51 protein-coding genes (2 of these 51 only partly in view) are annotated in these 57,377 nt (G+C 60.3%); 32 read left to right on the forward strand and 19 right to left on the reverse strand.

From position 1 onward, the window contains the following. From KI237_RS04000 to yjiA, 3 genes are all read left to right on the forward strand, one after another. Positions 1–1,018, forward strand: partial view of a carbon starvation CstA family protein gene (locus KI237_RS04000; RefSeq protein WP_212798898.1) — the final stretch only. The gene continues 1,049 nt to the left of window position 1, outside the view; only the last 1,018 of its 2,067 coding nucleotides appear in the window; its start codon lies off the left edge, out of view; its stop codon occupies positions 1,016–1,018. Between the two features lie 16 nt (positions 1,019–1,034). Beyond that, entirely contained in the window at positions 1,035–1,232 is a 198-nt protein-coding gene (locus KI237_RS04005; RefSeq protein WP_003201656.1) for a YbdD/YjiX family protein, read from the forward strand. A 373-nt stretch (positions 1,233–1,605) separates the two neighbouring features. Then, positions 1,606–2,577: a GTPase gene (gene yjiA / locus KI237_RS04010; RefSeq protein ID WP_212798899.1), complete on the forward strand. Its 972-nt coding sequence runs from the start codon at positions 1,606–1,608 to the stop codon at positions 2,575–2,577. A gap of 63 nt (positions 2,578–2,640) precedes the next feature. Here yjiA and KI237_RS04015 read toward each other — a convergent pair whose 3' ends face one another. The 3 genes from KI237_RS04015 to KI237_RS04025 all read right to left on the reverse strand — a co-directional run bounded on the left by KI237_RS04015 (position 2,641) and on the right by KI237_RS04025 (position 8,698). Then, a complete protein-coding gene (locus tag KI237_RS04015; RefSeq protein ID WP_212798900.1) occupies positions 2,641–3,171 on the reverse strand; it encodes a hypothetical protein in 531 nt (176 codons plus the stop codon). A gap of 203 nt (positions 3,172–3,374) precedes the next feature. After that, the gene (gene glyA / locus KI237_RS04020) at positions 3,375–4,628 is read right to left on the reverse strand and encodes a serine hydroxymethyltransferase (protein ID WP_212798901.1); all 1,254 of its coding nucleotides are present in this window, start codon (positions 4,626–4,628) and stop codon (positions 3,375–3,377) included. A gap of 221 nt (positions 4,629–4,849) precedes the next feature. Further along, positions 4,850–8,698 carry a sensor domain-containing protein gene (locus KI237_RS04025; protein WP_212798902.1) on the reverse strand — a complete coding sequence of 1,283 codons (3,849 nt, stop codon included), beginning with the start codon at positions 8,696–8,698 and terminating at the stop codon, positions 4,850–4,852. 271 nt (positions 8,699–8,969) lie between these two features. Here KI237_RS04025 and ettA point away from each other — a divergent pair, with 271 nt between their 5' ends. Next, on the forward strand, positions 8,970–10,634 hold the full coding sequence (gene ettA, locus KI237_RS04030; protein ID WP_030140297.1) for an energy-dependent translational throttle protein EttA: 1,665 nt from the start codon (positions 8,970–8,972) through the stop codon (positions 10,632–10,634). Between the two features lie 169 nt (positions 10,635–10,803). Here ettA and lanM read toward each other — a convergent pair whose 3' ends face one another. The 7 genes from lanM to KI237_RS04065 all read right to left on the reverse strand — a co-directional run bounded on the left by lanM (position 10,804) and on the right by KI237_RS04065 (position 18,105). Next, the gene (gene lanM, locus KI237_RS04035) at positions 10,804–13,875 is read right to left on the reverse strand and encodes a type 2 lanthipeptide synthetase LanM (protein ID WP_212798903.1); all 3,072 of its coding nucleotides are present in this window, start codon (positions 13,873–13,875) and stop codon (positions 10,804–10,806) included. Positions 13,876–13,960: 85 nt separating this feature from the next. Then, on the reverse strand, positions 13,961–14,119 hold the full coding sequence (locus KI237_RS04040) for a hypothetical protein (protein ID WP_212798904.1): 159 nt from the start codon (positions 14,117–14,119) through the stop codon (positions 13,961–13,963). Between the two features lie 161 nt (positions 14,120–14,280). Then, positions 14,281–14,424, reverse strand: a complete 144-nt coding sequence (locus tag KI237_RS04045) for a hypothetical protein (RefSeq protein WP_212798905.1) — start codon at positions 14,422–14,424, stop codon at positions 14,281–14,283. A gap of 229 nt (positions 14,425–14,653) precedes the next feature. Continuing rightward, on the reverse strand, positions 14,654–15,145 hold the full coding sequence (locus tag KI237_RS04050) for a GreA/GreB family elongation factor (RefSeq protein ID WP_212798906.1): 492 nt from the start codon (positions 15,143–15,145) through the stop codon (positions 14,654–14,656). 70 nt (positions 15,146–15,215) lie between these two features. Next, positions 15,216–15,572, reverse strand: a complete 357-nt coding sequence (locus KI237_RS04055) for a hypothetical protein (protein ID WP_212798907.1) — start codon at positions 15,570–15,572, stop codon at positions 15,216–15,218. A 102-nt stretch (positions 15,573–15,674) separates the two neighbouring features. Beyond that, positions 15,675–17,528, reverse strand: coding sequence for an Lnb N-terminal periplasmic domain-containing protein (locus tag KI237_RS04060; protein ID WP_212798908.1), 1,854 nt, complete (start codon positions 17,526–17,528; stop codon positions 15,675–15,677). Positions 17,529–17,616: 88 nt separating this feature from the next. Continuing rightward, on the reverse strand, positions 17,617–18,105 hold the full coding sequence (locus KI237_RS04065) for a DUF3015 domain-containing protein (RefSeq protein ID WP_003185616.1): 489 nt from the start codon (positions 18,103–18,105) through the stop codon (positions 17,617–17,619). Between the two features lie 288 nt (positions 18,106–18,393). On the opposite strand from KI237_RS04065, the gene KI237_RS04070 reads away from it, so the two are divergent. From KI237_RS04070 to bamJ, 4 genes are all read left to right on the forward strand, one after another. Continuing rightward, the gene (locus KI237_RS04070; RefSeq protein ID WP_212798909.1) at positions 18,394–20,832 is read left to right on the forward strand and encodes a Lon protease family protein; all 2,439 of its coding nucleotides are present in this window, start codon (positions 18,394–18,396) and stop codon (positions 20,830–20,832) included. A 266-nt stretch (positions 20,833–21,098) separates the two neighbouring features. Beyond that, positions 21,099–21,440: a PA4575 family protein gene (locus KI237_RS04075; protein ID WP_013694243.1), complete on the forward strand. Its 342-nt coding sequence runs from the start codon at positions 21,099–21,101 to the stop codon at positions 21,438–21,440. A 132-nt stretch (positions 21,441–21,572) separates the two neighbouring features. Then, complete coding sequence (locus KI237_RS04080) at positions 21,573–22,061, forward strand: TIGR00645 family protein (RefSeq protein ID WP_014340287.1); 489 nt, start codon at positions 21,573–21,575, stop codon at positions 22,059–22,061. 204 nt (positions 22,062–22,265) lie between these two features. Then, a complete protein-coding gene (bamJ, locus tag KI237_RS04085) occupies positions 22,266–22,883 on the forward strand; it encodes a BamJ family beta-barrel-assembly machinery protein (RefSeq protein ID WP_212798910.1) in 618 nt (205 codons plus the stop codon). A 116-nt stretch (positions 22,884–22,999) separates the two neighbouring features. On the opposite strand, the gene KI237_RS04090 is transcribed toward bamJ, so the two are convergent. From KI237_RS04090 to KI237_RS04100, 3 genes are all read right to left on the reverse strand, one after another. Continuing rightward, positions 23,000–23,257 carry a PA4570 family protein gene (locus KI237_RS04090; RefSeq protein WP_003205743.1) on the reverse strand — a complete coding sequence of 86 codons (258 nt, stop codon included), beginning with the start codon at positions 23,255–23,257 and terminating at the stop codon, positions 23,000–23,002. Positions 23,258–23,463: 206 nt separating this feature from the next. Continuing rightward, positions 23,464–23,805, reverse strand: coding sequence for a zinc ribbon domain-containing protein YjdM (locus KI237_RS04095; protein ID WP_003205741.1), 342 nt, complete (start codon positions 23,803–23,805; stop codon positions 23,464–23,466). Between the two features lie 204 nt (positions 23,806–24,009). Further along, a complete protein-coding gene (locus tag KI237_RS04100; protein ID WP_212798911.1) occupies positions 24,010–24,978 on the reverse strand; it encodes a polyprenyl synthetase family protein in 969 nt (322 codons plus the stop codon). A 239-nt stretch (positions 24,979–25,217) separates the two neighbouring features. On the opposite strand from KI237_RS04100, the gene rplU reads away from it, so the two are divergent. The 6 genes from rplU (at position 25,218) to KI237_RS04130 (ending at position 31,266) form a co-directional block, all read left to right on the forward strand. Next, positions 25,218–25,532 (forward strand): 50S ribosomal protein L21, encoded by a 315-nt coding sequence (gene rplU, locus KI237_RS04105; protein WP_003176051.1) that lies wholly within the window; start codon positions 25,218–25,220, stop codon positions 25,530–25,532. A 35-nt stretch (positions 25,533–25,567) separates the two neighbouring features. Then, entirely contained in the window at positions 25,568–25,825 is a 258-nt protein-coding gene (rpmA, locus tag KI237_RS04110) for a 50S ribosomal protein L27 (protein ID WP_003176049.1), read from the forward strand. A gap of 190 nt (positions 25,826–26,015) precedes the next feature. Next, on the forward strand, positions 26,016–27,239 hold the full coding sequence (gene cgtA / locus KI237_RS04115; protein WP_039593902.1) for an Obg family GTPase CgtA: 1,224 nt from the start codon (positions 26,016–26,018) through the stop codon (positions 27,237–27,239). A gap of 325 nt (positions 27,240–27,564) precedes the next feature. Beyond that, on the forward strand, positions 27,565–28,683 hold the full coding sequence (gene proB / locus KI237_RS04120; RefSeq protein ID WP_212800552.1) for a glutamate 5-kinase: 1,119 nt from the start codon (positions 27,565–27,567) through the stop codon (positions 28,681–28,683). Between the two features lie 9 nt (positions 28,684–28,692). Next, a complete protein-coding gene (locus KI237_RS04125) occupies positions 28,693–29,148 on the forward strand; it encodes a CreA family protein (protein ID WP_003205733.1) in 456 nt (151 codons plus the stop codon). An 81-nt stretch (positions 29,149–29,229) separates the two neighbouring features. Beyond that, a complete protein-coding gene (locus KI237_RS04130) occupies positions 29,230–31,266 on the forward strand; it encodes a toxin-antitoxin system YwqK family antitoxin (RefSeq protein ID WP_212798912.1) in 2,037 nt (678 codons plus the stop codon). 220 nt (positions 31,267–31,486) lie between these two features. Here KI237_RS04130 and rpsT read toward each other — a convergent pair whose 3' ends face one another. Continuing rightward, complete coding sequence (gene rpsT, locus KI237_RS04135; RefSeq protein ID WP_003185593.1) at positions 31,487–31,765, reverse strand: 30S ribosomal protein S20; 279 nt, start codon at positions 31,763–31,765, stop codon at positions 31,487–31,489. Between the two features lie 254 nt (positions 31,766–32,019). Between rpsT and murJ the strand changes: the two genes are divergently transcribed. The 6 genes from murJ to ispH all read left to right on the forward strand — a co-directional run bounded on the left by murJ (position 32,020) and on the right by ispH (position 39,525). Next, the gene (murJ, locus tag KI237_RS04140) at positions 32,020–33,558 is read left to right on the forward strand and encodes a murein biosynthesis integral membrane protein MurJ (RefSeq protein WP_212798913.1); all 1,539 of its coding nucleotides are present in this window, start codon (positions 32,020–32,022) and stop codon (positions 33,556–33,558) included. 129 nt (positions 33,559–33,687) lie between these two features. Next, positions 33,688–34,626: a bifunctional riboflavin kinase/FAD synthetase gene (gene ribF / locus KI237_RS04145; protein ID WP_212798914.1), complete on the forward strand. Its 939-nt coding sequence runs from the start codon at positions 33,688–33,690 to the stop codon at positions 34,624–34,626. 13 nt (positions 34,627–34,639) lie between these two features. Further along, the gene (gene ileS / locus KI237_RS04150; protein WP_212798915.1) at positions 34,640–37,471 is read left to right on the forward strand and encodes an isoleucine--tRNA ligase; all 2,832 of its coding nucleotides are present in this window, start codon (positions 34,640–34,642) and stop codon (positions 37,469–37,471) included. After that, complete coding sequence (lspA, locus tag KI237_RS04155) at positions 37,464–37,976, forward strand: signal peptidase II (RefSeq protein WP_212798916.1); 513 nt, start codon at positions 37,464–37,466, stop codon at positions 37,974–37,976. The genes ileS and lspA overlap by 8 nt, the downstream gene beginning before the upstream one ends. Continuing rightward, positions 37,969–38,406 (forward strand): FKBP-type peptidyl-prolyl cis-trans isomerase, encoded by a 438-nt coding sequence (fkpB, locus tag KI237_RS04160; protein ID WP_003205723.1) that lies wholly within the window; start codon positions 37,969–37,971, stop codon positions 38,404–38,406. The genes lspA and fkpB overlap by 8 nt, the downstream gene beginning before the upstream one ends. A 171-nt stretch (positions 38,407–38,577) precedes the next feature. Beyond that, complete coding sequence (ispH, locus tag KI237_RS04165) at positions 38,578–39,525, forward strand: 4-hydroxy-3-methylbut-2-enyl diphosphate reductase (protein ID WP_212798917.1); 948 nt, start codon at positions 38,578–38,580, stop codon at positions 39,523–39,525. Here ispH and KI237_RS04170 read toward each other — a convergent pair. After that, positions 39,479–40,018 (reverse strand): GspH/FimT family pseudopilin, encoded by a 540-nt coding sequence (locus KI237_RS04170; protein ID WP_212798918.1) that lies wholly within the window; start codon positions 40,016–40,018, stop codon positions 39,479–39,481. The two genes, ispH and KI237_RS04170, sit on opposite strands and share 47 nt — an antisense overlap. Before the next feature lie 160 nt (positions 40,019–40,178). Here KI237_RS04170 and KI237_RS04175 point away from each other — a divergent pair, with 160 nt between their 5' ends. From KI237_RS04175 to KI237_RS04215, 9 genes are all read left to right on the forward strand, one after another. Further along, positions 40,179–40,652: a GspH/FimT family pseudopilin gene (locus KI237_RS04175; RefSeq protein WP_212798919.1), complete on the forward strand. Its 474-nt coding sequence runs from the start codon at positions 40,179–40,181 to the stop codon at positions 40,650–40,652. Next, a complete protein-coding gene (gene pilV / locus KI237_RS04180) occupies positions 40,649–41,110 on the forward strand; it encodes a type IV pilus modification protein PilV (protein WP_212798920.1) in 462 nt (153 codons plus the stop codon). Before KI237_RS04175 ends, pilV begins: the two co-directional genes overlap by 4 nt. Next, positions 41,107–41,823, forward strand: coding sequence for a PilW family protein (locus tag KI237_RS04185; protein WP_212798921.1), 717 nt, complete (start codon positions 41,107–41,109; stop codon positions 41,821–41,823). Before pilV ends, KI237_RS04185 begins: the two co-directional genes overlap by 4 nt. A 20-nt stretch (positions 41,824–41,843) precedes the next feature. Continuing rightward, on the forward strand, positions 41,844–42,314 hold the full coding sequence (locus KI237_RS04190; protein ID WP_502937105.1) for a pilus assembly PilX family protein: 471 nt from the start codon (positions 41,844–41,846) through the stop codon (positions 42,312–42,314). Continuing rightward, positions 42,301–45,399 (forward strand): pilus assembly protein, encoded by a 3,099-nt coding sequence (locus tag KI237_RS04195; protein WP_212798923.1) that lies wholly within the window; start codon positions 42,301–42,303, stop codon positions 45,397–45,399. Before KI237_RS04190 ends, KI237_RS04195 begins: the two co-directional genes overlap by 14 nt. A gap of 11 nt (positions 45,400–45,410) precedes the next feature. Continuing rightward, complete coding sequence (locus KI237_RS04200) at positions 45,411–45,812, forward strand: type IV pilin protein (RefSeq protein WP_212798924.1); 402 nt, start codon at positions 45,411–45,413, stop codon at positions 45,810–45,812. Between the two features lie 55 nt (positions 45,813–45,867). Continuing rightward, positions 45,868–46,968 (forward strand): glycine oxidase ThiO, encoded by a 1,101-nt coding sequence (gene thiO, locus KI237_RS04205; RefSeq protein ID WP_212798925.1) that lies wholly within the window; start codon positions 45,868–45,870, stop codon positions 46,966–46,968. Positions 46,969–47,135: 167 nt separating this feature from the next. Continuing rightward, positions 47,136–47,300, forward strand: coding sequence for a hypothetical protein (locus KI237_RS04210; protein ID WP_212800719.1), 165 nt, complete (start codon positions 47,136–47,138; stop codon positions 47,298–47,300). A gap of 662 nt (positions 47,301–47,962) precedes the next feature. Next, the gene (locus KI237_RS04215; RefSeq protein ID WP_212798926.1) at positions 47,963–48,910 is read left to right on the forward strand and encodes an IS110 family transposase; all 948 of its coding nucleotides are present in this window, start codon (positions 47,963–47,965) and stop codon (positions 48,908–48,910) included. 485 nt (positions 48,911–49,395) lie between these two features. Here KI237_RS04215 and KI237_RS04220 read toward each other — a convergent pair whose 3' ends face one another. The 4 genes from KI237_RS04220 to KI237_RS04235 form a co-directional block, all read right to left on the reverse strand. Beyond that, on the reverse strand, positions 49,396–50,742 hold the full coding sequence (locus KI237_RS04220) for a sigma-54-dependent transcriptional regulator (RefSeq protein ID WP_212798927.1): 1,347 nt from the start codon (positions 50,740–50,742) through the stop codon (positions 49,396–49,398). Further along, positions 50,739–52,328, reverse strand: a complete 1,590-nt coding sequence (locus tag KI237_RS04225; protein WP_212798928.1) for a two-component system sensor histidine kinase NtrB — start codon at positions 52,326–52,328, stop codon at positions 50,739–50,741. Before KI237_RS04225 ends, KI237_RS04220 begins: the two co-directional genes overlap by 4 nt. Further along, positions 52,318–52,551, reverse strand: a complete 234-nt coding sequence (locus KI237_RS04230; RefSeq protein WP_014340265.1) for a PP0621 family protein — start codon at positions 52,549–52,551, stop codon at positions 52,318–52,320. The genes KI237_RS04225 and KI237_RS04230 overlap by 11 nt, the downstream gene beginning before the upstream one ends. Before the next feature lie 124 nt (positions 52,552–52,675). Continuing rightward, a complete protein-coding gene (locus KI237_RS04235; protein WP_212798929.1) occupies positions 52,676–53,692 on the reverse strand; it encodes an outer membrane protein assembly factor BamD in 1,017 nt (338 codons plus the stop codon). Between the two features lie 150 nt (positions 53,693–53,842). Between KI237_RS04235 and rluD the strand changes: the two genes are divergently transcribed. From rluD to clpB, 3 genes are all read left to right on the forward strand, one after another. Beyond that, on the forward strand, positions 53,843–54,805 hold the full coding sequence (gene rluD / locus KI237_RS04240; protein ID WP_212798930.1) for a 23S rRNA pseudouridine(1911/1915/1917) synthase RluD: 963 nt from the start codon (positions 53,843–53,845) through the stop codon (positions 54,803–54,805). Further along, positions 54,802–55,527, forward strand: coding sequence for a peptidoglycan editing factor PgeF (gene pgeF / locus KI237_RS04245; protein ID WP_212798931.1), 726 nt, complete (start codon positions 54,802–54,804; stop codon positions 55,525–55,527). Before rluD ends, pgeF begins: the two co-directional genes overlap by 4 nt. A gap of 131 nt (positions 55,528–55,658) precedes the next feature. Next, a protein-coding gene (clpB, locus tag KI237_RS04250) for an ATP-dependent chaperone ClpB (RefSeq protein ID WP_212798932.1) crosses the window boundary here: on the forward strand, positions 55,659–57,377 show its 5' portion. 846 nt of this gene lie beyond the right edge of the window; 1,719 of the gene's 2,565 nt are visible here — the first part of the coding sequence; the start codon lies at positions 55,659–55,661; the stop codon falls past the right edge of the window.

A 57,377-nucleotide genomic window follows, 5' to 3' on the forward strand; every position in this document is an offset into this window, starting at 1 on the left:
GGGTACCACGCCCAAGCTGCTGGATAACGAAACCAACGCCCGCTACATCGGTTACGGCGGCATGCTGATGGAGTCCTTCGTGGCGATCATGGCGATGGTTGCCGCGTCGGTGATCGAGCCAGGCGTGTACTTCGCTATGAACAGCCCGGCGGCGATCGTCGGCGGTGACGTGGTGGCCGTGGCCCAGACCGTCAGCAGCTGGGGTTTTGCAATCACCCCCGAGGCGCTGCAAGCGGTGGCCAAGGACATCGGCGAGACCACCGTGCTGGCTCGTGCCGGCGGTGCGCCGACCCTGGCGGTCGGGATCGCGCAGATCCTGCACTCGGTGCTGCCGGGTGAAAACACCATGGCGTTCTGGTACCACTTCGCGATCCTGTTCGAAGCGCTGTTCATCCTCACCGCCGTGGACGCCGGCACCCGTGCCGGGCGGTTCATGCTGCAGGATTTGCTGGGTTCGTTCGTGCCTTCGCTCAAGCGCACTGAATCCTGGACCGCCAACCTGATCGCCACCGCCGGTTGCGTGGCACTGTGGGGCTACCTGCTGTATCAGGGCGTGATCGATCCGCTGGGTGGCATCAACACCTTGTGGCCGCTGTTCGGCATCTCCAACCAGATGCTGGCCGGCATTGCCCTGATGCTCGCCACCGTGGTGCTGATCAAGATGAAGCGCCAGCGCTACGTCTGGGTGACCATGCTGCCAGCGGCCTGGCTGCTGATCTGCACCACCACGGCGGGCCTGATCAAGCTGTTCGACGCCAACCCGGCGATCGGCTTTCTGGCCCTGGCCCGCAAATACAACGAGGCCCTGGCCGCGGGGCAAGTCCTGGCGCCGGCCAAGAACATCGACCAGATGCAGCACGTGGTGCTCAACGCCTACACCAACGCGACGCTGACGGCGCTGTTCCTGTTCGTGGTCTTAAGCATCCTGTTCTACGCGCTCAAGGTCGGCATCGCCGCCTGGGGCACAAAAGAACGCACGGATAAAGAAGCGCCATTCCAGGCCCTGCCGGACGCTTGAAGCGAGGATTGCAACGATGTTCAATGACTTGAGTCGCCTGGGTAAATACCTCGGTCAGGCCGCCCGCCTGATGGTCGGCATGCCCGACTACGACAACTACGTCGAGCACATGCAAACCAAACACCCGGACAAACCGCTGATGGACTACGAGGCGTTCTTTCGCGAACGCCAGGAGGCCCGTTACGGTGGCAAGGGTGGGCCCAAGTGCTGTTGAAGCACCGCTTGGGTTGAGGTAACCCTCTTGTGGGAGCGAGCTTGCTCGCGATAGCGGTGGGTCAGTTAGTGATGATGTTGGCTGACCCGGCGCTATCGCGAGCAAGCTCGCTCCCACAGTTGTTTTTGGGTGATCTCAGGATTTGCATACACCACAGTTGTTTTGGGGGGGCTCTCAGGATTTGCATACACCACAGTTGTTTTGGGGGCTCTCAGGATTTGCATACACCACAGATCCCCTGTGGGAGCGAGCTTGCTCGCGATAGCGGAGTGTCAGTTAGTAATGATGTTGGCTGACCCGGCGCTATCGCGAGCAAGCTCGCTCCCACAAGGAGTGTGTGGTCTTCTTTTAATTTTGAAACAGGAGAACCCTGTTGTCCTCTCCCATCCCGGTTACCATCCTCAGCGGCTTCCTCGGCGCCGGAAAGACCACGCTGTTGCGCCATCTGCTCAAGGCCGAGCACGGCCTGAAAATCGCCGTGATCGAGAACGAATTCAGCGATGCCGGCATTGACACCCAACTGCTGGGCGACGAGCCGGTGCAAGTCATGACCCTGGCCAACGGTTGCGTGTGCTGCACCATCCACACCGACCTGACCAAGGCCCTGTACCTGTTGCTCGAGCGGCTGGACAGCGGCGAGATCGCCTTCGACCGCCTGGTGATCGAATGCACCGGCCTGGCTGATCCGGCCCCGGTGGCGCAGACGTTCTTCATCGACGAGGACCTGCGCGAGCGCTACATCCTCGATGGCATTCTGACCCTGGTGGACGCCGCGCACGCCGAGACCCACCTGACCCAAGCCATCGCCCAGGCCCAGGTTGGGTTTGCCGACCGCTTGCTCCTGAGCAAGACCGATTTGGTGGAGGCCGTTCATGTCCAGGCCCTGAGCGAGCGCCTGACGCGTATCAACCGGCGGGCGCCGATCAGGGTGGTCGAGCACGGCCAGATCGACCTGGCCGAACTGCTCGACATCCGTGGTTTCAATCTCAATGCCGACCTGGGCGCTGGGTTCAGCCTGCGGCCGGTGAGCAAGGTAACCACCGCCGACCGCATCAGCAGTCTGGTCCTGCGCACCGATCAGCCGCTGGATATCGACAGGCTCAGCGAGTTCATGAACCAATTGCTGGAGGAGCATGGTAAGCAATTGCTGCGCTACAAGGGCGTGTTGAACATCGCGGGCGAACCCCGTCGGCTGGTGTTCCAGGGGGTGCTCAAGCTGTACGGTTTCGATTGGGACACCGAGTGGGCCCCAGAAGAACACCGCGAAAGCGTGATTGTGTTCATTGCCGACGAGTTGCCCGAAGAGAAGATTCGTGCAGGCTTCGACGCTGTCCTCCTGCGATGAATCGCCCTGGGGCAAGGGATAGATCCCCTCACCACATTCTCTGTGATTCGTTATTCCCGGCATTCAGAGCAGGCTGAGAATAAACATCACCTTTGACCGTTCTTCTGTCTCGGCAAGATAGAGATAAGGTGAGCCTCGTAGCCTTAATCCTCCTACAGGTTTTTTATGATCTGTCATGAGCGAGATGGGGGTGTGACTGGAAGTGATTTTTTCTCGTGTAATGAGGTTGTTCTGAGGATCGGCAAGGGTGAAAAGCGTCGGGTTCCTAGTGTTCTGATCTCTTGCGCCAAGCACTTCGAACCAATGTTTGCCCAACTGTTTGTTGTAGTGTTCGCCGCTATTTTTCAGGGTCAGGATATAGCCGTCGGCGGTATAGCCAAAGTGCAGCCGCAACGGCTCGCTGCGTACGTCATGCCCGTCAGGGCGCATGCCCAGCAGATCCGAGTGGTCGTGGGTCTGCGGCCTGCCAGTAAAGAACCCCCCGCTGAATGAACTGATGGTCGCCATCGCAGGTTTGCCATGCAGACTTTCCAGTAGATTGACGTGAGTCTTGAACATGCCGAGTGTTGCATAAAAAGATTGTTCACGGTCCATGTGAATATGAGTCCTGTCTTGAATGATTAAGTTTGGGGTGGCGCGAACGGGATCTTATTAACTTACTAATGGTGCGTGGGGTTTTCTATATTGCAGGACATTAAGTACTGGCTTGCCTGGGTTATTTGATTTTGCTTTTACAAGACCCATAAAAAAGGCCCGCATCTTTCGATGCGGGCCTTTCAGCGACGCTGGTGAGCGGATTAAGCGCCGTAGACCGGCAGCTTCTTGCAGATGGCCTTGACCTTCTCACGTACGGCGTCGATGACCGCTTCGTTGTTCAGGTCCGCCAGGATGTCGCAGATCCAGCCGGCCAGTTCCTTGCACTCGGCTTCCTTGAAACCGCGAGTGGTCACCGCAGGGGTGCCGAAGCGCAGGCCCGAGGTCACGAACGGAGAGCGCGGGTCGTTTGGCACCGAGTTCTTGTTGACGGTGATGAACGCCTTGCCCAACGCCGCGTCGGCGTCTTTGCCGGAGATCTCTTGCTTGATCAGCGAGAGCAGGAACAGGTGGTTTTCAGTACCGCCGGACACCACGTCGAAACCGCGCTCGATGAACACGCCGGCCATGGCCTTGGCATTCTTCACCACTTGTTGCTGGTAGGTCTTGAACTCAGGTTGCAGCGCTTCCTTGAAGCAGATCGCCTTGGCGGCGATCACGTGTTCCAGCGGGCCACCTTGGGCGCCCGGGAAGACGGCGGAGTTCAGCTTCTTCTCGATGTCAGCGTTGGCGCGAGCCAGGATCAGGCCGCCACGTGGACCGCGCAGGGTCTTGTGCGTGGTGGTGGTGACCACGTCGGCGAATGGCACCGGGTTCGGGTAGACGCCAGCGGCGACCAGGCCGGCAACGTGGGCCATGTCGACGAACAGGTAGGCACCGACCTTGTCGGCGATCTCGCGGAAACGCGGGAAGTCGAGGACTTGCGAGTAGGCGGAGAAACCGGCCACGATCATTTTCGGCTTGTGCTCGAGGGCCAGGCGCTCGACTTCGTCGTAGTCGATCAGGCCGTTGCCGTCGATGCCGTACTGGACGGCGTTGTACAGCTTGCCGGAGGAGGAAACGCTGGCGCCGTGGGTCAGGTGGCCGCCGTGGGCCAGGCTCATACCCAGGATGGTGTCACCGGCCGACAGCAGCGCCAGGTACACAGCGGCGTTGGCTTGGGAGCCTGCGTGTGGCTGGACGTTGGCATAGTCGGCACCGAACAGTTGCTTGGCGCGGTCGATGGCCAGTTGCTCGACCACGTCGACGTACTCGCAACCACCGTAGTAACGCTTGCCCGGGTAGCCTTCGGCGTACTTGTTGGTCAGTACCGAGCCTTGAGCTTCCATCACCGCGGGGCTGGTGTAGTTTTCCGAAGCGATCAGCTCAATGTGCTCTTCCTGGCGCTGAGCTTCTTGCTCCATGGCGGCAAAGAGATCGGCGTCGTACTTGGCAATAGTCAAATCACGGCTGAACATGGCGGTCCTCAAGGATCGGGGCAGAAAAGGGGGGCATTCTACCTCAACCGGTTTTGGAAGGCATATGAAAGGGCGTCATGTCGCGGACGAATGGGTTTCACCTATGAGGAGGGTCGCCCATGCCGGCCTCATCGCGGGCAAGCCTTGCTCCCACGCAAGCCTGCATTCCCCAGTGGGAGCAAGGCTTGCCCGCGAGAGGCCGGCCCAGAGGGTACAAGGCTTTAGTCGAGCATGAACAACGCATCATTGCTGAACTGCGCTTCAAACCGGGTGGCCGGCATCGGCCGGCCGAACAGGTAGCCCTGGACTTCGTCGCAACCGTGTTCGCGCAAGAAGTCCAGTTGCTCGTGGGTCTCGACACCCTCGGCGATCACCGCCAGGTTGAGGCTGTGGGCCATGGCGATGATCGCCCGGGCAATCTGCGCATCCTGCTCGCCGGACGGCAAGCCGTCGACGAAGGTGCGGTCGATCTTCAGCACGTCGATGGGGAATTGCTTGAGGTAGTTGAGCGACGAATAACCGGTGCCGAAGTCATCCACGGCGATGCTCAGGCCCAGGTTTTTCAACCCGGCCAGGATCTGCATCGCTTCGCTGACTTCGCGCATCAGGATACTTTCGGTCAGTTCCAGCTCCAGGCAGGCCGGCGGCAGGCCGGTGCTGCGCAGGATATCGGCGATGCGCGTACCCAACTGGCCGTCGGAGAACTGCCGGGCCGAAATGTTGACCGAGACCTTCGGCACCCGGACCTTGGCCTGGTGCCACGTCCTGAGCTGCCGACAGGCTTCGGTGATGACCCAGTCGCCGACGTCTACCACCAAGCCGAGCTCTTCGAGTACCGGGATGAAATCTCCCGGCGGCACCAACCCGCGTCGCGGATGGCGCCAGCGCAGCAGGGCCTCGGCGCCGGTCAAACGTTTGCCATCGCCGCTGAACTGCGGTTGGTAATACAGCACGAACTCGTTCTGTTCCAAGGCGTGGCGCAAATCGCTTTCCAGCTCCAGGCGCTCCAGGGCGCTGGCGTTCATGTCGGCCTGATAGAACTGGAAGTTGTTCTTGCCGCGTTCCTTGGCGTGATACATGGCCGTGTCGGCGTTCTTCATCAACTGGCTCAGTTCGTTGCCGTCCTGGGGGCTCAGGGCGATACCGATACTGGCGGTGACGAAGAACTCCCGGCCTTCGAGCACGAATGGCCGGACCAGGCTGGCGAGGATCTGCTCGGCCACGGTAATGGCCCGGTTCAACGCCATCTCGCGGCTGGCGCGTGGTTGCAGCAGCAGGGTGAATTCGTCGCCGCCCATGCGCGCCACGGTGTCGTCGTCGGCGACGCAACCGAGCAGCCGCGTGGCCATTTCCTTGAGCATCCGGTCGCCGGCGGCATGGCCCAGGGAGTCGTTGATCGGCTTGAAACGGTCGAGGTCAAGGAACATCAGCACGACCCAGCTCTTCTGCCGCTCGGCCGCTTGCAGCGCGGTGTGCAGGCGGTCCTGGAACAAGGTGCGGTTGGGCAGGTGGGTCAGGGCGTCGTAGTAGGCCAGGCGATGGATGCGCTGCTCGCTGGCCTTGCGTTCGCTGATGTCACTGAAAAAGCACACGTAGCTGGCCAGGTCGCCTTCGTCATCCAGCACCGCGGTGATACCGACCCAGGCCGGGTAATGCTCGCCATTGCGACGCTTGAGCCAGACTTCGCCTTCCCAGGTGCTGTGCTGTTGCAGCTGCTTGAGCACGTAGCGCAAGTGGGCTTCCTGCTGTTCGTCCACGGTCAGCATGTTGGGCAACTGGTCCAGCACCTGCGACACGGCATAACCGCTGACGCGACTGAAGGCTTCGTTGGCCTGGACGATATAGCCCGCCGGGTCGGTGATCAGGATTGCCGAAGTCGAATGCTCGAAGACCGTGGCGGCCATGCGCAGGTCTTTTTCCGCGCGCCGCTGTTGGCTGATGTCGCGGCCGACGCCAAGCACGCCTTCGAACGTGCCGCTTTCATCCCACACCAGCACCAGCCGCAGTTCGATGGGGATCTTGCGCCCGTCGGCACGCAGGCAGTCGAACAGGAACAGCTGGGTCTGCATCTGGTTGCGCAGCTCGGCCAGTTGTTCGGGTTTGTCGAGGGCCTTGCTGACCCGGTCCATCAGGCTGTAGATGCCGGTCAGTTGTTGCGGATTGGCGATGATCGATTGCCAGCCGTTCTGGAAGATCCAGTCGGCGGTGTAGCCCAGCACCGCTTGTACCGACGGGCTGACGTAGTTGAGCGAAAGCTTGTTGTCGGTGGAGAAAATCACGTCACTGATGCTTTCGGCGAGCATCCGGTAGCGTTGCTCGCTGTCACGCAGCGATTCGCTGGCCTCGATCTGCTCGGTGACATCCTTGGCCACGCCGATGATTCGTGTCACCTGGTTATCCCGGTCCCGGGCCAGGGCCTGTTCGCGGATGTCGAAGCAGCGCCATTTGCCGTTGCGATGGCGAAAGCGCAGTTGGCATTGCAACAATTGCGTGTACCCGCCCCGCCGTTGTGCCTGGCGCAGGCTGTGGTAGTGATCGGCATCGTCGCTGTGCAGCAGGATTTCCCAGAAGTACTCGCCCATCTGGTGCAGTTCGGTGCGGTCGTACCCCAGGGTCTGGCCCAGGTGGTGGTTGCTGAAGATCATCCGCTGGCTGATGACGTCCTGCACATAGAGATGATCCGGCACGGTGCGCACCACGTCGGACCAGAAACCCTCGCGTTCGAGCAGCGAGAGCTCGATCAGCTTGCGGCTGGTGATGTCACTGATGCTCAGGATGACCGCGTTATGGTCTTGCTGTTTTTCCGGCAGGCGCAGCACCAGCCACAGGTGCTGGTCGCGGCCGTGAGCGTCCTGGAGCTTGATTTCCAGTTCCAGTTGCTTGTGTTGATCGAGCAGCGCCTCGAGCAGCTTCGAGCCAACGGGGTTGTTGTCCTGCGCACCCTTGCCGACCAGCAGTTGCCAGGCCTGATCGCAGGAATCGACGTTGAGCAGTTTCAACGCCATCTGGTTGACTTCGGTGACGTGAACTTCCTGGCGCAATTGCTCGAGTAGATGGGAGGTTTTCGTCCAGGCGCGCAATTGATCGCCCGTGTGCAGGCCGGTCCGCTCAAAAAAGGCCTTGAGCCCCGACAGGTCGAGCACGCACAGGGCCACGCCAGTGCCTTCGAAAATATCCTGGTAGCGTCGCCGACCCTCATGCAACTGCCGCTGACGTCGGCGCATGTTCAAGAGCGCAATCACCGGCAACAACGAAAACGCCAGGCCCAGCAGGCATTTGCCAATGAAGGCCGGCAGCAGTTGTTCGATCACCTGGCGACGGTCGAACAGCCCCCGCAGTTGCCAGTCGCTGCTGCTCAAGGGCACGGTCAGTACGGTGTTCTCCAGGTCATCCGGGGATAAATGGGTAGGGCTGCTCGAGGGCAGGCTTTCGTCGCGGCTGATGATCTGCTGGTTGAGACGGTTCTCCACCAGCCACAGCGGGCGCAACCCCATATCGGTCTGCTTGGTCAGGGTGGCGAAAAAGGTCGGGTCCAGGCGCAAGGCCCAGTAGCCACGGCTGCTACCGCTGGCCTGGTGCAGCAGTAGATGCACGACGGAGCCGTCTTCGGCATTGCTGAAATAATGGGCCTGGGCCCGGCTGCGCCGCACCAGTTCACCCAGGTAATCGGCGTCAAGGCTGTCGGGGTCGCTGTCGCTGAGTACCCGGCCGGAAGGGCTCAGCAGTGCCAGGCTGCGCAATTGGGGTAGCGATTGCTGGAGTTTGCGCACCAGGGCCTGCTGTTCGTCGGCGGTCTGTGGTTGTTCGACGATTGGTAGCAAGTTGAGTGCGATTTGCGCGTTCAGGGCCATGTTCAGGCTGACCTGCGACGCGAGATCGGCGGTGTAGTCGATGGTGTATTGGCGCTGTTGCTGTTGGGTTTCGCGCAGTTGGTCGAGCAATTGCCAGAACAGCAAGCCCAGCAATAGCAGCACCAGCGTCGCCAGCGCGCCCTTCAATGTCCCGCGCAGGGGCGAGCCGGGCACGACAGCGGGTGCGCGAGGGGACAGGGGCGGCGTGACGTTGGACAAGCTGTAATCCTGCGGTTTGCTGGACTGGCGCGACGTGCACTATAAGCCGGACGCCCGAAGGGCGGCTAGCATGCCTTGACTTGTGGCAAAGTGCCAGTCCTTGGCGGCTGGACCTTGACCGACGGTTGAGGTAGCTTTGCCGGTCAAACAAGAGCGTTCCAGCTCCAGATTCCCAGGCTCTATCCGCGCGCAGGCATTGATGACCGTCAAGTGCCGGCGCCGCGCATGGCCTGGCTCGTTCTTTTCACCTGTCACTGACGCTAGGTTCACCATGGCTCAATACGTCTTCACCATGCATCGGCTGAGCAAAGTTGTTCCGCCGAAGCGGGAAATCCTGAAAAATATTTCACTGTCCTTCTTTCCCGGCGCCAAGATCGGCGTACTGGGTCTCAACGGTTCGGGTAAATCCACGCTGTTGAAAATCATGGCTGGCGTCGATAACGAATTCGACGGCGAAGCCCGCCCGATGCCGGACCTGAACATCGGCTACCTGCCCCAGGAACCTCAGCTGGATCCGACCAAGACCGTCCGTGAAGTGGTCGAGGAAGCGGTCAGCGTGATCAAGGACGCCCAGGCGCGCCTCGACGAGGTCTATGCCGCCTACGCCGATCCGGATGCCGACTTCGACAAGCTGGCTGCCGAACAGGCCAAGCTCGAAGCGATCCTGCAAGCCAGCGACGGCCACAACCTGGACCGCCAGCTGGAAGTCGCCGCCGATGCGTTGCGCCTGCCGGCCTGGGACGCGAAGGTCGAACACCTGTCCGGTGGTGAGAAGCGCCGCGTGGCCCTGTGCCGCCTGCTGCTGTCGGCCCCGGACATGCTGCTGCTCGACGAACCGACCAACCACTTGGACGCCGATTCCGTCGCCTGGCTCGAACACTTCCTGCACGACTTCCCAGGCACCGTGGTGGCGATCACGCACGACCGTTACTTCCTGGACAACGTCGCCGGCTGGATCCTGGAACTGGACCGCGGCGCGGGCATTCCGTACGAAGGCAACTATTCGGGCTGGCTGGAAGCCAAGTCCGATCGTCTGGCCCAGGAATCCAAGCAGCAGTCGGCCCATGAAAAAGCCATGAAGGAAGAACTGGAATGGGTGCGCAAAGGCGCCAAGGCCCGCCAGTCCAAATCCAAGGCACGTCTGCAACGCTTCGAGGAAATGCAATCCCAGGAATTCCAGAAGCGCAGCGAAACCAACGAGATCTACATCCCGGCCGGTCCGCGCCTGGGTGACAAGGTCATCGAGTTCAAGAACGTCACCAAGGGCTATGGCGACCGCGTGCTGATCGACAACCTGTCGTTCTCCATGCCCAAAGGTGCCATCGTCGGTGTCATCGGTGGTAACGGCGCGGGTAAATCCACGCTGTTTCGCATGTTGATGGGCAAGGAAACGCCGGATTCGGGCAGCATCGAAATCGGTGAAACCGTGCAACTGGCCTGCGTCGACCAGAGCCGCGAAGACCTGGACGGCAGCAAGACCGTGTTCCAGCAGATCTCCGACGGTTCCGACCAGATCCGCATCGGCAACTATGAAATCCCGTCGCGCACTTATGTGGGCCGCTTCAACTTCAAGGGCGGCGACCAGCAGAAGTTCGTCAAGGACTTGTCCGGTGGTGAGCGCGGTCGCTTGCACCTGGCGCTGACCCTGAAGGAGGGCGGCAACGTCCTGCTGCTCGACGAACCGTCCAACGACCTCGACGTCGAAACCCTGCGTTCCCTGGAGGAAGCCTTGCTGGACTTCCCGGGCGCCGCCATTGTGATCTCCCACGATCGGTGGTTCCTCGACCGCGTGGCGACCCACATCCTGGCGTACGAAGACGACTCGCAAGCGGTGTTCTTCGAAGGCAACTACACCGAGTACGAAGCCGATCGCAAGAAACGCCTTGGCGAGGCGGCTGCCCAGCCGCATCGCGTACGGCACAAGAAACTGGCCTGATTCGGTCAGTTGCATGAAAAACGGAGCCCTTGAAGGCTCCGTTTTTTATGGAGGGCGCAATTCCTTGTGGGAGCGAGCCTGCTCGCGATGGCGGTGGGTCTGCCTGCATCAATGTTAAATGTGCCGCCGTCATCGCGAGCAAGCTCGCTCCCACAGGTTTTTTGGCTGTCTATGCTGGTGTCGCGAAATCAAGGGAGAGGACGTTGGGGATTGTCGGATCCATCTGGTACAGCAAGGCATAGCCCGCCCCCGCGATTCCAGTCAGCAAGCTGACGTCGGGCACCCGATCACTGTCGAGTAATGGCCCTTCGAAAAACCGCTGGGCGACTTCCCCAAGTGCCTTTCTGACCCTGCTGATGCCCTCCGGATTATCCGAGTGCCGATACAAGTCATACAGGCAGAGCAGATTGCCGAAATCGCCATGGCAAAGGTTGTAGCCATCGCCAAGCCCGTGTTGCCAGAGATTGTTCTCGCATCGCTGTATATCGTCGAGCACTGTCTGCCGGGTCGCTTCGTCCAGGGCATCTCCCATCGATGCCATGAGCTGACGCCTGGCGATGAGGATGCCTCCATCACCGTGGCACCACTTGGACGCATGGTCCACCGGCCCGAGGTTGCGCAGGTCCAGCCAGAAACCCTCCCGACTCAAGCGGTTTTCGCCCTCCAGCACCTGGATGACCAAGGGCACCAGGGCCGAATCGCCGGTCACGTCGTAGGCTTTGCACAATGCATGGATGACGCCTGAGAGGCCATGGGACAAACCCGTCAAAATGACAGAGCGATCGTCGCGTCGCAGAAGCTGGCCGTCTTCAATCAGGATTTGGTCTTTTATGTAGTCGACCATGCGTCGGATGGCCGGCAGCACATCCTCTTGCGCAGAGAGTGCGTAGATATTGGCCAGCAGCGTCACGGCGCCACAACAACCTCCCAGGAAGTCGAAATCATAGTCTTCAGGAGGTACTTCAATCAGTTGGGTCAGCAGGTCGGCAATTTTCTCGTCATGGCGGGCGTCTCCGGTGACCTGGCGACGATTGATGAGCAGATAAAGGTAAGCCCCCAGCCCGTGATAGGCACTGACCGTCAGGTCGGTCTTGAAAAAACCGAAGCGCTGTTCCAGTGAGTACAGGACCTGATCCATACGCGACAGAAAGTGCGGATTGCCGCTCACCTTGAACAGGCCCAGATAGAACAAGCCAATCCCGGCGATGCCGGAGTACAGCCCGTGATCCATTGGCGACGGGTACTTTCTTTGAGTCTTGGGGTGCGTATGGAAAGACAGCCAGCTTACATCCTGTGCCGTGCCCACTATCGCGAGTTCTTCGAGGCGGGAACTGATGCTCAGGATCGCGTCGAGGGGCTTGTTTTCAAGGTTTGCCAACGTCGGCTTGATACGGGAGGGGGGATGTCCATTCGGTTCCGGGAACAAACAGATTTCGAGCAAGGTGCGTTGCAAGGCCCAGTCTTTCCAGGACAGGTTGGCTATTTTCTGCAGGCAGCTTTCTAGTGGGGGCTCCACGGCTGCCATTTCTATCGTTTCACCTTGCGCGCTCGTGAAATAGTTGGCGTTCAGCGGCATGGTAAAGCATGGAATGCTGGATCTTTGCAGGTCGGCTATTTCATAGCGGGGAATGCCTTTTTTCCGATAGGGTTCTTTCAGGTCTTTCCACAAGGTCGCGAGCAGAAGTTCTCTGTCGAGCATGTTTTGCATGAAGCGTGGATGACGGATCAGCGCGATAAAGTCAGCGTAGCGCTGGGAGTTCTTGAGCAATACGCGGGTCGACAGTTCGCCTGCGGATTGTTCAAGCAGCTGCATGATCGCGCGCCGATGAACCATGAGCTCGCCGTAGGCATATTCAAAGCCTTGGAGAAGCGCTGCTTTATAAGCTTCGGGCCCCTTGCGCTCATCCCGCAAAAGCGGCAGGTGTTTTTGCATCAGGTGGTGTTCGAATTCAACTTTTCGCAGATGGTAAAAGCCACCATCGAAAACCAGGGACGGGCGCGTCGAGATGAATAGCGCTTGCCGGGTCAGACCGCTTTGGTCGTTATTGGGTTGTTGTGAAAAGGGTACGAAGCCACTGGAGCATATTGACTGCTGGAGCAATTTGAAACCATTGGCCAGTGCGCAGCCAGCGGGCAGGTCAGTGAGCAGATCGCTGGTGGACGCCGTGAACAAACACTCAAGGTCAATCATGATCGGGCTGTTGCCGCACGCGATAATATTTTCGTAGTGAAAGTCGATCCCATTCAACGCATGAATGACGGCTATCTGTGCCCCCATTTTTTGATAGAACAGTTCAACGTCCGCTTCGCTGTCACAAGGGAGGTTGTCGACTTTCTCTACCCAGCTATGGCGCTCGCGGCTGAGAATCCTTGGGCTATGGATAGAAAAGCAATCTGCGCCTGTCCACTCATGCAATTGACCAAGAAGACAATAGAAGAAAAGTGCCTCCCGGTTTGCTCTTGGCTTGTAGACTAATGAAGTCGTGCTGATTGTGACTTGGCAGACCGTTTCGCCGCGACCGTGGGGGTCACCCAGGCCGAGCTCGATAGCCTCGATTTTCCGGGATGAAATCGAAAACTCTCTCTCCAGCGCTTCCGCATCGTCGGCGAAGTTGTGAATGACTGCATAAAGGTAATGGAGGGTGTCTTCCAGCAGATCAAGCAACAGTGTTGCCAGCACGGGGTAGGATTCGAAAAACGTCAGCAACGGCAATGTGCGCAACTGCTCATTGAACCCGTTCAGGTCAATGGCATCGCCGTGCGCAATCCGCGTGTTCAAATAATGAACCAGGCTTTGTTCTGCCGTGCGCCCGACTCGGATCAGGACATAGCGTTCAAGGCTTGCAAACAAGGCGGGTTCATCAATGTGCGTTGACGCATTCAAATAGCGCTCATCTGCCTTGAAGGTGTCGACGAAATAAAGAAAAAAACGATAGCTGAACCAATAAAAATTATCCGTGCCGCCTGAGCTTTCTTTTGTTTCGACATTAATGTTGTCGAGGCGAGCAAGCTTATCCTTAAGGGTGTTCAAGGCGGTTTCGCCATCGGCGGGCAAGCACTGCTGGTTGATAGGTTCCTTGATGTAAGAGACCAACTGCTCCCTGTTCAACCCAAAGTGATTCAGCAAGGTTTGGTCGTCAGCGTGCAGACGGTTCAGGTTGTTTTCAAAAAGGGCGATGTCGCCGTCGGACGAATATCTGTACTTCCCGCGCTGATCCAACTTCAAAGCGTTAACAAGCATGCCGTAGCTCCTGGCATGGATAGAGCAGGCGATGCCTGCTCTCTGTTTATAGGTGTTGCCTGTTCGATGATGGGCTAACCGGGGTTTAACACCCGAGTGTCGAACATCCAATGTTGGTGCACGTTCCAAAGGTGTTGCACTCCATCGTCGTTACCAGCATCGAGCCGATATTTTTGGCCGGCGCTTGGTAAGCGTCGAATTCGAGATAGAAGTCACCGGACATGTTCAGGATTTTTTCGCTCATGGTATTTCCTCATCAGTTATTGAACATCACGTACAGCGACCTGCGGTCAATCGGAAGCCAGTCACTACGGTCGAACTGTAGTATGTAAAATGAAGTTTTTTATGAATGGGATTAAGGATATCAAAGTCGTGTTGCATGGGGTGACTTTGAAGGGGTGGGATTTAGCACAAAAGGGCGGTGCACTCTGCGGTGCCGCACTCGACAATGGTCAGTACTGCTGACTCGATGCCAAGGCTGTTAACTTGCTGGTAGGACTTGAAGTCACCGTCGAAGTCGCCTGACATTGCCAGTATTTGTTCGCTCATTATGTGGTTCCTCTGCTGTTATTGCGCACCTGTTCTGGTGCGGAAAAAACAGTAGCATGCTCCTGATTTAACACCAACTTGTCGTTATGACCTTATGTTGCAGTTACATGTTGCTACAGGCATGTAGTTTGCTGTTGCTACACTCTAGTGCTAGAGCGCCTAAAACTCCCATCCGGTTGATGATGAGAGTAGTTTTAAATGTTTTATCGGTGCACTTAATAACTGTCGCTTAATCAAGCGCTATCGCAATGATTTCAATGGCGAGACTCCCAACCGGTCGTTCCCAGATCACTTCATCCCCTGCCTTCGCTCCCAACAACGCTCGCCCTAGCGGCGAGCCCCAGTTGATCAGTCCACTGGTCGCATCGGCCTGGTCCTCACCTACCAGTTGCACTCGCTGTTCGTGATCATGCTCGTCGACAAAGGTTACCCAATGTCCGATTCGCACTTGATCGGATGAAGTCGGCGCAACGACCTGGGCGCTTTGCAGGCGCTGGTTGAAATAGCGCAGATCCCTTTCAATGTCCGCGATGCGCTGCTTGTCTGCCTGCTCCCCTCTGGCCGTCTGCTGGCTGTGCAGCGCCTGCAATTGGGCGACCCGGGCCTGCAATTGGGCGAGTCCGGCGGGGGTGACGTAGTTGGGTTGCGCACTGACCTGGCGTTCGACCGGTTGGTCGGCCTGGGCTGTGGCGTTGTCTTCGTTGACGAAAGCGCGACTCATGGTGTTCTCCTCTATTGGAGTTTGGGCCATGGTCGCAGGGTTTTGGTTTCGATGGATGTCTGTACGCGACTTACGGCGAGCGATAAGCCCGGGCGGCGTCCTGGTCTTTCTGTTGCTGCCAGGCCCGTTCACGTTCATCCCAATGGCGTTCGCGATAGGCATTGCGCTCTTCGCTCTCGCGCATGGCCTGGCACTGGCGGAAACCGTCGCTCCAGCCTTCGGCGTAGCGTGGATCCTTGAGATAGCGCGGCACATCTTTGCGGAATTGGCCGGTGATCACACCCGCCGCTTGCCGGCCGCTGCTGCAACCATCGTCGTAGCCGTCGGCAAACGCCGGTGGATAGCCCCGGGCGACCAGGTCTTCGTGGGTGGTTTCACAGCCACCGAGCAACATCAACATACCCAAGACCACTGCCACGCGCTTCATTTGTGCTTTCCTGCCGAATCCCGCTCATACAAGAAGTCTAGAAGTGGATTCGTCAGAAAGGCGTGAAAGCGCGGTGATTAATCCGTTCGTTGCCCAGTCCGGTCAGTAGTGGTACCACTTCACCTCGAGCATCACCTCGTTCTCCGGTGAAGCCAATTGGCTGAATTCCCGCTGGGCACTCAAGCGCAGGCCGAGGTTGCGGGACAGTTCCCACTGCTGATTCAGGCTCAGGCTACGGCGCACTTCGCCGTTGACGAAATAATCACCCTTGGCTTCCAGGCTCAGGTTGCCCAGCGGGTTTTTCCACAGCACACCGCTGTTGAAACCGGCGGCCGGGGCGATGAATTGGGCGAAGTCGTTGTTGTGCTCGACGCGTACCGTGCCCAGGGCAAAGCCCAGCATATCTTCGCCCAGCGCCCAGGTGCCGCCCGCGCCGCCGTTGACATGGCTGACCAAGGTTTCATCGTCGTGTTTGCCCGGTACCCGTTCCAGGCCGCCAGTGACCTGCCAGGACAGTGGCTGCAGCAACTCATTGCGCGGCGTCAGCGAGCGGATGGTTGCCAGGTCGAGTTGTTGCACCTGCCAGTCATTGCCTTCGTACTGGCGCAGTTTTAACTGCAGGATCTCGATCTGCGCGCCCAAGGGGAAACTTTCGGCGTTGTCGTTGAGATCGTGATAGGCCATGCGCAGGCCATACTCGCCGAACGCCCGGTCGCCTCGCGTGCCAAGGCCGGCCTGCCAGGTGCGTGATTGGTGACCGTCTTCGGGCAGGCCCGGTTGTGGGATATCGAGTTCCGGTGCGGGGTTCTGGTTGATCGCCCGCAACAGTTCGAAGCTGCGCTGGGCCCGCTGTGGATCGCGCTCCTGGCCATTGGCGCGATAACGCTCCAGGCGATAGGCCGCATCAATGATCAGCGCCTGGCGCGCTCGTGGCAGCGCCTTGAAGCCTGGGGTTTGCAGTTGTTGCTGGTCGGCGCTGACTTTAAGTACCCATTGCTGTTCATCATCGCTGAGCGGTTCGGCGCGGCTGAGCAGTTCCCGTTCCCGGGACGGTCGATACTGGATGCTTTCCACCAGGCCGGCTTCTTTTACTGCCTTGACGGTGTCGGTGGGAATCGCGGTCAGCGGGAATTGTTCGGTCAGGCGCAGGCTGGGGCGAGCCACTTGCAGCAATTCGAGCAGGCGATAGGAGCAGTTTTCGTCGAAGAAAAAATAATCGAACTGAATCTGCTTGAGTTCCCAGACGTGCTCGACCATGCGCTCGGTTTCCGCCTGGCTCAGGTTCAGGCGATATTCCCACAGGTCGCGGTTCTCCAGGCTACGGTACTCGGAGAGTTTTTCCTGGTACGGCACCAGGGCGAACAGGCCGGGATAACCGCCCATCAAGCCCTTCCAGGCATAGAGGATGCTGTTGTCCGAACCTTCGATGTAGGCGCCGAAATTGATCGCATAGCTGAGCAGGGCGGTCTTGTCGCTTTGCACGTCGGCCTGGTCGATGCGCAACAGGGTGTGACCGAACATCGAGGAGGGGCTGTTCAGGTACGCGGCGGGAAAGATCATCACCGCGCTGTGGGGCGAGACGTCCTTGAACCATTGCTTGAAGTCGCTGCAGTCGACGGCTGGCAGATTCGTCAGGTTGAGCTGGGCCTTGAGCCAGCGTGTTCGCGCCGGGTACACGCACTGGGCATGCTGCTGGCCGGCGCTGGCCGGGCCATACAGGGCTTCTAGCGTGGCGCTCAGTTCACGCGCGGGATGTTCGTTGCCATCGGGCGCGAGGAAGAATTTCTTGTCGCTGACATAGCTGCGCCAACCGCCGAGCTTGGCGGTCTCGTAGTGGCCCAGGGAAATCCAGAAGCGATCATTGGCCAGTTGCTGCAAACGTTGAGGGTCGACATGAGGCGCGGCGGACAGCGGGGCGCACACACAGAGCGCCAGCCAGGCAAGGCGTTTGAGCATAGTCGGCTACTTGGAAAGACGAAAAATAAAGACCGAAGGGGCCCCAAAAAGAAAACCCGCTCCCCGAGAGGAGCGAGTGGTGTCGAGCTTAAGCTTGAGTGGCGTACTTGGCCAGGCGAGGATCGCTTTTCAGCACGGCCAGGGTATTGGTATGCACGTCTTCGGCGGTCACGTCAGCCTTGCTGAAGATCTGCTGGAAGTGCTCGTGGGTGACAGCGGAGAAATGCGCACGGTCTTCCGGCGCTACGCCCAGTACCACGGCGTAGGTGGTCAGCGCTTCGCCCTGACCCTTGGCCATGTCTTCGGACAGCTCGTTCATCATGCCATTCATGGCCAGCCAGGACTTGCCACCGTAGGTCAGTGCCGCGTTGGTCGAGCAACCGTTGGTGCCGGATGTCATGCCGAATGTAGCGTTACCGGAAGTGCCGTTGGTGGTGGATGCCAGGAAGTGAGCCGGGGTGCCACGCTGACCTTCGAACAGCATGTTGCCCCAGCCGCAATCCGGGCCGCCCGGCGCCTGAGCCATGGCGTTGATGGATACAGCGGTGAAGAGAGTACCGAGAAGAATCCGTTTCATAGCTATGTTCTCTTTATGTGCATACCAATGGACAGGGTCTGGCGCCTTTGTGGCTTCAACCACGCGTGCCAGGGGGCCGGTTATTGTTCCAGCCGCGCAATTTGGAGTTTAGGCACGATCCTGGGGTTCCGTGACATTTTGCAAAAACATTACTGAGGATCATCTATTTGCGGGGCCCCGCCCGAGGTTTTCCCGTTGACTATGCTTTGGGCAGAGGCGCTCCTTGCCAGTCAGGTACAGGCGGCGCCAGAATGCCGCTATCTGCCCCGCCTGATGTAAGGAAGCCCGATGCCTGATCCTGTTGCTGCCAGCTTGCGTCTAGCGCCCGAAGCGCTGACTCGTCCGTTTTCCGCTGAACAGTTCAGCTTCTCTACCACCAATGATCTGGAGCCCTTCCGCGGTGTGCTTGGCCAGGAACGTGCGGTCGAAGCCTTGCAGTTCGGCGTGGCCATGCCGCGCCCCGGTTACAACGTATTTGTCATGGGCGAGCCCGGCACTGGCCGGTTTTCGTTCGTCAAACGCTACCTCAAGGCCGAAGGCAAGCGCCTGCAGACCCCGGCGGACTGGGTCTACGTCAACAACTTCGATGAGCCCCGCGAACCCCGTGCCCTGGAACTGCCGTCAGGCACGGCCGGTGCCTTCATCACCGACATCAACGGCCTGATCGACAACCTGCTGGCGACCTTTCCAGCGGTGTTCGAGCACCCGTCCTACCAGCAGAAAAAAAGCGCCATCGACCGCGCCTTCAACCAGCGCTACGACCGTGCCCTGGATATCATCGAGCGCCTGGCGCTGGAGAAGGATGTCGCGCTGTACCGTGACAGCAGCAACATCGCCTTCACGCCAATGAGCGAAGGCAAGGCCCTGGATGAAGCGGAGTTCGCCCAGTTGCCGGAAGCCGAGCGCGAGCGTTTCCATGAGGACATCTCGGGCCTGGAAGAGCGCTTGAACGAAGAGCTCGCCAGCCTGCCGCAATGGAAGCGCGAGTCCAGCAACCAGTTGCGCCAGCTCAACGAAGAAACCATCACCCTGGCCCTGCAACCGTTGCTGGCACCACTGTCGGAGAAGTACGCAGAAAACGCTGCGGTCTGCGGCTACCTGCAGGCCATGCAGGTCTATCTGCTCAAGACCGTGGTCGAGCAATTGGTGGACGACAGCAAGACCGACGCCATCGCCCGCAAGCTGCTGGAGGAGCAATACGCCCCGAGCCTGATGGTCGGGCATCCGTTCAGCGGTGGCGCCCCGGTCGTGTTCGAGCCGCACCCGACCTACGACAACCTGTTCGGCCGCATCGAGTACAGCACCGACCAGGGCGCGCTCTACACCACGTATCGGCAGCTGCGTCCGGGCGCCTTGCACCGGGCCAATGGCGGTTTCCTGATTCTCGAAGCAGAAAAAATGCTCAGTGAGCCGTTTGTGTGGGATGCGCTCAAACGCGCCCTGCAATCGCGCAAGCTGAAGATGGAATCGCCACTGGGTGAGCTGGGACGGCTGGCCACGGTCACCCTTACACCGCAACACATCCCGTTGCAGGTCAAGGTCGTGATCATCGGTGCTCGCCAGCTGTATTACACGTTGCAGGACCTGGATCCGGACTTCCAGGAAATGTTTCGCGTGCTGGTGGATTTCGACGAAGACATCCCGATGGGCGACGAGAGCCTGGAGCAGTTCGCCCAGTTGCTCAAGACCCGCACTTCGGAAGAGGGCATGGCGCCGCTGACCGCCGACGCGGTAGCGCGCCTGGCGACCTACAGTGCGCGTCTGGCCGAACACCAGGGGCGCTTGTCGGCGCGCATCGGTGACCTGTTCCAACTGGTCAGCGAGGCGGATTTCATTCGCCAACTGGCCGGTGACGAGATGACCGACGCCGGCCACATCGAACGCGCCCTCAAGGCCAAGGCCACCCGTACCGGGCGTGTCTCGGCGCGAATCCTCGACGACATGCTGGCCGGGATCATCCTGATCGACACCGCGGGCGCGGCCGTGGGCAAATGCAACGGGCTGACGGTGCTTGAGGTTGGCGACTCGGCGTTTGGCGTGCCGGCGCGGATTTCCGCCACGGTGTACCCGGGCGGTAGCGGCATCGTCGACATCGAGCGGGAGGTCAACCTTGGCCAGCCGATCCACTCCAAGGGCGTGATGATCCTCACCGGCTACCTGGGCAGCCGTTATGCCCAGGAGTTCCCGCTGGCGATTTCGGCCAGCATCGCGCTGGAGCAGTCCTACGGTTACGTGGACGGCGACAGCGCGTCCCTGGGCGAGGCCTGTACGCTGATCTCGGCCCTGTCGAAGACGCCGTTGAAGCAATGCTTTGCCATCACCGGCTCGATCAACCAGTTCGGCGAAGTGCAGGCGGTGGGCGGGGTCAACGAGAAGATCGAAGGCTTCTTCCGCCTCTGTGAAGCCCGCGGGTTGACCGGTGAGCAGGGGGCGATCATTCCCCAGGCCAACGTCGCGACCCTGATGCTCGATGAGAAAGTGCTGGCCGCCGTGCGCGCCGGGCAGTTCCACGTTTATGCGGTGCGCCAGGCCGACGAGGCCCTGAGCCTGTTGGTGGGCGAGCCTGCTGGCGAGCCGGACGAAAACGGCGAGTTCCCGGAGGGCAGCGTCAACGCCCGGGTGGTGGAGCGGCTGCGGGTGATCGCGGAAATGATCAGCGAGGACGACATCAAGGAAGCGGAAAAGGAACTGGCACAGCAAGCCTTGGCGGAGGCCAAGCCGGCGTGACGGTTTCCTGACCGCTGGTAAGTCCAATGTGGGAGCAAGCCTGTGGGAGCAAAGCTTGCTCCCACAGTTTTTTGTGGATTACTTCACAAAACGCCACCACTTTGGCGTCAATATTCACACTGTGACCGCTCGGCGCATTCTGGTCTCGAAAGTCCTTGCGCTCGGAACTTTTCTTCTATCCTCAGCTCAAGGATAACGAGAGTCATCATCGGATCGAAACAGCCTCCTCCCGGGGCTGAATACCGGATCTACCGAGGGGCGCCGCCATGTCGCGCAACCTTTGCCTCACTCGCCAATGCCTGGGCCTTGTCACCCGTATCGAATGCGCCATCCGCCCCCTGGCGGGAGATACCGGTATGTGGACCTTGCTCTTCGCCGCCGGAATGGCCGGTGAACAACCTTCTGCCATCAAGGCCCAAGGGCCATTCCCCGGCCCGACTGCCGCCGAATCCATCCTCGATACCATTGTGCAAAGCCTGACACTGCACGGCTACGAGCTGGCCGACGACCCGCAGATCTGGTCCCTGCACATGCAAGCTCAACTGCGTGAAATCAATGGAGGCCGTTGTCGCAACGTCGGCGGCTTCGAGTTTCGTCCGCTGCATTGAAGGCCATCACCGCACGGGCACCGGCAGTAAGATTTTGTCACAAGGGCAGGGACCAGGGAGGGCCCCGGCATTTGTGGGGCCGGTCGTGGCTGATATACTCGCCGCGATTTTTCAGCCCTGGTGTGAGATTCAATGGAACGCTTTATCGAAAACGCAATGTACGCCTCCCGTTGGCTGCTGGCGCCGATCTACTTCGGGCTGTCCCTGGGCTTGCTGGCCCTGGCGCTGAAATTCTTCCAGGAAGTCTTTCACGTTATCCCCAACGTGTTTTCCATGGCCGAGTCCGACCTGATCCTGGTCCTGCTGTCGTTGATCGACATGGCGCTGGTGGGCGGCCTGCTGGTGATGGTGATGATTTCCGGCTACGAGAACTTCGTCTCGCAACTGGACATCGCCGACGACAAGGAAAAGCTCAACTGGCTGGGCACCATGGACTCTTCATCGCTGAAGATGAAAGTCGCTGCCTCGATCGTGGCCATTTCCTCCATCCACCTGCTGCGCATCTTCATGGACGCCAAGAACGTCGATCCCGAGCACCTGATGTGGTACGTGATCATCCACATGACCTTCGTGGTCTCGGCCTTCGCCATGGGCTACCTGGACAAACTGACCAAGCACTGAGGTCCGTTCACCGCGCTGGCGCAACGCCCGCCTGTTGAATTGCAGGCGGGCGTTGTCGTTTCCGGCGGGTGGCTTTGGCGCAGGGGGCTCGTCACCCGCGGGGCCATCTGTGCTAGTCTGCTCGCCCTTTTGGTTCCGGGCGCTCCGGGAGGCGCTGTGTCACGCACGGCAACTCTCGAGCCGTCCGCACAGCGGAGCAGCATCATGTCCGAAGTTAACCTGTCCACCGACGAAACCCGCGTCAGCTACGGCATTGGCCGTCAGTTGGGCGACCAACTGCGCGACAACCCGCCACCGGGCGTGAGCCTGGACGCAATCCTGGCCGGCCTGACCGACGCGTTCGCCGGCAAGCCAAGCCGCGTGGGCCAGGACGAGATGTCCGCCAGCTTCAAGGTCATTCGTGAAATCATGCAGGCCGAAGCCGCAGCCAAGGCCGAAGCCGCCGCTGGCGAAGGCCGTGCGTTCCTGACCGAAAACGCCAAGCGTGAAGGCATCACCACCCTGGCTTCCGGCCTGCAATTCGAAGTGCTGACCCAAGGTGAAGGCGCCAAGCCGACCCGTGAAGACCAGGTGCGTACCCATTATCATGGCACCCTGATCGACGGCACTGTGTTCGACAGCTCCTACGATCGTGGTCAGCCAGCCGAATTTCCGGTAGGCGGCGTGATCCCAGGCTGGACCGAAGCCCTGCAACTGATGAACGCCGGCAGCAAATGGCGCCTGTACGTGCCGAGCGAACTGGCTTACGGCGCTCAAGGTGTTGGCAGCATTCCACCGCACAGCGTGCTGGTGTTCGACGTCGAGTTGTTGGACGTACTGTAAGACCCTGGAATACCTGTGGGGGCGAGCTTGCTCGCGATGGCGGACTTACATTCAACATCCGCGTTGATTGTCATAGCGCTATCGCGAGCAAGCTCGCTCCCACAGGATCCATCGCTTCATCCGTGGAACCTGCCACTGAAATCACCCGTCGGGCGCAACGCCCGCGCGTAGCAGAACAGGAACAGATTGCGCACCAGCTCCTTGAGCACCAGCGGCTCGCTGGAGTTGAGGCTGTTGAGGTCCAGATCCCCTTGGTCCTGCAGCTCGTTCAAGGCCTCTTCTTCAAGCACCGCACAGACTTCCCCGGTTTCCCGATGCAGGATCCTGAGGTAGGGATGTGGGCGGTCCAGCCAGGCATCGATCAAATAGGTCATGGTTCTCATCTCCTTGATGGGGTCCGATGAGAATAATTCTTATTCGCTAAATAGCAAGTCTCTATTGGCGTTGCGATTGTTTTTCTGATGATGGGTTGTGGCAGCTCAAGACGGCTGGCACCTGGCTAGCGCCAGAAAAGGGGGCTAAAGCGGGGGAAGGCGAAGCTCCATCCCACACGCGGGGCGTGGGATGGAATACAGCAGAATCAGACTTTTCTGACGAACTCGGATTTGAGTTTCATCGGGCCGATGCCGTCGATCTTGCAGTCGATGTCGTGGTCGCCATCGCACAGGCGGATATTCTTGACCTTGGTGCCGACCTTGACCACCAGCGACGTGCCCTTGACCTTCAGGTCCTTGATCACGGTGATGGTGTCGCCATCCTGCAGGACGTTGCCGACCGAATCTTTCTTCACGGTATCGTCGGACACTGTTTCAGCTTCGCCGCTGGCGGACCATTCGTGGGCACACTCCGGGCAGACCAGTTGAGTACCGTCTTCGTAGGTGTATTCGGAATTGCATTTCGGGCAGGGAGGCAACGTGCTCACTAAGGTTCCTTGGGTATCAGGAGGGCAAAAGGGCGCACATTATATAGGGTTTTGTTGCGAAAGAGGGGCGGTGCCGCGTCTGGATATCCTGTGGCGAGAGGATTTGTGGGAGCAAGGCTTGCCCGCGATACAGGCGACTCGGTTTCTGAAGAACCGCATCGTCGTCATCGCGGGCAAGCCTTGCTCCCACAAAAGCCCTGTGTGTCAGTGGGTACGCGCCACCGCAAACTCGCTCAGCTCCACCAGCGCATCGCGGTATTCGCTGGCTGGCAGGGCGTCGAGGCATTTGATCGCGCGGGCAACGTAGTCCCGGGCCAGTTTCGCGGTGTAGTCCAGCGAGCCGGACGCTTCAACCGCGACACGGATGCTTTCGAGGTTTTCGATACCGCCTTTCTGGATCGCCTGGCGGACCAGTGCCGCCTGTTCAGGCGTGCCCTCGCGCATGGTGTAGATCAGCGGCAGGGTCGGCTTGCCTTCGGCCAGGTCGTCACCGACGTTCTTGCCCAGGGTCTCGGCATCGCCCTTGTAGTCGAGCAGGTCGTCCACCAACTGGAAGGCCACGCCCAGGTGATCGCCGAAGGTGCGCAGCGCTTCGCTCTGCTCGGCGCTGGCACCGGCCAGGGCGGCGGCGCTGTGGGTCGAGGCTTCGAAGAGCATCGCGGTCTTGCCGCGGATGACTTCCATGTAGGTTTCTTCGGTGGTGCTGGCGTCACGTACCTTGGACAACTGCAGCACTTCGCCTTCGGCGATGATGCGCGTGGCCTGGGACAGGATTTTCATCACCGGCATCGAGCCCAGCTCGACCATCATTTCGAACGAGCGCGAATACAGGAAGTCGCCCACCAGCACGCTCGGGGCGTTGCCCCACATGGCGTTGGCAGTCGAGCGGCCACGGCGCATGCCGGACATGTCGACCACGTCGTCGTGCAGCAGGGTCGCGGTGTGCAGGAATTCGATAGTGGCGGCCAGCAGGCGCATGTCGTCGCCTTCGCGACCCAAGGCCTTGCCGCACAACAGTACCAATAAAGGACGCAGGCGTTTACCGCCAGCCGATGTGATGTAGTCGCCGATTTTCGATACCAGCGGCACTCGGGAAGTCAGCTGCTTCTTGATGATGCCGTCGACGGCGCTAAAATCGTCCGCCACCGCGCGGTAGAAAGCTTGGGGTTGCATCAGCGACAGGTGCTCCAGAAGGGTTGCGCGGCATGCTAGGACCCACATCCGCAGGTGTCAAGGCGCGATGGACGGCCACTTGCAAGGGACTGCTGGCTTGCGTACAATCGCGCACCCTGAACTTCCTGGGCAGCACCTGCCTTACGCAATTGCATCCGGGCCTTCCAGCCCATGCAGCCATGCCAGCCAATACCTCTTCTTATAAAGCGCTGGGTGAGCAGGATTATCGGAGAAATACCATGTCGTACGCAGTAATTGTTACTGGTGGCAAGCAATACAAGGTCGCCCCAGGTGAATACCTGAAGATCGAAAAACTGGAAATCGCTACCGGCGAATCCGTGACTTTTGATCGCGTTCTGTTGGTCGCCAATGGCGATGACGTGAATATCGGCGCTCCAGTCGTTGCTGGCGCTACCGTTGTGGCTGAAGTGATCTCCCAAGGTCGTCACGATAAAGTCCGCATCATCAAGTTCCGTCGCCGTAAGCACCACATGAAGCGTATGGGCCACCGCCAGTGGTACACCGAGATCAAAATCACCGGTATTCAGGCTTAATTTCAGCCTAATTCCTCACTAGGAGAATTGAACTCATGGCACACAAAAAAGCTGGTGGTAGTACCCGTAACGGTCGCGACTCAGAAGCCAAACGCCTTGGCGTGAAGATGTATGGCGGCCAGAAAATCATTCCGGGCAACATCATCGTGCGTCAGCGCGGCACCCAATTCCACGCCGGTTACGGTGTTGGCATGGGTAAGGATCACACCCTCTTCGCTAAAATCGAAGGCGTGATCAAGTTCGAAGTAAAGGGCGCGTTCAACCGCCGTTACGTGAGTGTTGTCGCGGCTTAATCGCGAGAATGCTGGAAAAGCCCTGTCTTGCGACGGGGCTTTTTCGTTTGTGGGGTGAGTCTCTTGCAAAACTGTTTGTATGGGCCGTCGACGCTGCAATTGGGGCGTTTCATCAGGCCGCTGCGCTCATTTTTGCAAGAGTCTTATGTCTTGTTTTTTTGGCTCGTCCGTATGGCGAGAGGCGTGTGTCATGAAGTTTGTTGATGAAGTATCGATTCGAGTAAAGGCCGGCGACGGCGGCAATGGTTGCATGAGTTTCCGTCGGGAAAAGTTCATTGAAAACGGTGGTCCGAACGGTGGTGATGGGGGTGACGGCGGCTCGATCTACATGCTCGCCGACGAAAACCTCAACACCCTGGTGGACTACCGTTACACCCGGCACTTCGATGCCGAGCGTGGCTCCAACGGCGGCAGCACCGACTGCACCGGCAAGAAGGGCGAAGACCTGATCCTGCGCGTGCCAGTCGGCACCACGGTGATCGATTCGGCCACCCAGGAAGTGATTGGCGACCTGACCAAGGCCGGTCAGCGTCTGTTGGTCGCCCATGGCGGCTGGCACGGCCTGGGCAACACCCGTTTCAAATCCAGTACCAACCGCGCGCCGCGCCAGACCACGCCAGGCAAGCCAGGTGAGCAGCGTGACCTGAAGCTGGAAATGAAAGTGTTGGCCGACGTGGGCCTGTTGGGCCTGCCGAACGCCGGTAAAAGTACCTTCATTCGCTCGGTGTCGGCGGCCAAGCCGAAAGTCGCCGATTACCCGTTCACCACCCTCGTGCCGAATCTGGGCGTGGTCAGCGTCGACCGTTGGAAAAGCTTCGTGATCGCCGACATCCCGGGGTTGATCGAAGGGGCTTCCGAGGGCGCGGGCCTGGGGATTCGCTTTCTCAAGCACTTGTCCCGTACCCGCCTGTTGCTGCACCTCGTGGACATGGCGCCGTTGGATGAAACCAGTGCCGCCGATGCCGCCGAAGTCATTGTCAACGAGCTGACCAAGTTCAGTCCGGCCCTGGCCGAGCGCGACCGTTGGCTGGTGCTGAACAAGTGCGACCAGATCCTTGAGGAAGAGCATGAGGAGCGGGTCAAGGAAATCGTCGATCGCCTGGAGTGGGAAGGTCCGGTCTACGTGATCTCGGCCATCGCCAAGGAAAACACCGAGCGCCTGTGCCACGACATCATGCGTTACCTGGAAGATCGCGCCGACCGCCTGGCCAACGATCCGGCCTACAAGGAAGAGCTGGCCGAACTCGATCAGCGCATCGAAGACGAGGCCCGTGCCCAGCTGCAGGCGCTGGACGACCAGCGAGCCCTGCGTCGCAGCGGCGTCAAGTCGGTCCATGACATCGGTGACGACGATTGGGACGAAGAAGATGTGGATGACGAAGACGGTCCGGAAATCATCTACGTTCGCGACTGATCTGGTGCTGTTGCCGCTCAGTTGGGGCTAAGGCCTGTGTGAGCGAACCTGTGGGAGCAAAGCTTGCTCGCGATAGCGATTTTACGGCCAGCAAAGGTGTTGGATGTGATGGCGTCATCGCGGGCAAGCCTTGCTCCCACAGGCTCATCCCCCAAGGATTCTCGGGGGGCAGGTTCAAGTGGTTCAGTGCAGTGTTATCATCGCAGCCAGCCGGTTTCCAAGGCGCCGCTCATTCGAGCGGCGTTTTGGTATCTGTAAAACGCAAATACGAATAATCCCATGGGCGGCGCTGGGTCGCGCCGTTCGCTGGCAAAGGTTGAAGATGATGCGGAGCAAGGTGACGGGTGCGCAGCGCTGGGTCGTGAAGATCGGCAGCGCACTGCTGACGGCGGATGGCAAGGGTCTGGACCGCCAGGCAATGGCGGTGTGGGTCGAGCAGATGGTGGCCTTGCATGAGGCTGGCGTCGAGCTGGTATTGGTCTCTTCGGGGGCTGTGGCAGCTGGCATGAGCCGTTTGGGCTGGACGTCGCGACCCAGCGCGATGCATGAGCTGCAGGCTGCCGCCGCCATTGGCCAGATGGGCCTGGTGCAGGCTTGGGAATCAAGCTTCGCCGAGCACGGTCGCCATACGGCGCAGATCCTGCTGACCCATGACGATCTGTCCGACCGCAAGCGCTACCTCAATGCCCGCAGTACCTTGCGCGCGCTGGTGGAGCTCAAAGTCATCCCGGTGATCAACGAGAACGACACGGTGGTCACCGACGAAATCCGTTTCGGCGATAACGACACCCTGGCGGCGCTGGTGGCGAACCTGGTGGAGGCGGATCTGCTGGTGATTCTCACGGACCGCGACGGCATGTTCGACGCCGACCCGCGCAACAACCCTGACGCCAAGCTGATCTGCGAAGCCCGCGCCGACGATCCGGCGCTGGACGCGGTGGCGGGTGGCACCGGTGGTGCGCTGGGCCGTGGCGGCATGCAGACCAAGCTGCGTGCGGCGCGCCTGGCGGCGCGTTCCGGGGCGCACACCATCATTGTCGGCGGTCGGTTGGAACGGGTGCTGGATCGCCTGAAAGCGGGCGAGCGCATCGGCACGTTGCTCTCTCCTGAGCGCGGCATGCTGGCGGCACGCAAGCAGTGGTTGGCCGGGCACCTGCAGACCCGCGGCACCCTGGTGTTGGACGCAGGCGCGGTCGCGGCCTTGTCCCGAGGCAACAAAAGCCTGCTGCCAGTGGGTGTGAAGCTGGTCCAGGGCAGCTTCCGTCGGGGCGAAATGGTGGTGTGCGTGGCCCCGGACGGTCGCGAGATAGCCCGTGGGTTGGCCAACTACAGCGCGCTGGAAGCGCAGAAAATCATCGGTCAGTCGTCTGATGCGATTGTCGGTCTGTTGGGTTACATGGCGGAGCCTGAACTGGTTCACCGTGACAACCTGATCCTCGTCTAAGGAAAAATCATGGGTTTGGCAAAAGGATTGATCGGCTTGCTGCTGGCTGTACCGCTGCTGGCTTCGGCCGAGGAAATCGGCCAGGTGTCGACGGTGTTCAAGTTTGTCGGGCCCAATGACCGGATCGTGGTCGAGGCGTTCGATGATCCCAAGGTGGATGGCGTGACTTGCTACCTGTCGCGGGCCAAGACCGGCGGTGTAAAGGGCGGCCTGGGCTTGGCCGAGGATCGCGCCGAGGCGTCCATCGCCTGTCGCCAGGTCGGGCCTATCAGCTTCAAGGGTGAGCTCAAGGACGGCGAAGAAGTGTTCCGCGAGCGCACTTCGCTGGTGTTCAAGACCATGCAAGTGGTGCGATTCCTCGACAAGAAGCGCAATACATTGGTGTACCTGGTCTACAGCGATCGCGTGATCGAAGGCAGCCCGCAGAACGCGGTGACGGCTATTCCGATCTTGCCGTGGCGTTAAGTCTCAAATAATGGGCGAGCCGATCGGCTCGCGCTTTCAATATCTATGAATGTGTTGTGCTTCAGGCGCGAAGGGATTCGTATGCGTGGGTTTTTGTTGTTGTTTGTGCTGGGTTGTTCGGTTTGCGTCGGGGCGTTGGCGGAACCGTTTTATAACGCAAAGCCCTTGGCTCATCCGGTGATCAAGGTCTCCCAGGAGAGTGGTGCGACCCTGGCCTTTATCCGTGAGGCGCAGGGTGTCGTCGGCTATTCATGCCTGTGTGATTCGCCGGATGGCGTCCCGCAAGTGCTCGACAGGTATGGCGATGCGAGTATCGAGTCGGTGTTCTACGCCAGTCTCGACAGCGATCTCCAGACGCTGGTCGTGCTGTCACGGGCAAGGGGGCAGTACGCGCTTCATGGTTATCGCTTCGTGCCGTCCACCGGTATGTATCGCCGGCTTGAGACGCTGCAGCCGGTGTTGGATCGTATCGCCGCTGATCGCAAGGTCCTCACTGCCGCGCTGGTCCAGAAAGAACTGGGCAAGTTGCCGCCCTACGATTACAGCGCTGTGTTACCCAGGACCGGTATCGCCGAGTTCGACACGCTGGAGCCCGCGAGTGGCACGCTGGTGGGGTACTTCGGCGTCGACGGTGTCCCGGCGTCAGTGGGGCAGCCGCCAGAGGACCCTCATCGCGACACCTACAAAAAGACGTTTCAGCAGCGCGAAGGGCGCTGGCTCACGCTGACTTATGAGCGCGTGCCGCCTCGGGACGAGGATGTGGGCGCTGCCTATCGTGTCAGCAGGATGACCTGGGAAACCGATCCAAAGGTGTACCAGGGCTCCGAGGACGGGGCCTGGGCGGCCTTGGGGAATGGGCGGCTCTGGGCGCTGGGTGTTTATGTCCAAGGCAAGAGGTCGGGCAAGTGGGCGCAATTCGATGAGTCGGGCTACGCGTCCACCGGCGCCTATGTGGATGGGCTGCGCCAGGGGCCGTGGGTTGTCAGTGATGGGGGTGCGGTTTCCAAGGGCATGATCGTTGATGACTTCTATGAGGGGCGCTGGACGATCGAGGTGCGCGACGACGAGGGGCAGATGTCCGGCTTCGATACTTACAAGCACGGGGATTTCGACGGGCCTTCCGAGCGCGTGCGTCATGGGGAGGTTGTCCAGCGCGGCAATTTCGTGGCGGGCCAGCAGCACGGCGACTGGAAAATGCCTTGGGGTGAGGGGCGTTACGTGCAGGGTGTCCGGGAAGGTCGTTGGAAATTGAATGTAGAGGGTGGTGCTGTCCAGACCGTGGATTTCGTCGCTGATAAGAAGCAAGGCGAATTGCGCGAAGTGGATGCCGCAGGTGTCTTGCGGCTCGTCGAGCATTACCGCGCGGGTGTGCTGGATGGCTTGAAGGAAACCTACGCAGCGAATGGCAAGCTCACCTATTCGGCCAACTATGCCAATGGCCAAATCGAAGGGCGCGCCCTGACCTACAGTGATGACGGTGAGGTGCTGCTTTCGGATATTTCGTGGCGGCAGGGTTCGAAAGAGGGGCCGTTTCGCCTCTATCACCCCAATGCTCAGCCCGACACCGTGGCAACCTACGAGGGGGATGAGCCCATTGGGAATCTGCAATCCTTTGATGCGAATGGCGTGCTGATCGCTGACAGGAACTACTGTCATGTGCCTGATGGCAAGTACACCAGCATCAAGCGTTGCGGTAGGCAGCGAGGGGCTTTCAACAACGGCCATTTCGACTCTGAGAGCGAGTATCTGTTCGGAAATGAGCAAAGTGCTCGCCACACCCAGGATGGGCGTAACGTCCGGGAGGTGTTGTTGGAGCCGGATGATCGCGTCATTCACAGGGAGTACTACCCCGACGGTCAGTTAAAGTTCTCCGAGGTCAAGCGGGGCTTTCGTCTGATAACGGTCGAGGGGAAGGAATACAAGGATTACTCATATGCCAAGCGTGAAGGTGAGACGGTCTACTACTACCCGACGGGCGTGGTCGAGCGTCGCATGAGCTTCAAGGATGACAAGATAGTGGGGTGTTACACCGGCTACGATGAGGCCGGTGTACAGAATTTTCCACCTCCTGGCGGTTGCCCTCCGCCCAAGCCGGTGGTTTTCAATTTTGGTGAGTAGGCTCCCGCAGGAGGTGGGTGCAGGGCTTATGCCCACTGAAGATCCAATGTGGGAGCGAGCTTGCTCGCGATGACGGCAGTGCAGTCACCCTTTCCGTCATCTGATCCAACGCCATCGCGAGCAAGCCCGCTCCCGCAGGAGAGGGGCTGCTCTGGTTGAGGGGTAAATCCCAGGCAATAAAAAACCGACCCGGAGGTCGGTTTTTTAACGAGCGCGTCGCTTAGGCAGCAGCGGCAACGTTCAGGGCCTTTACGTGGCCATTCAGGCGGCTCTTATGGCGAGCAGCCTTGTTCTTGTGGATGATGCCTTTATCGGCCATGCGGTCGATAACTGGCACAGCCAGAACGTAAGCAGCTTGAGCTTTTTCAGCGTCTTTTGCGTCGATGGCCTTAACTACGTTCTTGATGTAGGTACGGACCATGGAACGCAGGCTGGCGTTGTGGCTGCGACGCTTCTCAGCCTGTTTTGCACGTTTTTTGGCGGAAGGTGTGTTGGCCACCGTCGAGCTCCTCGAAAGACTTTTTGGGAAATAGCAAACAAAATAGGCCGCGAATCATGCCGATGAGTTGAAGTCTTGTCAAGGGCGGGTGACGCGTTCCGCTGAATGGCAGGTGCTGCGCACCGAAGGATTTCTTTCCGGCGTGCGACCTGTAAACTCGCGGGCTTTGGCTCTGCACTGTTTAGCGGCGCGGAGTATCGCACAAGTGGGCGCGTTGTTCGCCTGCTGTTTATCGACAGGCAAAAACTCTTTTCATGAATCTGCTCAAATCGTTGGCTGCCGTTAGCTCTATCACGATGCTTTCCCGCGTCCTGGGGTTCGTTCGCGATACGTTGATCGCACGGATATTCGGCGCCGGGATGGCCACCGACGCCTTCTTCATCGCTTTCAAGTTGCCCAACCTGCTGCGGCGGATCTTTGCCGAGGGGGCGTTTTCCCAGGCCTTCGTGCCGATCCTGGCGGAATATAAAAGCCAGAAGGGCGACGAAGCGACCCGTACGTTCATTGCCTACGTCACCGGCCTGCTGACGTTGGTGCTGGCGCTGGTCACGGCTGCCGGCATGCTTGCCGCGCCGTGGGTGATCTGGGCCACGGCCCCGGGTTTTACGGATACGCCAGAAAAGTTCCAGCTCACCTCGGACCTGCTGCGGGTGACCTTTCCTTATATATTGCTGATTTCCCTGTCGTCCCTGGCCGGGGCGATCCTCAATACCTGGAACCGCTTTTCCGTACCGGCCTTTGTGCCGACCCTGCTCAACGTCAGCATGATCGTGTTCGCGGTGTTCCTGACGCCGTATTTCGATCCGCCGGTGATGGCTCTCGGCTGGGCAGTGCTGGTGGGTGGCCTGGCGCAATTACTCTATCAACTGCCGCACCTGAAAAAGATCGGCATGCTGGTGCTGCCACGGCTGAACCTGCGCGACAGTGGTGTGTGGCGGGTGATGAAGCAGATGTTACCGGCGATCCTCGGGGTGTCGGTGAGCCAGATTTCCTTGATCATCAACACCATCTTTGCCTCGTTCCTGGTGGCAGGCTCGGTGTCGTGGATGTATTACGCCGACCGCCTGATGGAATTGCCGTCCGGCGTGCTGGGGGTGGCCCTGGGCACGATCCTGCTGCCAACCCTGGCCAAGACCTACGCCAGTCAGGACCGCCAGGAGTACTCGCGCATCCTCGACTGGGGCCTGCGCCTGTGTTTCGTGCTGGTCTTGCCCTGTTCCCTGGCCCTGGGAATCCTGGCTGAGCCGTTGACGGTTTCGCTGTTCCAATACGGTCAATTCAATGCGTTCGACGCCTCGATGACCCAGCGTGCGCTGATCGCTTACTCGGTGGGCCTGCTTGGGATCATCGTGATCAAGGTGCTGGCGCCGGGGTTCTATGCCCAGCAGAACATTCGCACGCCAGTGAAAATCGCCATTTTCACCTTGGTGATGACCCAGTTGTTCAACCTGTTGCTCATCGGCCCGTTGGCCCACGCCGGCCTGGCCCTGGCGATCAGCGCCGGCGCGTGTCTCAACGCCGGCCTGCTGTTTTACCAGTTGCGCAAGCAGAAGATGTATCAGCCGCAGCCGGGCTGGGGCAAGTTCGGGCTCAAGCTGTTGGTCGCCGTGGCGGTGATGTCGGCGGTTTTGCTGGGGGCGATGCATTTCATGCCGGCTTGGGGCGAAGGGCAGATGCTCGCGCGTTTCCTGCGCCTGGGGGCGCTGGTGGTTGCCGGCGTGGTGGCGTATTTCGGCATGTTGCTGCTGATGGGGTTCCGTCTGCGTGACTTCAACCGCAAGGCCTTGAGCTGAGGGCAAGCCCTCGATAATCCCGGGGCGGGCAGTGGTTTTGTCGGTTCGATCACTTTGGGGTGCGGTGTTGCCTGTCGTCGGCCGCCGGGTGTGGTTATAATCGGCCACTTTATGAGCAAGAAGCGCGTTATGCAGCTGGTTCGAGGCCTCCACAACCTGCGCCCCCAACATCGGGGCTGTGTCGCCACTATTGGCAACTTTGACGGTGTTCACCGTGGCCACCAGGCTATCCTGGCGCGGCTGCGCGAGCGCGCGCTGGAATTGGGTGTGCCCAGCTGCGTGGTGATCTTCGAGCCGCAGCCCCGGGAGTTTTTCGCCCCGGACACCGCCCCGGCCCGTCTGGCCCGGTTGCGGGACAAGCTGCAACTGCTGGCGGCCGAAGGCGTCGACCGAGTCCTGTGCCTGGCCTTCAACCAGCGCCTGAGCAAGCTCAGTGCCGCCGAATTCGTCGAGACCATCCTGGTGGACGGTCTCGGTGTGAAGCATCTGGAAGTCGGCGATGATTTTCGTTTTGGTTGCGACCGGTCCGGGGATTTCGATTACCTGCAACAAGCAGGTGTCGCCCAGGGTTTTACCGTCGAAGCAGCGCAGACTGTCGAGATGGATGGCTTGCGCGTCAGCAGTACCCAAGTCCGCAATGCCCTGGCGGCTGCCGACTTCGAATTGGCCGAGCGCTTGCTTGGCCGGCCGTACCGGATTGCCGGGCGGATCCTGCACGGGCAGAAACTGGCGCGCCAATTGGGCACGCCGACGGCCAACGTGCAGCTCAAGCGTCGTCGTGTGCCGCTGACCGGGGTGTATCTGGTGAGTGTCGAGATCGACGGCAAGACCTGGCCCGGCGTCGCCAACATCGGCGTGCGGCCTACGGTCCAGGGCGATGGCAAGGCCCACCTTGAAGTACATGTTCTGGATTTTGCCGGCGATCTGTATGACCGGCGTTTGACGGTGGTTTTCCACCATAAGCTGCGTGAAGAGCAGCGTTTTGCCTCTCTGGAGGCGCTCAAGACGGCGATCCATGCAGATATCGCCGCCGCCCGTGCCCTTGTCGCAACCAGCGCCAATCGCTAATGAAGAGCCTTAAATGACCGACTATAAAGCCACGCTAAACCTTCCGGACACCGCCTTCCCAATGAAGGCCGGCCTGCCTCAGCGCGAACCACAGATTCTGCAGCGTTGGGACAGCATTGGCCTGTACGGAAAGTTGCGCGAAATTGGCAAGGATCGTCCGAAGTTCGTCCTGCACGACGGCCCTCCGTACGCCAACGGCACTATCCACATCGGTCACGCGCTGAACAAGATTCTCAAGGACATGATCATCCGCTCCAAGACCCTGTCGGGTTTTGATGCGCCGTACATCCCGGGCTGGGACTGCCACGGCCTGCCGATCGAACACAAGGTCGAAGTGACCCACGGCAAGAACCTGGGCGCGGACAAGACCCGCGAACTGTGCCGTGCCTACGCCACTGAGCAGATCGAAGGGCAGAAGTCCGAATTCATCCGCCTCGGCGTGCTGGGCGACTTCGCCAACCCGTACAAGACCATGGACTTTACGAACGAAGCCGGCGAAATCCGTGCCCTGGCGAAAATCGTCGAGGGCGGCTTCGTGTTCAAGGGCCTCAAGCCGGTGAACTGGTGCTTCGATTGCGGTTCGGCCCTGGCCGAGGCGGAAGTCGAGTACGAGAACAAGAAGTCCTCGACCATCGACGTTGCCTTCCCGATTGCCGATGACGACAAGCTCGCCACCGCTTTCGGCCTGGGCAAGCTGGCCAAGCCGGCCTCGATCGTGATCTGGACCACCACCCCGTGGACCATCCCGGCCAACCAGGCGCTGAACGTCCACCCGGAATTCAACTACGCCCTGGTCGATGTCGGCGACAAGCTGCTGGTGCTGGCCGAAGAGTTGGTCGAATCCTGCCTGGCCCGCTACAACCTCGAAGGTTTGGTGGTCGCCACCGCGCCAGGTTCGGCGCTGGAGCTGATCAATTTCCGTCATCCGTTCTATGACCGCCTGTCACCGGTGTACCTGGCCGACTACGTGGAACTGGGCGCGGGCACCGGCGTGGTTCACTCCGCGCCGGCCTATGGCGTCGACGACTTCGTGACCTGCAAGAAATACGGCATGGTCAACGACGACATCCTCAACCCGGTGCAGAGCAACGGCGTATACGCGCCGTCGCTGGAGTTCTTTGGCGGCCAGTTCATCTGGAAAGCCAACCCGGCCATCGTCGACAAACTGACCGAAGTGGGTGCGCTGCTGCACACCACCGTCATCGAACACAGCTACATGCACTGCTGGCGGCACAAGACCCCGCTGATCTACCGCGCCACCGCGCAGTGGTTCATCGGCATGGACAAGCAGCCAGCCAGCGGTGACACCCTGCGCCAGCGTTCGCTCAAGGCCATCGAAGAGACCCAGTTCGTGCCGGCCTGGGGCCAGGCGCGCCTGCACTCGATGATCGCCAACCGTCCGGACTGGTGCATCTCCCGCCAGCGCAACTGGGGCGTGCCGATCCCGTTCTTCCTGAACAAGGAAAGCGGCGAGCTGCACCCGCGCACCGTCGAGTTGATGGAAGAAGTTGCCCGGCGCGTCGAAGCCGAAGGCATCGAAGCCTGGTTCAAGATGGATGCCGCTGAGCTTTTGGGCGACGAAGCGCCGCTGTACGACAAGATCAGCGACACCCTGGACGTCTGGTTCGACTCCGGGACCACCCATTGGCACGTGCTGCGCGGTTCGCACCCGATGGGCCACGAGAGCGGCCCGCGTGCCGACCTGTACCTGGAAGGCTCGGACCAGCACCGTGGCTGGTTCCATTCGTCGCTGCTGACCGGTTGCGCCATCGACAACCACGCGCCGTATCGCGAGTTGCTGACCCACGGCTTCACCGTCGACGAGTCCGGCCGCAAGATGTCCAAGTCCCTGGGCAACGTGATCGCGCCACAGAAGGTCAACGACACCCTGGGCGCCGACATCATGCGCCTGTGGGTTGCGTCCACCGACTATTCCGGCGAGATGGCCGTTTCCGAGCAGATCCTGCAGCGCAGCGCGGACGCCTACCGGCGGATCCGTAATACCGCGCGCTTCCTGCTGTCCAACCTGACCGGTTTCAACCCGGCCACTGACCTGCTGCCGGCCGAAGACATGCTGGCGTTGGACCGTTGGGCGGTGGACCGTACCCTGTTGCTGCAACGCGAATTGCAGGAACACTACGGCGAATACCGCTTCTGGAACGTCTACTCCAAGATCCATAACTTCTGCGTGCAGGAGTTGGGCGGTTTCTACCTCGACATCATCAAGGACCGCCAGTACACCACCGGCGCCAACAGCAAGGCCCGTCGTTCGTGCCAGACCGCGCTGTTCCACATCAGCGAGGCGCTGGTGCGCTGGATCGCACCGATCCTGGCGTTTACCGCCGACGAGCTGTGGCAGTACCTGCCGGGCGAGCGTAACGAATCGGTGATGCTCAACACCTGGTACGAAGGCCTGACCGAACTGCCGCAAGGCTTCGAGCTGGATCGCGCGTATTGGGATCGCGTGATGGCGGTCAAGGCGGCGGTCAACAAAGAGATGGAGATCCAGCGCGCGGCCAAGGCCGTCGGTGGCAACCTGCAGGCCGAAGTGACCCTCTATGCCGACGATGCCCTGGACGCCGACCTGGCCAAACTGGGCAACGAACTGCGCTTCGTGCTGATCACCTCCACCGCCAGCGTCGCGCCTTTCGCGCAGGCGCCGGCCGATGCGGTGGCCACTGAAGTCAGCGGCCTGAAGCTCAAGATCGTCAAGTCGAACCACACCAAGTGCGCGCGTTGCTGGCACTGCCGTGAAGACGTCGGCGTGAATCCGGAGCATCCGGAAATCTGCGGTCGTTGCGTCGACAACATCAGCGGCGCCGGTGAGGTTCGTCATTATGCCTAACGCGGCGGGCCGCTTCGGGCGGCTGGGCTGGCTCTGGTTGAGTGTGCTGGTCCTGGTCATCGACCAGGCCAGCAAGTACTACTTCGAGAACTCGCTGACCCTGTACCAGCAGATCGTGATCATTCCCGACTACTTCAGCTGGACCCTGGCCTACAACACCGGGGCGGCATTCAGCTTCCTGGCCGACAGTTCGGGCTGGCAGCGCTGGCTCTTCGCCCTGATCGCCGTCGTGGTCAGCGCCGTGCTGGTGGTCTGGCTCAAGCGCCTGGGGCGCAATGAGACCTGGCTGGCCGTGGCGTTGGCCTTGGTGCTCGGTGGTGCCTTGGGCAACCTCTATGACCGCATCGTCCTGGGCCATGTCATCGATTTCATCCTGGTGCATTGGCAGAACCGCTGGTATTTCCCGGCGTTCAACTTTGCCGACAGCGCCATCAGCGTGGGCGCCGTGATGCTCGCCCTGGATATGTTCAAGAGCAAGAAAACCGGAGAAGCCGTCCATGACTGAGCAGCGTATCGCTCAAAACACTGAAGTGAAGCTTCACTTCGCCCTGTACCTGGAAAACGGTGACACCGTCGACAGCACCTTCGACAAGGCTCCGGCGGTGTTCAAGGTCGGTGACGGCAACCTGCTGCCAGGCTTCGAAGCGGCGATCTTCGGCTTCAAGGCCGGCGACAAGCGCACCGTGGTCGTACCGCCAGAAAACGCCTTTGGTCAGCCCAACCCGCAAAACGTGCAGACCATGCCACGCTCCCAGTTCCAAGACATGGAACTGTCCGAGGGCTTGCTGGTGATCTTCAACGACGCGGCCAATACCGAGCTGCCGGGTGTGGTGAAGGCGTTCGACGACGCCCAGGTGACCGTGGACTTCAACCATCCGCTGGCGGGCAAGACCTTGAACTTCGAAGTGGAAATCCTCGAGGTCAAGGCGGTTTAAGGTTTATCGGGCAGCATTGGCTGCCACTCGATTGACTGTGGGAGCGAGCTTGCTCGCGATTGCGGAGTCACTGCCAGTGCAGGGATGACAGATCCACCGCCATCGCGAGCAAGCTCGCTCCCACACTGAGTTGCATTGATCCAATTTCCTGCGCAAGACACGAGGCACAGCATGCAAATCAAACTCGCCAACCCCCGTGGCTTCTGCGCCGGTGTGGACCGGGCGATCGAAATCGTCAACCGCGCCCTGGAAGTCTTCGGGCCGCCGATCTACGTGCGCCACGAAGTGGTCCACAACAAATTCGTCGTCGAAGACCTGCGTAGCCGCGGGGCTATTTTCGTCGAGGAACTGGACCAGGTGCCGGACGACGTCATCGTGATCTTCAGCGCCCACGGGGTTTCCCAGGCAGTACGCACCGAAGCCGCCGGCCGTGGCCTGAAGGTCTTCGACGCGACGTGCCCACTGGTGACCAAGGTGCACATCGAAGTGGCGCGCTACAGTCGTGACGGTCGCGAATGCATCCTGATCGGTCATGAAGGCCATCCTGAAGTCGAAGGCACCATGGGCCAATACGATGTCAGCAACGGCGGTGCGATCTACCTGGTCGAAGACGAGGAGGACGTTGCAGCCCTGCAGGTTCGCAACCCTGAGAGCCTGGCTTTTGTGACCCAGACGACCCTGTCCATGGACGACACCAGTCGTGTGATCGACGCCCTGCGCTCGCGCTTTCCGGCCATCGGCGGCCCGCGCAAGGATGACATCTGCTACGCCACCCAGAACCGTCAGGATGCGGTCAAGCAACTGGCCAACGAATGCGATGTGGTGCTGGTCGTTGGCAGCCCGAACAGCTCCAACTCCAATCGCTTGCGTGAGCTGGCCGAGCGCATGGCCACCCCGGCCTACCTGATCGACGGTGCCGAGGACATGCAACGCAGTTGGTTTGATGGCGTCGAGCGCATCGGCATCACCGCCGGCGCTTCCGCGCCGGAAGTCCTGGTGCGTGGCGTGATCCAGCAATTGCAGGCCTGGGGCGCAACGGGTGCCGATGAACTGGCCGGTCGCGAGGAGAACATCACGTTCTCGATGCCGAAAGAGTTGCGCGTGCGCTCCTTGCTTTAAGTCCTTTCTCGCACAGCGCCTCCTCGGCCTCGACGCTTTCCAGGCGGACGCGGCCGGAAGGCGCCAGTATCACTTGATGGTGGCTGACCGGCCCGCGTTTGGCGCAGACATGCAACCTGCCGGCCAGGAATGCTCCACTGGAATGCAGTGCTTCTCCCTGGTTGCCGAATCTCACCCGGCGTCTCATCGGCTGGTTGCCGATCACACGGGCGCTTGCGGTGCGCTCCATCAGCAAGGTTTTTTCCTTGTTGTCCAGCATGATCCGCCAACCCTGGCCCCAATCGTTGTCGATCCCTTGTATCAATACGCTGCGGTTACGCGTGATGGCTTCGCTGCGGGCAATGCGCAACCCGCTGATCAGCAACTGCGCGGTGTCCTCGCGTTCGATGGATTCGATCAGCTCTTTGTAGCTCCCGCCGGCCCACGGCAGAACAATTGCGGCAATTGCCAGTCCCATGAGCAGTTCGATCAGGCTGAAACCCTGTTGATACATGACGTCTCCTCCCTGGAGAGCTTGTTGTGGCGAGGGTGTGTAACAGTTCCAAAAAATGAGGGCCGCTTCGCGCCCCAGCGGGAGCAAGCTCCCTCGCCACAGGCGGTGGTTTGTTCTAGCGTGTAGAGGCAGGTATAGCCGACGGCAACGGAGGGCATCGATGGATCTTCGTACAAAAGGTTTCACGCTGATCGAGGTGCTGGTGGCCCTTGGCGTGCTGCTGATCCTGATCACCATGGCGGTACCGTCATTCACTGGCTCGCTGCAGAGCACCAAGGCCGATACCGAGATCGGCGACTTGCGCCGGGCGCTGAACTTTGCCCGGATGGAGGCGATCGACCGTGGTACCACCACGCGAATTCGCCCCACGGCCCAAGGGAGTGTCTGGAGCGGCGAACTGACGGTGTATGACAGTACTGGCTCGTCGCCCAGTGTATTGCGGGTTGTTCCAGCAATGGGCAGCGGCGCGACTCTGACGCTACCCTCAGACGTGACTAACATTGACTTCAACAACCTCGGCGGGTTGTCGGCACCGGCCACGCCGGTGAGTTTCAATTATGTACGCGGGGCGCAGAGCAGGACGCTGAGTGTTTGCCTCAATGGAAGAATCGTATTGGGTGGAAGTTGCGGATGAAGGGTTGCAGTAAAAGGGCGCAGGCCGGCATGACGTTGATCGAAGTGCTGGTGGCGGTGCTGATTCTCGGCGTCGGTTTGCTGGGGGCGGCAATGATCCAGCTCAATGCGCTCAAGTACACCGACAGTTCACGCATGACCAGCCAGGCCAGTTTCATTGCCTACGACCTGCTGGACCGCATTCGCGCCAATTCCGGCGCCGACTACACCATCACACCACCCAGCTCGCCGAACCTCAACGTGACCCGGGACCAGGACCTCTACGATTTCAAGACCAACATCATCGCCTTCGGCGGCGCCACGGCCACCGGCACCATTGCGCTGAACCAGCGGGTCTACACCATCACCATTTCCTGGGACGACGCCCGGGCCGCCAATACCACCAACGCCGCCGAGGCGCGGCGCAGCTTCGTGCTGACCAGCCGCGTCGCCGTCGACCCGGTGGGGACGCCGCCATGAACCGGCACAGTCGCGGTTTCGGCCTGATCGAGTTGATGATCGCGCTGGTGCTCAGCCTGATCGTCGTGTTGGGTGTCGTGCAGATTTTCATTGCCGCCAAAAATACCTATGTCAGCCAGAATGCCGCCGCGGTGATTCAGGAGGACGCGCGGTTTGCCTTGAGCAAAATGGTCCAGGAAATTCGCATGGTGGGCATGTTCGGCTGCGTGGCGACCATCACCGATGCTTCAACGGATAACAGTTTCGCTGCCAGCCAGATCACTCCAATCCGTTGGGATAACGCCAACCGGAGGTTGACCCTGGTCACCGCGGACATCGGGAGTGGCGGCAGCGTGCCGACCTGGACCGTCGTCTCCGATTGCCGTACCTCGGCGACGGCCTACTCGAACGCACGGCTGCCAGCGGCGGGGCAATTGGCCTTCCCGATCCGTCGACTGGTCTACAGCTTCAACAACAACCAATTGCTGTTGGGCAGCGGCACCGCCAATCCGCCGACCCTGTCGGTGCTGGTGGACAACGTGCGGGCGTTCGACGTGACGTTTGGCGTGGCCAGCAGCGCCACGGACGTCGCCGCGTCGAGCTACACCGTCAACCCGGCAGACCCGGCACTGATCCGCAGCGTGCGCCTGAGCCTGACGCTTTTTGATCCAAGGAACACGGTGCGCGAGCAGACCTTCAATGTGGTTGCCGCCTTGCGCAACCGGCTTCTATGAGGGGGCGATCGATGAGTTCGATGGATCTCAAGCATCGCCAGCGTGGCATGGCACTGCTGGTCAGCCTGGTTTTCCTGTTGCTGCTGACGCTGATCGGCCTGTCGTCGATGCAGAGCGCCACCCTCCAGGAAAAAATGACCAGCAGCGTCATGCAGCGCAACCAGTCCTTCCAGAATGCCGAGGCTGCGTTGAGGGTGGGTGAGAGTGCGGTGCAGGTCGAGACCTATTCGCTGGCAGTCTGTACCACCGCGACTCAATGCGCGCCACCGGCCGAGTCGGCGACCGTCACGGCGGCTGGGCGCAATTCATCCTCAGGGGTGCTCTGGGTTGCCGCAGCCGGCGGGTTTTATGGCGTGCAGAACATCGGCACTACGCTTGCGGCAGTCAACGTGCCGGCCAATACGTCGGCGACGTTGTACCGGATCACGGCGGTGGCGGTGGTGGGCAATAACCAGCGCAGCGTGGTGGAGAGCATCTATGCGAAATACTGAGGCACGCCGCGGCTGGATGGCGATGGTGTGGGGGGTATTGCTCAGCCTTTACCTGATGGCCCCGGCCTATGCGTTCACGCCTTCGGATTCACCGCTGTTGAGTGCGGCTGCCGTCACGCCGAACGTCATGCTGCTGATCGATGATTCGGGGAGTATGAACAACATTATCTGGGCGGCGGGGTTTGATCCAAGTGTGTCGCGTTCAGCTGTCAATAACTGTAACTCCAGCAACAGCTGTTCGGGAGGCGTGCTGCTGGACCCAGACGATGGGAACGTTCTGTTGGTCAGCCTGCAGCGTGGCGGTTGCACGAGCGGTTGGTATGGTTTCTACCGGGGTAACCTGGGCCGGGTCTGCCTGCGTTTGCCGGACCCAGTGGGCGGCGGCAATACCCGCTACACCACAAAATACCTGGCCTATCTGCTAACCCTGGCCAACGGCTCGAACCGGGACTTCACCACCGGCACGATTCCCAATGATTATCGAATCAACGTGGCGCGTGATGTTTCCAACGACCTGGTCACCAGCAATCGCGCTTTGCGCATCGGCCTCGCCACGTTCAATCCACCCAACAGCAGCAACTCCGGTCCTGGAGGCTTCATCGCCCGTTCGGTCAGCGACCTGTCGCCAGTCAGCGGCAGCGTGACCCAGGCCCAGGCCAACAGCAACTACAGCGCCCTGATCAACGCCATCAACGGTCTCGGCGCCGTTGCGAATACGCCGTTGGCCGAGAGCTATTACGAAGTCATCCGCTATTTCAGGGGCATGGCGCCGTATTACAACAGTACGCCGACCACCTATACCAGTCCGATCCAGTACCGCTGCCAGAAAAACTTCGGGGTGGTGATCACCGACGGCTTGCCCACCTATGACCGAACATTTCCCACCAACGACCCGCTGGGCTTGGCCCGGTTGCCGAATTGGGATGGCATCAACAACGATGGTGCCGATCTCAATGGTGATGAGGAGGGCGATACGCTTTACCTGGATGACATCGCCAAGTTTGCCTTCGACATCGACATGCGCGCCACCGGCACCGACGCCACCGGCCAGAGCTGGAACGCCACGGATTTTCCCCGACAGTACCTCAATACCTACACCGTGGGTTTTACCGCCAGCAACCCGATGTTGTCCGACGCCGCCCGCTACGGCGCAGGTAAGTATTACCAAGCGACCGACAGCGAAGGCCTGAACTCAGCGTTGGCCTCTGCCCTGAGCGACATCACCTCCAAGGCCGGGTCCGGGGGCGCTGGCACGACAAACGCCGCCACGTTGTCCAGCACCTCCAGTTACTACCAGACCACCTACGACCCCAAGGACTGGCGCGGCACCATCCGGGCGTTCGGTTTCACCGCGACAGGTACGGTCAACAGGGCTGCGGTGCAGTGGACCACCGACACCGCCATCGTGCCCGGCGCCACGGCACCGATTTACCAGTCCTGGAATACCGCGACCAATGTGCCTGTCACCCTGGCTTACGCTAACTTCTCGCCGGCCCAGCAAACCAGTCTCAGTCAGAACCTGCCCACGGGGATCACTGGCAACGACTTGGTGGAGTGGAGCAAGGGCGTCAATAAAACCGGCTTGAAGGTGCGCAGCGTATTGTTGGGCGACATTATCAATTCGCCGCTGGTACTGGCATCGCCCAATGAGCAGACCGCTTCGGATTTGCTGAACGACACCAGCTACAGCACCTACCTGACGACCAAGTCGGCGAACATGGACACCAACCTGGTGGTGAACGCCAACGACGGTTTTTTCAGCGTCATCAACAGTGCAAACGGCACGAGGCGTTACGCTTACATGCCTTCGAGTGTGCTGCCCTCGTTGCAGGGCATTGCCGACATCAACTACATAAACGGCGTGAGCCACGAGTTCCTGGTGGATGGACAGGTGGGTGTATTCGATACGCAATCGGGGAGCGCCTGGAAGACCGTTGCCTTGGGCGGGACCGGTGCCGGGGGCAAAACGTTCTATGCCGTTCAGCTGTTCGATGCGACGGCGGGCAATGTGTTGCGGGCGTTATGGGAAATCAGCGCCCCTGCCGTTGCCAACCCAGCCAACGCTTTCAATGACCTGGGCTACGCCTACGCACGCCCTGAAGTCGCGCGCCTGGCGGATGGGCGCTGGGCGGCGTTCATCGCCAATGGCTACGGCAGCAACAGCGGTGTGGCGGCGTTGTACGTGGTGGATATCCGCGACGGTTCGCTGATCAGAAAAATCGTCATCAACAGCAGCGAGACCGGTAATGGCTTGTCGTCGGTCAAGTTGCGGGTCAACTCCCAGAACGTAGTGCAGGCGGCGTACGGTGGCGACTTGAAAGGGCGGATGTGGAAGTTCGACCTCAGTGGTACTTCCCCGACTGCGTGGGGGGTGGCGTTTGCCGGCCAGCCGTTGTTCACCGCCCCCGGTGGCGCGACCCAGCCGATCACCGTTCAACCGCTGCTGGCGAACAACCCGCAGGGCGGTACCCAGGTGTTTTTCGGCACCGGCAAGTTCAACGAAACGGCGGATAAACTCAACAAGGACCTGCAAGGGTTCTACTCGATTTGGGACGCCACTGGCGGAGCCGGGCAAATCACTGTGTCGAGCCTGCAGGCCCAGTCGATCACGGGGGTGTTCTCAGGCAGCACGGGGCAGTTCGTGACCACCAGCCAGACCGACGTGGCTTATCCGACGAAAAAGGGTTGGTACCTGCCGTTGGTATACAACAACGTATTGACCGGCGAACGGGTGATCAACCCGGCCAATCTGGTGAGCGGGCGCGTGGTCTTTACCACGGCCGCCGTGGACACCACCGACCCGTGCGCCAGCTTCGGTACCGGCAAACTGATCGAAGTGGATGCGTTCAACGGTAAGATGCTCAACTATGCGGTGCTCGATACCAACGGTGACGGCACGCTCAACAGCTCCGACACGATTTCCAGCGGGGTGGTGTTCACCGGGGGTATCCCGACCCTGAGCGCCGTCGTCAGCGCCAGCGGGGCCACCAACATGATCGTCAACGACTCCAGCGGCAACATCACCGAGTTGCTGGAAAAAACCGTGGGCGGCAGCCGCCGCATCATGTGGCGGCAAATACAATGAAGAGGCAAGGCATGCGCAGAACCAACCGGGGTTTCACCTTGATCGAAATCATGATCGTGATCGCGATCATCGGTATCGTGATCACCATCGGCTATCCGAGCCTGACCGAATACATGAAGAAGGGCCGGCGTACCGAAATCGCCGGGCTGTTATCGGAGCAGGCGCAGATTCTCGAGCGCTACTACTCGAAGAACAACGTCTACACCAATGCCACCGGCCTGAGCAGCGGCAACGATTTCTACACCATTACCCCGACGCTGGCGGACCAGAGCTTCACCTTGACCGCTGTGCGCAAGAGTGGCTCGTCCATGGCGACGGACAAATGCGGTGATTTCAGGATCAACAACACGGGCACGCGAGACATGGTCAACCAGGCTACCGGGCTGACCGCCAAGGATTGCTGGGGCCGCTGAGTTTCTTTTTTCGGGTGCAGCCTTGCGCCCTCTGTCTTATGAGTCGAATCAGAACATGACCAGGCAACAGCAAGTGGTGATTGTCGGCGGCGGAGTCATTGGACTGCTGACAGCGTTCAATCTGGCGTCCGAAGGGCTGCGTGTGGTGTTGCTGGACCGTTCCAATGTCGGCCAGGAGTCGTCCTGGGCCGGCGGCGGTATCGTGTCGCCGTTGTACCCATGGCGCTATAGCCCGGCGGTGACGGCGCTGGCCCATTGGTCGCAGGATTTCTATCCACAGCTGGGCGAGCGCTTGTTCGCCGCTACCGGAGTCGATCCACAAGTGCATGTCACCGGCCTGTATTGGCTGGACCTGGACGATCAGGACGAGGCGCTGGCCTGGGCCGAGCGGGAAGGCCGCCCGATGCGGGCTGTGGATATCTCGGCTGTCCACGATGCAGTACCGGTGCTGGGTACCGGTTTTTCCCGGGCGATCTACATGGCCGACGTGGCCAACGTGCGCAATCCTCGTCTGGTGAAATCCCTCAAGGCTGCTTTGCTGGCGCTGCCGAACGTCACGCTTCATGAGCATTGCGAAGTCAGTGGGTTCATCCGCGACGGTGGGCGTGTGGTGGGTGTGCACAGTTCTGCCGGTGAAATCCGTGGCGATGAGGTGGTTTTGGCTGCTGGTGCCTGGAGTGGCGAGTTGCTCAAGACCTTGGGCTTGAAGTTGCCGGTCGAGCCGGTCAAGGGCCAGATGATTCTGTACAAGTGCGCGTCGGATTTTCTGTCGAGCATGGTCCTGGCCAAGGGGCGTTATGCGATTCCGCGTCGTGATGGGCATATTCTGGTTGGCAGTACGTTGGAGCGTGAGGGCTTCGACAAGACCCCGACGGATACTGCGCTGGAGAGCCTGAAGGCTTCGGCACAGCAGTTGATTCCGGCACTGGCGGGCGCTGAGGTGGTTGGGCATTGGGCTGGGTTGCGGCCTGGATCGCCTGAAGGCATTCCTTATATCGGCGAGGTGCCTGGGGTTGCGGGGTTGTGGCTGAACTGTGGGCATTATCGCAATGGGCTGGTATTGGCGCCGGCGTCGTGTCAGTTGTTTGTTGATCTGATGTTGGGGCGTGAGCCGGTGATCGATCCTGCGCCTTATGCGCCGGCGGGGCGCTTGTAAGGTCCGGTTTTTCTTGTGGGAGCGTGAGGGTGTTGACCGAGTACATATCCATTGCTGCGGTAACGGCGGCTTAGGGTTCCGCCCTTACGGCGGCTCACTTTTGGAAGAGCGCCAAAAGTAAGCAAAAGCGCTTTGCCCCACCACTCGGTGCCTCGCCTAGGCTCGGCATGCCCGAACGAAGGCATTGCTCCGTGGGCCGCCGCGAAGGGCCATCCATGGCCCAGCGCGGCTACCTCGGCATCCATGCCGAGGTGCCCACGGATCAATGCCTGCGTTCGGCCATCGTGGTTAACGGGGCGCCCCAGATCAAAATCAAAAGCGAGGCGGCCTGACAGCCGGCCTGGTTCTCCCGCTCGTACACCTGTCAGATTTGTGGGAGCAAAGCTTGCTCGCGAGGCGGCCTTATAGCCGACCTGGCTCTTCCGGTCCTACTGCGATCCCATTGTGGGAGCGAGCTTGCTCGCGAAGACGGCGGTACATCCAGCGCTGATGCAAGCTGATCCACCGCTATCGCGAGCAAGCTTTGCTCCCACAGGGGGTTGCAGTGGCCGCAAATCTGTAGGTCGTCACTGATCCAGTGTGGGAGCTTGCTCGCGATGACGACAGCCAATCCAATCCCTATCTAACTGAACTACCGCTATCGCGAGCAAGCTTTGCTCCCACAGGGTTTGCAGTGGCCGCAAATCTGTAGATTGTCACCGACCCAGTGTGGGAGCGAGCTTGCTCGCGATGGCGATGGCACAGTCGATGAATAGGTTGAATGCTCCGGCCTCTTCGCGAGCAAGCTCGCTTGTATGGTAGGACTTGAAGGGAGGAGGAGGGACAAAGCTCGATTCTGACTGTTCGCGCAGTACAGACCGTGGGAGATTTCACCCCTCCTCCTTTCACCCAAGCGCCGATAAAGAATGCATCTGGCCTAGACCGACGATAGGAACAAGCCTGCGCCTCTGGGTGAACCCTTCAAGTGTTCAAACCTTAGCCCGGAGGATTTCCAATGGCAATGCCGGTTTCTGTCACTAAGCCGATCGTGGGCGTGGACGTCGCCAAAGACGAGTTGGTGATTTATCACGCTGAATCCGATCGACTCGAAACGATCCTAAACACCAAAGCTGCGATCAAGAAGTGGCTCAAGGCACTGCCCGCACCGGTGAGTGTCGCCATTGAAGCCACCAATATCTATCACCAGGAATTCGCCGATCTGGCTTATGCGCAAGGCTGTGTGATCTACATGATCGGCGGCTACGAACTCAGCCATTACCGAAAAGGTGTGAAAGTTCGCGCTAAAACCGATGCGCTAGATGCTCGGTTGCTGGCTCGCTATTTGAACAATGAAGGCCACCAGTTGCACCCCTGGACTCCGCCATCGCCCCTGTATTGCCGGCTTATAAGCCTTTTCCGGCGCCGAGCAGCCTTGGTGCAGGCGCGTGTCAGCCTCAAGCAAAGCTGGGCGAACGAGCCGTTGCTAAAAACAGCCTTCGAGAACCAAATAAGTGCCATGCAAAGGCTGGAAGTCTTGCTTGAGAAAACAATCCAGACGCAGTTGCAAGATGCCGGTTTGGGCGATCAGCTCAAGCGTTGCATGAAAGTCGAAGGAATCGGCTTGTTGAGTGGCGCTCGTTTACTTACGGCATTGCAGCGGGGGGACTTCAGAAATGCCAATGCCTTCATCGCTTTTCTGGGTTTGGACCTGCGCATAGCAGACTCGGGAAAAAAGAAGGGGCGCCGCTGCCTGTCTAAGCGAGGCGACCCGGAAGCGCGTCGACTGATGCACAACGCCGCGATGTCGGCGAGGCGCACAGCGGCATGGAAGGGTTTTTATGAGGCACTGAGGGCCCGGGGACTCAGCACAACCGAAGCATTAGTGGCACTGGCCCGCAAGCTTGCCCGAGTGGTATTCGCCCTGCTGAAAAACCAGAGCGAATATTTGCCAAAAGGCATTTAAGGGGTAGCCCTGCACCATAGAATCTCCCACAGGAGAAATGCGGTCCCCATCAAGAGCCAGGTCGGCTATCAGGCCGCCTCGCGGCGGACGTTGATCTCGGCGCCCCGTTAACCACGCGGGCCCACGGAGCAATGCCGGAGTGAGGGCATGCCGAGCCTAGGCGAGGCACCGAGTGGTGGGGCAGAAGCGCTTTGGTTACTTTCGCCTGGGCCGGCATTCCGGCTTTTCGAAAGTGACCCGCCGTCAGGGCGGAACCCTAAGCAGCCGTAACCGCAGAAACGGATATACACACCGCCCTCACAGCCAATCAGCCTTTGTTGGATTGGTCGGACAAGATCCTGATTCGAGCCGAATTTTCCGACGAGTTCTGGCGGTTGCCGGGTGGGAAGAACTCTGGCTAACCTTTTTTGTGGCGAGGGGATAAATCCCCTCGCCACAAAAGTTTGTCTGGATCAGGCTATTGTTGAAATGATCCAGATTCGCGCTCAATCCAACCCAAGCTTCTTCAACCGATACCGCATCGACCGAAACGACAACTTCAACCGCTGCGCCGCCGCCGTGCGGTTCCAGCGGGTTTGCTCCAATGCCTGGAGGATGAGCTTGCGCTCGACGTCTTCCAGGTAATCCTCCAGGTTGTCGACCTGCATCAAATCGGGATTGCCTGCCTCAGTAGTACTATTGCCCTCGGCCAGGCGCAGGTCATCCGCTTCGATCTGCTGCTGTTCGCAAAGGGTGTAGGCACGCTCAAGCATGTTCTCCAGCTCCCGCACGTTGCCCGGAAAGCGGTAATTCCTGAGAGCATCCAACGCCTGGGGATGCAACTTGGCCGGTGGAGTGCCGGTGTTGGCCGCCAGGCGCTGGAGCATGTGGTTGGCCAGCAGCTCGATGTCTTCACGGCGTTCACGCAACGGTGGGACGCGCAGTTCGATGACGTTCAGCCGGTAATACAAATCCTGGCGAAACCGCCCGGCGGCGACTTCGCCGGCCAGGTCCTTGTGGGTGGCGCAGAGGATTCGCACATCCACCACTTCTTCCTGCTGGCCGCCAACAGCGCGCACGGCTTTTTCCTGGATGGCTCGCAACAGCTTGACCTGCATCGCCAAGGGCAGGTCGGCCACTTCATCGAGGAACAAGGTCCCGCCATGGGCGGCCTGAAACAGTCCGGGCTTGTCCTCGATGGCGCCGCTGAAACTACCTTTTCGATGGCCGAAAAATTCGCTTTCCATCAGCTCCGTGGGAATCGCCCCACAGTTGACCGGCACAAAGCCCAGGTTGGCACGGGGACCTTGTTCGTGAATCAGCCGGGCGACCAGTTCCTTGCCGCTGCCCGATTCCCCGCTGATGTACACCGGTGCCTGGCTGCGGGCGAGTTTTTCGATCTGCTTGCGCACGCAGAGCATCGGTGGCGAGTTACCCAGCAGGCTGCGCTCGAGAAGGGTGCCCGGTGTGGCGACCGGCGGCAGGCGCAGGGCACTGGTGACCAGCTCCCGCAGCCGACCCAGGTCGACCGGTTTGGTCAGGAAGTCAAACGCGCCGGCCTTGAGGGCGTCGATGGCGGTTTCCAGGCTGCCATAGGCGGTGATCATCGCCACGGGCAGTTGGGGGAAACGTTGCTGGATGTGCTGCACCAGTTCCAGGCCAGTGCCATCGGGCAGGCGCATGTCGGTCAGGCACAGGTCGAAGGCTTCCCCCGCCAGCAGGGCTTGGGCCTCGGCAAGGTTCTTGGCGCTGCGGGTGTCGAGTTTCATCCGGCCCAGGGTGATGTCCAGGAGTTCGCGGATGTCCGGTTCGTCATCGACGATCAGGATTCGTTGCCGTGAGCGATTATTCAAATCTGTTTCCGTCCGTGAGCAAAGGTGATGCGAAAGCAGCCGCCGCCTTGGCGTGGTTTGAAGTCTAGGCGGGCCTGGTTGCTTTCGCACAGCTCACGGGACAGATAGAGCCCAAGGCCGGTGCCTTGGCTGCTGGTGGTAAAAAAGGGCTCGAACAAATGCGCCTGCTGCTCGGGCGTGACACCGGGGCCGTTGTCGATGATGTCCAGCGTAGACAGCTGGCTGTGTGGGTCGATGAACAGTTTCAGCCAGGCCTCGGCCTGTTCGTGGGCCATGGCGCCGTGACGCCAGGCGTTGCGCAGCAGGTTGTCGAGTACCTGGGTCAACTGGTCGGGGTCCATCAGCGTGATGTAGTCGCCCGGGTCGATGCTCAGGTGCAAATGCTGGTGCTCGGCCATGCTGTCGCGGGCCTGCCGGACGAACTGGTCGAGCCAGGTCCGCAGGTCGAGGCGTTGAGGGGTGGTTTGCTGGCGGCGAGACAGCTGCAGGACGTTTTCAATGACGCGATTCATTCGTTGGGAGTGATCTTGAATAATCTGCGTCAGACGTCGATCCGCGTTGTTCAGTTCCTCGGATTCGCGCAGTAATTGCGCTGCGTGGCTGATGGCGCCCAAGGGGTTGCGGATTTCATGGGCGATGCCAGCAGTGAGGCGCCCGAGGGAAGCGAGTTTCAGTTGCTGGGCCTGCTGCGCAACCTGGGCCAGGTCCTCAAGAAATACCAGGAACTGCTGCTGATCGTAATGCCCCAAGGCGATGAAGCTCGGTTGCAGGGTCAGGCCTGTGCCGGTCACGGTCAGGCTGGGGGGGCGCAGGCTGGGGTTGTTCAGCCACAATTGCAGGCGTTCGACCAGGGCGGTGCAATAGTCATCGATTCGCTGGCCGACCAGGTCGTGCATGCCCAGCAGGTTCAAGGCGCTTTCGTTGGCCAATTGCACGCGCCGTTCGCGGTCGAGTACCAGGATGCCGGTGCGCATGCGTTGCAGGATCAGTGCGTTGAGCGCTTCGAGGCCGATCACTTCGCTGGCCCGTTGCTCGGCCAGGGTTTCACTGGCTTCCAGTCGCCGGGTCAGGCCCTGTACCAGCAGGGCGGCGGCAAAACACAGTGCTCCCAGGGTGCCGGCTTGCAGATAACTGCTGGGACGGTTTGAGTCGCTCAGGCCGAGGAAAAAAGTCGACCCGACGATACCGATCGCGGCGACAGCGGCGATCAACAGGCCGACCCGGCTGCGCAACAGCGTATTGCCGATGGCTACCGAGACAATGAGCAGGTTGCCGATGGCACTGGGCACACCGCCCGCGGTGAAGAACAGCCACGAGAGCAGCAGCACGTCGGTCAGGGCCAGGCCGAACAGCCGGGCAGGGCGGCGGGTGTTCTCAAGGAACACCACCAGCAGGATATTCAGTACCAGATACAACCAACTGCCACTGCGCAGGAGGTCGTCATTGGCGAACTCCAGCAGGCGGTTGTCCAGTTTGCTGGAGATCAGCAGCACCAAGGTGATGCCGATGCTCAGACGATACAGGTGATAGAGACGCAGCAGGCGCTGCGCCTGTTTTTCGCGTGGGCTTGAGGCCTCAGCGCTCACGAGTGCCCGGGCCTTGCTCAAGGTGAGCCTGGCTGCAATACCATTGTTGTTCAAGGGCCAGCGCCCGGTCACGGGGCAGGTGTACACCGCAATGGGCGCAACGAACCATGGGCGGTGCGTCCTGCTCGCGGGGGGCGTTCGGCGCGGAGGATGTGCTCTTGAATTTGCGCCAGAACCATACCGCGGCGGCAATCAGGGCGATCCAGAACAGTAAACGAAGCATGATGGGCGGCTTTTTGGCTAGAGATCAGGCAGTTTAGCCAAGGACAGGAACGGCGCACAGCGCAATAAAACCCAGGCACAAAAAAGGGAGACCGTCGGGTCTCCCTTTTTTGAATGCCTTGGTCTCAGTCGAACAGGCCAAAGGTCAGGTGGCTGAACCAGGAGCGGTCGCTGGACTCGCTTTCAGGCTCTTGCTGCTCGATCACGTCGCCATTTTCATCCTTGGGCTTGAGTTCGTTCGGGATAGCTTCCTTGGCATCCTGGAACTGGCGCTGTACGTCCTGGTTGGCGCGTGTCTCGCCTGGCGGCAGCGGTGGACGGGACTCGATCAGGCCCAGGGTCGCCTTGCTCAGCCACGAACGGTTGTCCGCTTCGTCGACCCGTGGGGTGAACTGGCCATCGACCAGGGATGGGTGATCCGGGTAGTTCAGCTTGAGGGTTTCCAGGCTGGTGGCCGCCAGTTCGTCCAGGTGCAGGCGCTGGTAGGCTTCGGTCATCACGGCCAGGCCATCACCCACCGAAGGGGTTTCCTGGAAGTTTTCCACTACGTAGCGGCCACGGTTGGCGGCGGCGACGTAGGCCTGACGAGTCAGGTAGTAGTCGGCCACGTGGATTTCGTAGGAGGCCAGCAGGTTGCGCAGGTAGATCATGCGCTGCTTGGCGTCCGGCGAGTAACGGCTGTTGGGGAAGCGGCTGGTCAGTTGGGCGAACTCGTTGTAGGAGTCGCGCGCGGCGCCCGGGTCACGCTTGGTCATGTCCAGCGGCAGGAAACGCGCCAGCAGGCCGACGTCCTGGTCGAAGGAGGTCAGGCCCTTGAGGTAATAGGCGTAATCGACATTCGGGTGCTGTGGGTGCAGGCGAATGAAACGCTCGGCAGCGGACTTGGCGGCTTCCGGCTCGGCATTCTTGTAGTTGGCGTAGATCAGTTCCAACTGGGCCTGATCGGCGTAGCGACCGAACGGATACCGCGACTCCAGCGCCTTCAGCTTGGCGGTGGCGCTGGTATAGCTGTTGTTATCCAGGTCGTTCTGCGCCTGTTGGTACAGTTCGACTTCGCTCAGGTTTTCGTCTACGACTTCCTTCGACGAGCAAGCAGCAGTCAATGCGAGGATGGCGATCAGCAGCAGGTGTTTCACTTGCATGGCGGCTTGCGTCCCTATGACGGCCGCTGTCTTGGGCGGGGCCGTCCTGTTATGATGAGCGCCCCGTTGAAAGCCTCGGGGCAAAAGACGCCGTATTTAACCACAAGCGCGCAGCCGAAACCAAAGGCTGTGCCGACGCCCAGTCCGAGCATGTCCGATAAAATAGAACTTCGCGCAGAGGTGCCGTCCGAATTGGGCGGCCAACGCCTCGATCAAGTCGCCGCACAACTCTTTGCCGAGCACTCTCGCTCGCGCCTTTCCGCCTGGATCAAGGACGGCCGCCTGACTGTGGATGGGGCGGTGATCCGCCCGCGCGACATCGTCCACGGCGGTGCCATTCTCGAGCTGACTGCCGAGCAGGAGGCCCAGGGAGAATGGGTCGCCCAGGACATTGCCCTGGATATCGTCTACGAAGACGATGACATCCTGGTGATCAACAAGCCTGCGGGCCTGGTGGTGCACCCGGCTGCCGGTCATGCCGACGGCACGTTGCTCAACGCCTTGCTGCACCACGTGCCGGACATTATCAATGTGCCGCGTGCCGGCATCGTCCATCGCCTGGACAAGGACACCACCGGTCTGATGGTGGTGGCCAAGACCATCCAGGCGCAGACACAGCTGGTCACACAGCTGCAAAGCCGCAGCGTCAGCCGTATCTATGAATGCATCGTGATCGGCGTGGTCACCGCCGGTGGCAAGATCAACGCTCCCATTGGCCGTCACGGCCAGCAGCGCCAGCGCATGGCGGTGATGGAGGGTGGCAAGCAGGCGGTCAGTCATTACCGCGTGCTCGAACGTTTCCGTTCCCACACCCATGTGCGGGTCAAGCTGGAAACCGGCCGGACCCACCAGATCCGTGTACACATGGCCCACATCAACTTCCCGTTGGTGGGCGATCCGGCCTACGGCGGTCGTTTCCGCATTCCGCCGGCTGCCAGCCAGACCATGGTCGAATCGCTGAAGAGTTTCCCGCGCCAGGCGCTGCATGCACGTTTCCTGGAGCTGGATCATCCGACGACCGGCAAGCGCATGAGCTGGGAGTCGCCGCTGCCAGATGACTTCGTCTGGCTGCTGACGTTGCTCAAGCAGGACCGCGAGGCGTTCATCGGATGAGTGACTGGCTGATACCCGACTGGCCCGTGCCGGCCCGGGTCAAGGCCTGCATCACGACCCGCGAGGGTGGCGTCAGCCTGGCGCCGTTCGACAGCCTCAACCTGGGCGATCATGTGGGTGACGATCCGGCGGCCGTCGCCGAAAACCGTCGTCGCCTCACCGATCAATTCGCCATCACCCCGGCCTGGCTACAGCAGGTCCATGGCATTGCCGTGGTCGAGGCTGATCCGGCCCAGGTGGCGACCGCCGATGCCAGTTGGACCGACACGCCCGGTATCGCCTGCACCGCGATGACGGCGGACTGCCTGCCTGTGCTGTTCTGCAACCGTGCCGGCACCCGCGTCGCGGCGGCCCATGCCGGCTGGCGCGGGCTGGCGAACGGCGTGCTGGAAGCCACCCTCGACAGCCTTGCCGTGCCTGCGGATGAAATCCTTGCCTGGCTCGGCCCGGCCATCGGTCCGCAAGCGTTTGAAGTCGGGCCGGAAGTGCGTGAAGCCTTCATCGCGCAACTGCCCCAGGCGGTACAAGCCTTTGTCGCGAGCCCCAACGCCGGCAAGTTCCTGGCCGATATCTACGCGTTGGCACGGCTGCGCCTGGCCGCACGTGGTGTCACGGCCGTCTACGGCGGCGGTCTCTGCACCGTGACCGACCCTCGTTTCTTTTCCTACCGCCGCAACCCGCGCACCGGTCGCTTCGCCTCGTTGATCTGGATCGAACGCTAGACTTCTCTGATCTGTATCAAGGGCGCACGGCTTGAATCTTCCAGAATCGACCACATCTATAACGGTATCTGGCAGGTTTCTTCATTCAGGATGTTTCCAAAGGTCCGGCCTGCCCATTAGGAAGGTGACCCATGCGTATTGATCGTTTAACCAGCAAATTACAGTTGGCCCTGTCCGATGCCCAGTCCCTGGCCGTCGGCCTGGACCACCCCGGTATCGAACCGGCGCATTTGATGCAGGCCATGCTTGAACAGCAGGGCGGCTCCATCAAGCCCCTGCTGATGCAGGTCGGCTTTGATGTCACCAGTCTGCGCAAAGAACTGGCCAAGGAACTCGACCAGTTACCCAAGATCCAGAACCCCACCGGTGACGTGAACATGTCCCAGGACCTGGCGCGGCTGCTCAACCAGGCCGACCGCCTGGCCCAGCAGAAGGGCGACCAGTTCATTTCCAGCGAGCTGGTGCTGCTCGCCGCCATGGACGAGAACAGCAAGCTCGGCAAATTATTGCTCGGCCAGGGCGTGAGCAAGAAAGCCCTGGAAAATGCCATCAACAACCTGCGTGGCGGCGAAGCGGTCAACGACGCCAACCACGAAGAATCGCGCCAGGCGCTGGACAAATACACGGTCGACCTGACCAAGCGTGCCGAGGAAGGCAAGCTCGACCCGGTGATCGGTCGCGACGATGAGATCCGCCGCACGATCCAGGTGTTGCAACGCCGCACCAAGAACAACCCGGTGCTGATCGGTGAGCCTGGCGTGGGTAAAACCGCCATCGCCGAGGGCCTTGCCCAGCGTATCATCAATGGCGAAGTGCCGGATGGCCTCAAGGGCAAGCGCTTGTTGTCCCTGGACATGGGGGCGCTGATCGCCGGTGCCAAGTACCGGGGCGAATTCGAAGAGCGGCTCAAGGCGCTGCTCAATGAGCTGTCCAAGCAGGAAGGGCAGATCATCCTGTTCATCGACGAGCTGCACACCATGGTCGGTGCGGGCAAGGGCGAAGGCTCGATGGACGCCGGCAACATGCTCAAGCCCGCGTTGGCCCGTGGCGAGTTGCACTGCGTCGGCGCGACCACGCTCAACGAGTACCGCCAATATATAGAGAAGGACGCAGCCCTCGAGCGGCGCTTCCAGAAAGTGCTGGTGGAGGAGCCGAGCGAGGAAGACACCATCGCCATCCTGCGCGGCCTTAAAGAGCGCTACGAAGTTCACCACAAGGTGGCGATCACCGATGGCGCGATTATCGCGGCAGCCAAGCTCAGCCACCGCTACATCACTGACCGCCAGTTGCCGGACAAGGCCATCGACCTGATCGACGAGGCCGCGAGCCGCATCCGCATGGAAATCGACTCCAAGCCTGAAGTGCTGGATCGGTTGGAACGGCGCCTGATTCAACTCAAGGTCGAGTCCCAGGCCCTGAAGAAAGAAAGCGACGAAGCTGCAAAGAAACGTCTGGAAAGGTTGCAGGAAGAGATCGTTCGTCACGAGCGTGAGTATTCCGACCTTGAGGAAATCTGGAACTCGGAGAAAGCCGAGGTCCAGGGCTCTGCGCAAATCCAGCAGAAGATCGAACAGTCCCGCCAGGAACTGGAGGCGGCCCGTCGTAAAGGCGACCTCAACCGCATGGCCGAGCTGCAGTACGGGGTGATCCCGGACCTGGAGCGCAGCCTGCAAATGGTCGACCAGCATGGCAAGAGCGAAAACCAGTTGCTGCGCAGCAAGGTCACTGAGGAGGAGATTGCCGAAGTGGTCTCCAAGTGGACCGGCATTCCGGTCTCGAAGATGCTCGAAGGCGAGCGTGACAAGCTGTTGAAGATGGAAAGCCTGCTGCACCAGCGCGTGATCGGTCAG

It is taken from the genome of Pseudomonas sp. St316, assembly GCF_018325905.1.
Classification (GTDB): domain Bacteria; phylum Pseudomonadota; class Gammaproteobacteria; order Pseudomonadales; family Pseudomonadaceae; genus Aquipseudomonas.

What these genes read in the sequence shown, in the direction of transcription:
- glyA (WP_212798901.1), bottom strand. Translation starts at nt 4,628, where the DNA reads ATGTTCAGCCGTGATTTGACTATTGCCAAGTACGACGCCGATCTCTTT.
- ispH (WP_212798917.1), top strand. Translation starts at nt 38,578, where the DNA reads ATGCAAATCAAACTCGCCAACCCCCGTGGCTTCTGCGCCGGTGTGGAC.
- murJ (WP_212798913.1), top strand. Translation starts at nt 32,020, where the DNA reads ATGAATCTGCTCAAATCGTTGGCTGCCGTTAGCTCTATCACGATGCTT.
- KI237_RS04215 (WP_212798926.1), top strand. Translation starts at nt 47,963, where the DNA reads ATGGCAATGCCGGTTTCTGTCACTAAGCCGATCGTGGGCGTGGACGTC.
- pilV (WP_212798920.1), top strand. Translation starts at nt 40,649, where the DNA reads ATGAAGGGTTGCAGTAAAAGGGCGCAGGCCGGCATGACGTTGATCGAA.
- lspA (WP_212798916.1), top strand. Translation starts at nt 37,464, where the DNA reads ATGCCTAACGCGGCGGGCCGCTTCGGGCGGCTGGGCTGGCTCTGGTTG.
- KI237_RS04200 (WP_212798924.1), top strand. Translation starts at nt 45,411, where the DNA reads ATGCGCAGAACCAACCGGGGTTTCACCTTGATCGAAATCATGATCGTG.
- ettA (WP_030140297.1), top strand. Translation starts at nt 8,970, where the DNA reads ATGGCTCAATACGTCTTCACCATGCATCGGCTGAGCAAAGTTGTTCCG.
- KI237_RS04235 (WP_212798929.1), bottom strand. Translation starts at nt 53,692, where the DNA reads ATGCAAGTGAAACACCTGCTGCTGATCGCCATCCTCGCATTGACTGCT.
- fkpB (WP_003205723.1), top strand. Translation starts at nt 37,969, where the DNA reads ATGACTGAGCAGCGTATCGCTCAAAACACTGAAGTGAAGCTTCACTTC.
- ribF (WP_212798914.1), top strand. Translation starts at nt 33,688, where the DNA reads ATGCAGCTGGTTCGAGGCCTCCACAACCTGCGCCCCCAACATCGGGGC.
- rluD (WP_212798930.1), top strand. Translation starts at nt 53,843, where the DNA reads ATGTCCGATAAAATAGAACTTCGCGCAGAGGTGCCGTCCGAATTGGGC.
- ileS (WP_212798915.1), top strand. Translation starts at nt 34,640, where the DNA reads ATGACCGACTATAAAGCCACGCTAAACCTTCCGGACACCGCCTTCCCA.
- KI237_RS04060 (WP_212798908.1), bottom strand. Translation starts at nt 17,528, where the DNA reads ATGCTCAAACGCCTTGCCTGGCTGGCGCTCTGTGTGTGCGCCCCGCTG.
- KI237_RS04005 (WP_003201656.1), top strand. Translation starts at nt 1,035, where the DNA reads ATGTTCAATGACTTGAGTCGCCTGGGTAAATACCTCGGTCAGGCCGCC.
- KI237_RS04195 (WP_212798923.1), top strand. Translation starts at nt 42,301, where the DNA reads ATGCGAAATACTGAGGCACGCCGCGGCTGGATGGCGATGGTGTGGGGG.
- KI237_RS04125 (WP_003205733.1), top strand. Translation starts at nt 28,693, where the DNA reads ATGGGTTTGGCAAAAGGATTGATCGGCTTGCTGCTGGCTGTACCGCTG.
- KI237_RS04050 (WP_212798906.1), bottom strand. Translation starts at nt 15,145, where the DNA reads ATGAGTCGCGCTTTCGTCAACGAAGACAACGCCACAGCCCAGGCCGAC.
- KI237_RS04070 (WP_212798909.1), top strand. Translation starts at nt 18,394, where the DNA reads ATGCCTGATCCTGTTGCTGCCAGCTTGCGTCTAGCGCCCGAAGCGCTG.
- KI237_RS04065 (WP_003185616.1), bottom strand. Translation starts at nt 18,105, where the DNA reads ATGAAACGGATTCTTCTCGGTACTCTCTTCACCGCTGTATCCATCAAC.
- KI237_RS04045 (WP_212798905.1), bottom strand. Translation starts at nt 14,424, where the DNA reads ATGAGCGAACAAATACTGGCAATGTCAGGCGACTTCGACGGTGACTTC.
- proB (WP_212800552.1), top strand. Translation starts at nt 27,565, where the DNA reads ATGCGGAGCAAGGTGACGGGTGCGCAGCGCTGGGTCGTGAAGATCGGC.
- KI237_RS04015 (WP_212798900.1), bottom strand. Translation starts at nt 3,171, where the DNA reads ATGGACCGTGAACAATCTTTTTATGCAACACTCGGCATGTTCAAGACT.
- pgeF (WP_212798931.1), top strand. Translation starts at nt 54,802, where the DNA reads ATGAGTGACTGGCTGATACCCGACTGGCCCGTGCCGGCCCGGGTCAAG.
- lanM (WP_212798903.1), bottom strand. Translation starts at nt 13,875, where the DNA reads ATGCTTGTTAACGCTTTGAAGTTGGATCAGCGCGGGAAGTACAGATAT.
- KI237_RS04055 (WP_212798907.1), bottom strand. Translation starts at nt 15,572, where the DNA reads ATGAAGCGCGTGGCAGTGGTCTTGGGTATGTTGATGTTGCTCGGTGGC.
- thiO (WP_212798925.1), top strand. Translation starts at nt 45,868, where the DNA reads ATGACCAGGCAACAGCAAGTGGTGATTGTCGGCGGCGGAGTCATTGGA.
- KI237_RS04075 (WP_013694243.1), top strand. Translation starts at nt 21,099, where the DNA reads ATGTCGCGCAACCTTTGCCTCACTCGCCAATGCCTGGGCCTTGTCACC.
- KI237_RS04080 (WP_014340287.1), top strand. Translation starts at nt 21,573, where the DNA reads ATGGAACGCTTTATCGAAAACGCAATGTACGCCTCCCGTTGGCTGCTG.
- KI237_RS04185 (WP_212798921.1), top strand. Translation starts at nt 41,107, where the DNA reads ATGAACCGGCACAGTCGCGGTTTCGGCCTGATCGAGTTGATGATCGCG.
- KI237_RS04090 (WP_003205743.1), bottom strand. Translation starts at nt 23,257, where the DNA reads ATGACCTATTTGATCGATGCCTGGCTGGACCGCCCACATCCCTACCTC.
- KI237_RS04100 (WP_212798911.1), bottom strand. Translation starts at nt 24,978, where the DNA reads ATGCAACCCCAAGCTTTCTACCGCGCGGTGGCGGACGATTTTAGCGCC.
- rpmA (WP_003176049.1), top strand. Translation starts at nt 25,568, where the DNA reads ATGGCACACAAAAAAGCTGGTGGTAGTACCCGTAACGGTCGCGACTCA.
- KI237_RS04040 (WP_212798904.1), bottom strand. Translation starts at nt 14,119, where the DNA reads ATGAGCGAAAAAATCCTGAACATGTCCGGTGACTTCTATCTCGAATTC.
- KI237_RS04130 (WP_212798912.1), top strand. Translation starts at nt 29,230, where the DNA reads ATGCGTGGGTTTTTGTTGTTGTTTGTGCTGGGTTGTTCGGTTTGCGTC.
- KI237_RS04190 (WP_502937105.1), top strand. Translation starts at nt 41,844, where the DNA reads ATGGATCTCAAGCATCGCCAGCGTGGCATGGCACTGCTGGTCAGCCTG.
- KI237_RS04175 (WP_212798919.1), top strand. Translation starts at nt 40,179, where the DNA reads ATGGATCTTCGTACAAAAGGTTTCACGCTGATCGAGGTGCTGGTGGCC.
- KI237_RS04210 (WP_212800719.1), top strand. Translation starts at nt 47,136, where the DNA reads ATGCCCGAACGAAGGCATTGCTCCGTGGGCCGCCGCGAAGGGCCATCC.
- bamJ (WP_212798910.1), top strand. Translation starts at nt 22,266, where the DNA reads ATGTCCGAAGTTAACCTGTCCACCGACGAAACCCGCGTCAGCTACGGC.
- KI237_RS04170 (WP_212798918.1), bottom strand. Translation starts at nt 40,018, where the DNA reads ATGTATCAACAGGGTTTCAGCCTGATCGAACTGCTCATGGGACTGGCA.
- cgtA (WP_039593902.1), top strand. Translation starts at nt 26,016, where the DNA reads ATGAAGTTTGTTGATGAAGTATCGATTCGAGTAAAGGCCGGCGACGGC.
- rplU (WP_003176051.1), top strand. Translation starts at nt 25,218, where the DNA reads ATGTCGTACGCAGTAATTGTTACTGGTGGCAAGCAATACAAGGTCGCC.
- KI237_RS04230 (WP_014340265.1), bottom strand. Translation starts at nt 52,551, where the DNA reads ATGCTTCGTTTACTGTTCTGGATCGCCCTGATTGCCGCCGCGGTATGG.